The 56861-nt window shown below is 58.9% G+C and carries 59 protein-coding genes and 1 tRNA gene (1 of these 60 running past the window's edge); 37 read left to right on the top strand and 23 right to left on the bottom strand.

Going from position 1 to position 56861, the window contains the following annotated elements; genetic code table 11:
• Together Q1K07_RS18610 and Q1K07_RS18605 are read left to right on the top strand one after the other, a co-directional pair.
• Positions 1-6 (top strand) — tRNA-Pro (locus Q1K07_RS18610) (it extends 71 nt beyond the left edge of the window).
• A gap of 348 nt (positions 7-354) precedes the next feature.
• Complete coding sequence (locus Q1K07_RS18605; RefSeq protein ID WP_300314533.1) at positions 355-1269, top strand: TIM barrel protein; 915 nt, start codon at positions 355-357, stop codon at positions 1267-1269.
• A 133-nt stretch (positions 1270-1402) separates the two neighbouring features.
• Here Q1K07_RS18605 and Q1K07_RS18600 read toward each other — a convergent pair whose 3' ends face one another.
• Positions 1403-2191, bottom strand: coding sequence for a DUF3298 and DUF4163 domain-containing protein (locus Q1K07_RS18600; protein WP_300314530.1), 789 nt, complete (start codon positions 2189-2191; stop codon positions 1403-1405).
• 77 nt (positions 2192-2268) lie between these two features.
• Positions 2269-2574: a hypothetical protein gene (locus Q1K07_RS18595; protein WP_300314527.1), complete on the bottom strand. Its 306-nt coding sequence runs from the start codon at positions 2572-2574 to the stop codon at positions 2269-2271.
• Positions 2575-2769: 195 nt separating this feature from the next.
• On the opposite strand from Q1K07_RS18595, the gene Q1K07_RS18590 reads away from it, so the two are divergent.
• Entirely contained in the window at positions 2770-3099 is a 330-nt protein-coding gene (locus tag Q1K07_RS18590) for a YegP family protein (protein WP_366945094.1), read from the top strand.
• Between the two features lie 139 nt (positions 3100-3238).
• Here the strand turns inward: Q1K07_RS18590 and Q1K07_RS18585 are convergent, their stop codons facing one another.
• The gene (locus Q1K07_RS18585; RefSeq protein WP_300314522.1) at positions 3239-3625 is read right to left on the bottom strand and encodes a hypothetical protein; all 387 of its coding nucleotides are present in this window, start codon (positions 3623-3625) and stop codon (positions 3239-3241) included.
• Positions 3626-4049: 424 nt separating this feature from the next.
• On the opposite strand from Q1K07_RS18585, the gene Q1K07_RS18580 reads away from it, so the two are divergent.
• The 24 genes from Q1K07_RS18580 (at position 4050) to Q1K07_RS18465 (ending at position 25675) form a co-directional block, all read left to right on the top strand.
• Positions 4050-4712 (top strand): beta-ketoacyl synthase chain length factor, encoded by a 663-nt coding sequence (locus Q1K07_RS18580; protein WP_300314519.1) that lies wholly within the window; start codon positions 4050-4052, stop codon positions 4710-4712.
• The gene (locus tag Q1K07_RS18575) at positions 4709-5503 is read left to right on the top strand and encodes a 1-acyl-sn-glycerol-3-phosphate acyltransferase (RefSeq protein WP_300314517.1); all 795 of its coding nucleotides are present in this window, start codon (positions 4709-4711) and stop codon (positions 5501-5503) included. The genes Q1K07_RS18580 and Q1K07_RS18575 overlap by 4 nt, the downstream gene beginning before the upstream one ends.
• Positions 5475-5744: a phosphopantetheine-binding protein gene (locus tag Q1K07_RS18570; protein WP_300314557.1), complete on the top strand. Its 270-nt coding sequence runs from the start codon at positions 5475-5477 to the stop codon at positions 5742-5744. Before Q1K07_RS18575 ends, Q1K07_RS18570 begins: the two co-directional genes overlap by 29 nt.
• Positions 5734-6021: an acyl carrier protein gene (locus tag Q1K07_RS18565; protein ID WP_300314514.1), complete on the top strand. Its 288-nt coding sequence runs from the start codon at positions 5734-5736 to the stop codon at positions 6019-6021. Before Q1K07_RS18570 ends, Q1K07_RS18565 begins: the two co-directional genes overlap by 11 nt.
• Before the next feature lie 55 nt (positions 6022-6076).
• Positions 6077-6619, top strand: coding sequence for a hypothetical protein (locus Q1K07_RS18560; RefSeq protein ID WP_300314512.1), 543 nt, complete (start codon positions 6077-6079; stop codon positions 6617-6619).
• Positions 6616-8328: an AMP-binding protein gene (locus tag Q1K07_RS18555; protein WP_300314509.1), complete on the top strand. Its 1713-nt coding sequence runs from the start codon at positions 6616-6618 to the stop codon at positions 8326-8328. Before Q1K07_RS18560 ends, Q1K07_RS18555 begins: the two co-directional genes overlap by 4 nt.
• On the top strand, positions 8321-9076 hold the full coding sequence (locus Q1K07_RS18550; protein WP_300314507.1) for a glycosyltransferase family 2 protein: 756 nt from the start codon (positions 8321-8323) through the stop codon (positions 9074-9076). Before Q1K07_RS18555 ends, Q1K07_RS18550 begins: the two co-directional genes overlap by 8 nt.
• Positions 9073-10011: a glycosyl transferase gene (locus Q1K07_RS18545; protein ID WP_300314504.1), complete on the top strand. Its 939-nt coding sequence runs from the start codon at positions 9073-9075 to the stop codon at positions 10009-10011. The genes Q1K07_RS18550 and Q1K07_RS18545 overlap by 4 nt, the downstream gene beginning before the upstream one ends.
• Complete coding sequence (locus tag Q1K07_RS18540; protein WP_300314501.1) at positions 10008-11603, top strand: histidine ammonia-lyase; 1596 nt, start codon at positions 10008-10010, stop codon at positions 11601-11603. Before Q1K07_RS18545 ends, Q1K07_RS18540 begins: the two co-directional genes overlap by 4 nt.
• Entirely contained in the window at positions 11590-12030 is a 441-nt protein-coding gene (locus Q1K07_RS18535; RefSeq protein ID WP_366945093.1) for an acyl-CoA thioesterase, read from the top strand. The genes Q1K07_RS18540 and Q1K07_RS18535 overlap by 14 nt, the downstream gene beginning before the upstream one ends.
• Positions 12030-12653 carry a LolA-related protein gene (locus Q1K07_RS18530; protein WP_300314498.1) on the top strand — a complete coding sequence of 208 codons (624 nt, stop codon included), beginning with the start codon at positions 12030-12032 and terminating at the stop codon, positions 12651-12653. The genes Q1K07_RS18535 and Q1K07_RS18530 overlap by 1 nt, the downstream gene beginning before the upstream one ends.
• The gene (locus Q1K07_RS18525; RefSeq protein WP_300314495.1) at positions 12650-14923 is read left to right on the top strand and encodes a hypothetical protein; all 2274 of its coding nucleotides are present in this window, start codon (positions 12650-12652) and stop codon (positions 14921-14923) included. The genes Q1K07_RS18530 and Q1K07_RS18525 overlap by 4 nt, the downstream gene beginning before the upstream one ends.
• Entirely contained in the window at positions 14910-16154 is a 1245-nt protein-coding gene (locus Q1K07_RS18520) for an FAD-dependent oxidoreductase (protein WP_300314492.1), read from the top strand. The genes Q1K07_RS18525 and Q1K07_RS18520 overlap by 14 nt, the downstream gene beginning before the upstream one ends.
• A 20-nt stretch (positions 16155-16174) precedes the next feature.
• Positions 16175-16834, top strand: a complete 660-nt coding sequence (locus Q1K07_RS18515) for a DUF3261 domain-containing protein (RefSeq protein WP_300314490.1) — start codon at positions 16175-16177, stop codon at positions 16832-16834.
• On the top strand, positions 16819-17988 hold the full coding sequence (locus Q1K07_RS18510; protein WP_300314487.1) for a beta-ketoacyl-ACP synthase: 1170 nt from the start codon (positions 16819-16821) through the stop codon (positions 17986-17988). Before Q1K07_RS18515 ends, Q1K07_RS18510 begins: the two co-directional genes overlap by 16 nt.
• The gene (locus tag Q1K07_RS18505) at positions 17985-18476 is read left to right on the top strand and encodes a hotdog family protein (RefSeq protein WP_300314484.1); all 492 of its coding nucleotides are present in this window, start codon (positions 17985-17987) and stop codon (positions 18474-18476) included. The genes Q1K07_RS18510 and Q1K07_RS18505 overlap by 4 nt, the downstream gene beginning before the upstream one ends.
• A complete protein-coding gene (fabG, locus tag Q1K07_RS18500; RefSeq protein WP_300314481.1) occupies positions 18473-19198 on the top strand; it encodes a 3-oxoacyl-ACP reductase FabG in 726 nt (241 codons plus the stop codon). Before Q1K07_RS18505 ends, fabG begins: the two co-directional genes overlap by 4 nt.
• The gene (locus Q1K07_RS18495; protein ID WP_366945092.1) at positions 19198-20460 is read left to right on the top strand and encodes a beta-ketoacyl-ACP synthase; all 1263 of its coding nucleotides are present in this window, start codon (positions 19198-19200) and stop codon (positions 20458-20460) included. The genes fabG and Q1K07_RS18495 overlap by 1 nt, the downstream gene beginning before the upstream one ends.
• A 116-nt stretch (positions 20461-20576) precedes the next feature.
• Positions 20577-21023, top strand: a complete 447-nt coding sequence (locus Q1K07_RS18490) for an excinuclease ATPase subunit (RefSeq protein WP_300314479.1) — start codon at positions 20577-20579, stop codon at positions 21021-21023.
• Positions 21007-21666 (top strand): 4'-phosphopantetheinyl transferase superfamily protein, encoded by a 660-nt coding sequence (locus Q1K07_RS18485; protein WP_300314476.1) that lies wholly within the window; start codon positions 21007-21009, stop codon positions 21664-21666. Before Q1K07_RS18490 ends, Q1K07_RS18485 begins: the two co-directional genes overlap by 17 nt.
• Positions 21667-21856: 190 nt before the next feature.
• On the top strand, positions 21857-22669 hold the full coding sequence (locus tag Q1K07_RS18480) for an FCD domain-containing protein (RefSeq protein WP_300314474.1): 813 nt from the start codon (positions 21857-21859) through the stop codon (positions 22667-22669).
• Positions 22670-22671: 2 nt separating this feature from the next.
• The gene (dgoD, locus tag Q1K07_RS18475) at positions 22672-23820 is read left to right on the top strand and encodes a galactonate dehydratase (RefSeq protein ID WP_300314471.1); all 1149 of its coding nucleotides are present in this window, start codon (positions 22672-22674) and stop codon (positions 23818-23820) included.
• 37 nt (positions 23821-23857) lie between these two features.
• Positions 23858-24820 carry an SMP-30/gluconolactonase/LRE family protein gene (locus Q1K07_RS18470; protein ID WP_300314468.1) on the top strand — a complete coding sequence of 321 codons (963 nt, stop codon included), beginning with the start codon at positions 23858-23860 and terminating at the stop codon, positions 24818-24820.
• A 105-nt stretch (positions 24821-24925) separates the two neighbouring features.
• Positions 24926-25675, top strand: coding sequence for a FadR/GntR family transcriptional regulator (locus Q1K07_RS18465; protein ID WP_300314465.1), 750 nt, complete (start codon positions 24926-24928; stop codon positions 25673-25675).
• 49 nt (positions 25676-25724) lie between these two features.
• On the opposite strand, the gene Q1K07_RS18460 is transcribed toward Q1K07_RS18465, so the two are convergent.
• The 4 genes from Q1K07_RS18460 to Q1K07_RS18445 form a co-directional block, all read right to left on the bottom strand.
• Positions 25725-26978: an allantoate amidohydrolase gene (locus Q1K07_RS18460; RefSeq protein WP_300314462.1), complete on the bottom strand. Its 1254-nt coding sequence runs from the start codon at positions 26976-26978 to the stop codon at positions 25725-25727.
• A gap of 79 nt (positions 26979-27057) precedes the next feature.
• Positions 27058-27789, bottom strand: coding sequence for a DUF1028 domain-containing protein (locus Q1K07_RS18455; RefSeq protein WP_300314459.1), 732 nt, complete (start codon positions 27787-27789; stop codon positions 27058-27060).
• Entirely contained in the window at positions 27767-29161 is a 1395-nt protein-coding gene (locus Q1K07_RS18450) for an AbgT family transporter (protein WP_300314457.1), read from the bottom strand. The genes Q1K07_RS18455 and Q1K07_RS18450 overlap by 23 nt, the downstream gene beginning before the upstream one ends.
• A gap of 160 nt (positions 29162-29321) precedes the next feature.
• Positions 29322-30752: a sigma 54-interacting transcriptional regulator gene (locus Q1K07_RS18445; RefSeq protein ID WP_300314454.1), complete on the bottom strand. Its 1431-nt coding sequence runs from the start codon at positions 30750-30752 to the stop codon at positions 29322-29324.
• Between the two features lie 272 nt (positions 30753-31024).
• Between Q1K07_RS18445 and speB the strand changes: the two genes are divergently transcribed.
• The 8 genes from speB (at position 31025) to Q1K07_RS18405 (ending at position 40330) form a co-directional block, all read left to right on the top strand.
• On the top strand, positions 31025-31975 hold the full coding sequence (gene speB / locus Q1K07_RS18440; protein WP_300314451.1) for an agmatinase: 951 nt from the start codon (positions 31025-31027) through the stop codon (positions 31973-31975).
• 242 nt (positions 31976-32217) lie between these two features.
• Positions 32218-33603: a YjiH family protein gene (locus Q1K07_RS18435; RefSeq protein ID WP_300314448.1), complete on the top strand. Its 1386-nt coding sequence runs from the start codon at positions 32218-32220 to the stop codon at positions 33601-33603.
• A 75-nt stretch (positions 33604-33678) separates the two neighbouring features.
• Complete coding sequence (locus Q1K07_RS18430; RefSeq protein ID WP_300314445.1) at positions 33679-34293, top strand: HD domain-containing protein; 615 nt, start codon at positions 33679-33681, stop codon at positions 34291-34293.
• Complete coding sequence (locus Q1K07_RS18425; protein ID WP_300314441.1) at positions 34290-35930, top strand: 5-guanidino-2-oxopentanoate decarboxylase; 1641 nt, start codon at positions 34290-34292, stop codon at positions 35928-35930. The genes Q1K07_RS18430 and Q1K07_RS18425 overlap by 4 nt, the downstream gene beginning before the upstream one ends.
• 51 nt (positions 35931-35981) lie before the next feature.
• A complete protein-coding gene (locus Q1K07_RS18420) occupies positions 35982-37319 on the top strand; it encodes a cytosine permease (RefSeq protein WP_300314438.1) in 1338 nt (445 codons plus the stop codon).
• Between the two features lie 2 nt (positions 37320-37321).
• A complete protein-coding gene (locus Q1K07_RS18415; RefSeq protein ID WP_300314435.1) occupies positions 37322-38104 on the top strand; it encodes a carbon-nitrogen hydrolase family protein in 783 nt (260 codons plus the stop codon).
• Positions 38101-38844 (top strand): MBL fold metallo-hydrolase, encoded by a 744-nt coding sequence (locus Q1K07_RS18410; RefSeq protein ID WP_300314432.1) that lies wholly within the window; start codon positions 38101-38103, stop codon positions 38842-38844. The genes Q1K07_RS18415 and Q1K07_RS18410 overlap by 4 nt, the downstream gene beginning before the upstream one ends.
• A gap of 40 nt (positions 38845-38884) precedes the next feature.
• On the top strand, positions 38885-40330 hold the full coding sequence (locus tag Q1K07_RS18405; RefSeq protein ID WP_300314429.1) for an aldehyde dehydrogenase family protein: 1446 nt from the start codon (positions 38885-38887) through the stop codon (positions 40328-40330).
• A gap of 111 nt (positions 40331-40441) precedes the next feature.
• Here the strand turns inward: Q1K07_RS18405 and Q1K07_RS18400 are convergent, their stop codons facing one another.
• Positions 40442-41326, bottom strand: a complete 885-nt coding sequence (locus Q1K07_RS18400) for a LysR family transcriptional regulator (protein WP_300314426.1) — start codon at positions 41324-41326, stop codon at positions 40442-40444.
• A gap of 132 nt (positions 41327-41458) precedes the next feature.
• On the opposite strand from Q1K07_RS18400, the gene Q1K07_RS18395 reads away from it, so the two are divergent.
• Both Q1K07_RS18395 and dkgB read left to right on the top strand, forming a co-directional pair.
• Complete coding sequence (locus Q1K07_RS18395; RefSeq protein ID WP_300314423.1) at positions 41459-42643, top strand: MFS transporter; 1185 nt, start codon at positions 41459-41461, stop codon at positions 42641-42643.
• A gap of 65 nt (positions 42644-42708) precedes the next feature.
• Positions 42709-43518 (top strand): 2,5-didehydrogluconate reductase DkgB, encoded by an 810-nt coding sequence (gene dkgB / locus Q1K07_RS18390; RefSeq protein ID WP_300314420.1) that lies wholly within the window; start codon positions 42709-42711, stop codon positions 43516-43518.
• 153 nt (positions 43519-43671) lie between these two features.
• On the opposite strand, the gene Q1K07_RS18385 is transcribed toward dkgB, so the two are convergent.
• The 15 genes from Q1K07_RS18385 to Q1K07_RS18315 form a co-directional block, all read right to left on the bottom strand.
• Positions 43672-44106 (bottom strand): DUF2214 family protein, encoded by a 435-nt coding sequence (locus Q1K07_RS18385; protein ID WP_300314417.1) that lies wholly within the window; start codon positions 44104-44106, stop codon positions 43672-43674.
• A 38-nt stretch (positions 44107-44144) separates the two neighbouring features.
• Positions 44145-44924, bottom strand: a complete 780-nt coding sequence (phnP, locus tag Q1K07_RS18380; protein WP_300314414.1) for a phosphonate metabolism protein PhnP — start codon at positions 44922-44924, stop codon at positions 44145-44147.
• Between the two features lie 43 nt (positions 44925-44967).
• Complete coding sequence (gene phnN / locus Q1K07_RS18375; RefSeq protein WP_300314411.1) at positions 44968-45552, bottom strand: ribose 1,5-bisphosphokinase; 585 nt, start codon at positions 45550-45552, stop codon at positions 44968-44970.
• Complete coding sequence (locus tag Q1K07_RS18370; RefSeq protein ID WP_300314409.1) at positions 45552-46700, bottom strand: alpha-D-ribose 1-methylphosphonate 5-triphosphate diphosphatase; 1149 nt, start codon at positions 46698-46700, stop codon at positions 45552-45554. Before Q1K07_RS18370 ends, phnN begins: the two co-directional genes overlap by 1 nt.
• Positions 46700-47581, bottom strand: a complete 882-nt coding sequence (locus tag Q1K07_RS18365) for an ATP-binding cassette domain-containing protein (RefSeq protein ID WP_300314407.1) — start codon at positions 47579-47581, stop codon at positions 46700-46702. Before Q1K07_RS18365 ends, Q1K07_RS18370 begins: the two co-directional genes overlap by 1 nt.
• Positions 47582-47602: 21 nt before the next feature.
• Positions 47603-48412, bottom strand: coding sequence for a phosphonate C-P lyase system protein PhnK (gene phnK / locus Q1K07_RS18360; RefSeq protein WP_300314404.1), 810 nt, complete (start codon positions 48410-48412; stop codon positions 47603-47605).
• On the bottom strand, positions 48409-49365 hold the full coding sequence (locus Q1K07_RS18355; protein ID WP_300314401.1) for an alpha-D-ribose 1-methylphosphonate 5-phosphate C-P-lyase PhnJ: 957 nt from the start codon (positions 49363-49365) through the stop codon (positions 48409-48411). The genes phnK and Q1K07_RS18355 overlap by 4 nt, the downstream gene beginning before the upstream one ends.
• Positions 49362-50510, bottom strand: a complete 1149-nt coding sequence (locus tag Q1K07_RS18350; RefSeq protein ID WP_300314398.1) for a carbon-phosphorus lyase complex subunit PhnI — start codon at positions 50508-50510, stop codon at positions 49362-49364. Before Q1K07_RS18350 ends, Q1K07_RS18355 begins: the two co-directional genes overlap by 4 nt.
• Positions 50510-51163: a phosphonate C-P lyase system protein PhnH gene (phnH, locus tag Q1K07_RS18345; RefSeq protein WP_300314395.1), complete on the bottom strand. Its 654-nt coding sequence runs from the start codon at positions 51161-51163 to the stop codon at positions 50510-50512. The genes Q1K07_RS18350 and phnH overlap by 1 nt, the downstream gene beginning before the upstream one ends.
• A 3-nt stretch (positions 51164-51166) precedes the next feature.
• On the bottom strand, positions 51167-51598 hold the full coding sequence (gene phnG, locus Q1K07_RS18340) for a phosphonate C-P lyase system protein PhnG (protein WP_300314393.1): 432 nt from the start codon (positions 51596-51598) through the stop codon (positions 51167-51169).
• Positions 51595-52416: a phosphonate metabolism transcriptional regulator PhnF gene (phnF, locus tag Q1K07_RS18335; RefSeq protein ID WP_300314390.1), complete on the bottom strand. Its 822-nt coding sequence runs from the start codon at positions 52414-52416 to the stop codon at positions 51595-51597. Before phnF ends, phnG begins: the two co-directional genes overlap by 4 nt.
• Positions 52417-52438: 22 nt before the next feature.
• Positions 52439-53245 carry a phosphonate ABC transporter, permease protein PhnE gene (gene phnE, locus Q1K07_RS18330; RefSeq protein ID WP_300314387.1) on the bottom strand — a complete coding sequence of 269 codons (807 nt, stop codon included), beginning with the start codon at positions 53243-53245 and terminating at the stop codon, positions 52439-52441.
• An 8-nt stretch (positions 53246-53253) separates the two neighbouring features.
• Positions 53254-54294, bottom strand: a complete 1041-nt coding sequence (gene phnD / locus Q1K07_RS18325) for a phosphonate ABC transporter substrate-binding protein (protein ID WP_300314383.1) — start codon at positions 54292-54294, stop codon at positions 53254-53256.
• 44 nt (positions 54295-54338) lie between these two features.
• A complete protein-coding gene (gene phnC / locus Q1K07_RS18320) occupies positions 54339-55208 on the bottom strand; it encodes a phosphonate ABC transporter ATP-binding protein (RefSeq protein WP_300314380.1) in 870 nt (289 codons plus the stop codon).
• Positions 55209-55561: 353 nt separating this feature from the next.
• Positions 55562-56861: Ig-like domain-containing protein (locus Q1K07_RS18315; protein ID WP_300314377.1), on the bottom strand; the 1300-nt coding region annotated here is incomplete at its 5' end.

Below are 56861 nucleotides of genomic sequence, written 5' to 3'. Positions count from 1 at the left end.
CGACCAGAATCAAATGAATCCGCTGACTTCTCTCATAGAGTCAGCGGATTTTTTTATGATCACGAACGTCACGTGACCGTTTCGTACCAGAACAAGGTTGTCCACAGCCTCTCGGGCAGCAGCCAGTATAGATGAGCATACCTCTGTGTTAGCTCACGGCCTCATACTTCCATCCATACAGGCAGCTTCCAACTGTAATTACCTTGGATGGCGATGCACCCTACTACCCCACTCACCAACTAAGGTGGAATGTCACCCTTCGATGTAACCGGTTACACATACAAGGATATGCCCTTTAGGAAAGCTTTGCCCCACTTCACCTATGCTCGTCCTGCTTTCACACCGGAGACTCACATGGCGCAACATCCCATCAGCCGACGCTGCCTGCTGCGCAATACTCTGACCAGCTCTCTTGGCCTGGCTGCCCTTGGCGCCTTGAAGGCGCAGGCATCAGATGCCCAGAATGCCGGCAATAGTGTCAGCGACAGTGGGGCACTGAAAGGCAATATCCACCATTCCGTTGCCCGATGGACATTCGAAGACCTATCGCTGGAGGAGCTCTGCACGCTCGTCCGCCGTATCGGATTTTCCGCCATTGATCTGGTGGGACCCAGTGAGTGGCAGATCCTCAAGCGTCACGGCATCGACTCGTCCATGTGCAATGGGGCGGAGCCCAACTTGGAAGATGGATGGGGCGACAGGCAATTCCATTCCGCCTTGACCGACAGTTACCACAAGCATATCGATCTGGTGAAGGAAGCTGGTTACAAGAATCTGATCTGCTTCAGCGGCAATGCACGAGGCATGACTCCGGAAGATGGCCTGAAGAATGCCGAGCAGGGATTGAAGAGAATCCTGGGTCAGGCCGAGCAGAAAGGCGTCATCCTGCACATGGAGCTATTCAACAGCAAGGTCAACCACCCCGACTATCTGTGTGACAACTCGGCCTGGGGGATAGAGTTATGCAAGCGACTCGACTCACCCAATTTCAAACTCCTGTATGACATCTACCACATGCAGATCAGCGAGGGCGATATCATCCGGACCATTCGCGATAATCACCAGTATTTCGGCCACTACCATACGGCGGGAGTCCCCGGAAGGCACGAGATCGATGACAGTCAGGAACTCAACTACCCCGCCATCATGAAAGCCATCCTCGCGACGGGATTCACGGGCTATGTCGCACAGGAGTTCATTCCTGACAGGAACAGCATGGAAAACAAGGCACGTTCACTGGAAGCGGCCATTCATATCTGCGACATCTGAGAAGAGCCCTCAGCGACATTTGGAAAGAGCCCTCAGCGACATCTGGAAAGAGCCCTCAGCGACATTTGGAAAGAACCCTCAGCAACTCTGACAACAGCCCTCAGCGACATGGCGCTCCGCTGAGAGCTTCTTCTCAAGGCAGGTATCGCTCGGCAAAGATCCCTTCAAGGGCAGCATAGGGCAGATGCAACTCCGGTTGGCCCAGCGCATAAGGTGCGATGTCATAGGCATTGAACTTGATCACCGCATCCTCGGCCATTGGCGCGACATTATCTGTCTCTACCAGAGGCCACTGCTGTGCAAACTCTGCATTCTGCTCGATCTCCTTCAGCCAGCGCTGATGGGCATCCGCCACGGCGGCATCGAATGCCTCACGCTGCCCCTCGATCAACATGTCATCAAGCCCTACGCGCTGCTGAGTACGACGATCGACAACGAAGTACTCTGTCAGCGGCATGCCATGGGCACCACCGGTGAACACATAGCCATTCAGCTCGACCACCAGCAGGTCATTGTGGTCTGACACCACCTCGGCCTTCAGGCTGGCATCATAGGGAGGGATATCGGGGTTCGCCTGCCGGGCTTCCTGAGCACTGGCAAAGAAGGACGCAGCAAGCTGATCCAGATCCCGGGGCTCCGCCTCGGACCCACCGGTTCCGATGCCTTCCAGCATCGAAAACAAGTCCTGCTCAAGCTCAGCCGACAACTCGGGTGATTCAGGAAAACTGAGATATGCCAAGGATATCTTGGAGCAGTCTTCCGCATCATCACATGCTGGTGCCAGCATGGTTTTATCGATTTTCTCAATACTGAGCTGTTCTGCCGGCTTTTCTTCTGTGGGTTTCTCTCCATCAGCCGGCTGGCAAGCACTCAACAAAGGCAGCATCACTGCCAGCAAAGGCCAACGCAAATAGATCGACATGGGTACTCTCTCCTTGATATTCCCTGCCTTGAAGTCAATTTTTCCATCACCTGGGGCATGCTCTGAAAAGCCGCCGTTCAAGACTTGCAATTCATCCGATAGCGCCGGGAGCCAATATCCAGCTCAACCTCATCATCAACCTTGGTGTAGAAGAAACGGGCAAATTCATCAGAAGAACCTGACAACTGGTACCAACCACAGACGCCGTATCCATGATTGACCTCCTTCATGTCCTTCAGCACGATTTCCTGAGATGTGTCGAGCGTGGCAGCAATGGCATGCTGGATATCCGTATCGACATCACCATCAGAAAGAGTCGCTGCACCGATGACCAGGCCAACCGTGACCAGGATCATGATGACGGGAATATAGAGATTGTGCATGGCAATAGGGACCATGAAGAAAATGAAATACAGGAAACCATGATAACTGACTTTCAGTCGGGCAAGGAAAGAACTCTCCCTCATGTTTGCTACCACAGGCATCCCGTTCTCCACTTAGTGGAAAAGCCACCGATTGGCGACTACTACTTTACAGGGCACGCCTCTATCAGGCGGCCATCACAAGGGGAACGAACCATGCCAGGATATTATGAGCTCAAGCCATCGACAGATGGTCAATTCAACTTCACCTTAAAGGCAGGCAATCATGAAATCATCCTGACCAGCCAACGCTACAAGACCAGGAAGTCAGCCGAAAGCGGCATCGCCTCCTGCCAGAAAAACAGCCAGAACCCCAAGAGTTTCGAACGCAAAATCGCTAAAGATGGCCGCAACTACTTTACTCTGAAAGCAAGCAACGGCCAGGTCATTGGCACCAGTGGCATGTATCGTGCCTCACCCTCAATGGAAAAGGGCATCAAGTCAGTCATGAACAATGGCACAGGCCCCGTAAAGGTCAAAGAATGATGGCAACAACAAAAGTCGCCACCCTCAGCAAGCGCAGGGTGGCGACTTTTTCAGCGCGATAATTCAACTTCCAGCAAGAAGTCAGCACAGGCAACCGTCAAGGGTTCATTACCTGGCTTCCAGCTCCCTCTCCTTGGACTCAATCCCAAGGGCGATGACGCTGCTGATGAGCGCGTTCACGTTTCCGGAGCTCCCGCTCGCGACGATCATGCTGAGTCTCGCGACGCTCACGCTGCCATTCCCGACGGCGTTCATACTCCCGCCGCTGTTCATACTCCCGCCTGCGTTGCTCATGCAACCACTTTTCTCGATCGCGGTCGCGGTCGCGCTCCCACTCTTTCCTGTGCTGCCTCTCCCAACGCTCGCGCTCCCTCTCCCGACGCCCCCAATCGTATGAGCGATGACGCTCATAGCCACCATCTCCCGTGATGATGCCTGGCACGCCACCGATGCGCGTGGGATGATAAGCACAGCCGGCCAGAGCAAGGACAGCAACCATTGAGAGCAGGATAGATACAAGTCGCATGGCTTCATCCTTTCGGCTTCTTTATCGGCATGCTAACAAGCCGATAAGCTCCAGCCATGTGGCAAGGTCGCGACATCCCGTGTCAATGTTGTGCAAAGTGGCATGTGCCTCACCACTTTCATGTCCCGCCCCTCATTGATTATCAAAGAGCCTCGGCTTGAGAATCAAAAGAACCTCGGCCGAGGAGCTCTCGCCCATGAGCCATGACGGCTTAACAAACCTGATACAGATCATCTTTAGCAAACAAGGGCCGTTTACCGGATGCAATGTCTTGACGCTATTGGCACCATGCCGGATTGACCGTGACGCATCCGCCACGCATATTTCATGATTACCGGCACTGTGTTTATCCGTACAGTGGATACGATGTAACAGTTACGGTATACAGCAGTCCCCAATACAACAGCTATCAAAGCAGTACGCCATGGATGAACTCTGCCTCAGTCAATGGTGCGGCTGGCAAAAGCACGGAGAGGATCGTCCTGACACCCCTCAGCTGTTGCCAAGCGATGGCCCAGGCAAGAGCTTGCCTGCCATGTTACGCCGACGTCTCGATGACGCCGGGCGGGCCACCTGTGACATTCTTGCCAGCCTGGACAGCGGGGCGGAACTGCCGTTGCTGCATGCTTCACGCCATGGCGACGCTACTCGAACCCTGGCCATGCTGCATGACCTCATTGCCGGTGAAGCGCTGTCTCCGACACGCTTTTCACTTTCGGTTCATAACGCCACCCTGGGGATTCATTCCATTGCCCGGCAGCATCAACGTCCTCTTCAAGCACTGAGTGCTTGCGGCAACGAATTCGATGCCCTGTTGAGTGAGGCGCGAGGTTATCTTGCCGAAGGCTATCCTGCGGTGGTCATTGCATTTACCGAAGGCGATATCCCCAAGGAATACCTGGGCCATACCGAGCACCCCGGCAAGGCTTGCGCCGTAGGCATGCGCTTGAGCTTGAACGAGGGCCACAAGCTTGTTGCCGGCGCCTCCGGCAACTCACTACCGCGCCCCACCCCGATAGATATCATTGAGTGGCTATGTGGCGCAGGCAAGACGCCTATTGGCCGCCATGGGTGGACACTTGCATGAGTGGGGTATGGAACCGCGCCTGGCGCTGCATGGGGACAGCCATCTCCTTCGCCACCTTTGGTCTGGGCGGGCTGGTGATCGGGCTGGTCATCACGCCAATGCTTGCTGTGTGCATACGCAATCCACAACGGCGCCAACAGTTGGCCAGACAACTCATCCAGAAGGCATTTCGCTGCTTCATCGGGCTGATGCAAGGTCTCGGTGTGCTGGACTATTGCCTGGAAGGCCGACACAGTCTGGCCAGGCCTGGCCGACTGGTGCTGGCCAATCACCCATCACTGATCGACGTGATCTTCCTGCTGGCCCACACGCCTAATGCCGACTGCATCGTCAAGGGGCGTCTCGCTGACAACCTCTTCACCCGAGGGCCCATCCGAGCGGCTGGTTTTATCACCAACCGAGATCCCGAAGACCTGCTGGCGGCTGCACACAACAGTCTTGCCGCAGGCAATACTCTGATTCTGTTCCCGGAAGGAACCCGCACTACACCAGGGCGTCCGCTCAAGTTCCGACGGGGTGGTGCCAATATTGCCCTGCGTACCGGAGCCCCCATCGTCCCGGTATTGATCCAGTGCATACCAACTACACTGACTAAAGACGTTCCCTGGTACCACATACCTGCAACCAAGGTACATATTCACTTACGAGTTCTGGACGAACTACCGATAGAGCCGCCATCGGCAGCACCCACTCCGTTACAGGCCAGACGCCTGACTCAAGAGCTGGCCGAATTTTTCAATAGGGAACTGGAACTCCTACATGATGAGCGAAACACAACAGCTGTCGCTTGACCTGAAGCGCATGATCATCGACACACTCGAACTCGAAGACATCACTCCCGACGATATCGACGAAGATGCTCCGTTGTTCGGCGAAGGACTCGGCCTTGACTCCATCGATGCGCTGGAGCTCGGCCTGGCGTTGCAAAAGCGCTATGGCGTGAAACTCGACGCCGAGGCAGAAGACACTCGTCGCCATTTCGCAAGCCTGGCAGCGCTGCGGGCGCTGGTGGAGGCACATCGTGACGTCTGACTCCCGTACCATTCTGCAGCAACCCGGTCGTGACCAGATCCTGGCGCATATCCAGAAGACGCTGATCGAACTGTTCGAGCTGCCTGCCGAAGAAGTGCGTCCAGAGGCTCGTCTTTACGAGGACCTGGATATCGATAGCATCGATGCCGTCGACCTGGTCGTGGAACTCAAGCAGTTCACCGGTCGACGCATCAACCCTGAAGCATTCAAGTCAGTTCGAACGATCAATGATGTGGTTGATGCCGTTGAGGCTCTGGTTCGCAATCCAGACGCCTGAACCGATAGTCTATTGAATGGATGCTATCCATTGTGCCGGCACAGAAGGACCTTCCATGCGCCCCACCACTTTCCTGGTCACGACAGCAACTGTCCTGCTTGCCGCTGCCTGGCCATTCGCGGTGTGGTGGCTTCAAGATAGCCTGGGCCCCTGGCCCTTGTTGGCCGTGGGTAGCGCACTTATCGCCTGGCGACTGCCTCAGGCCCGGGGGCTGGCAGTGTTGGCCGCCATGGCACTCATCGCCATTGGTCTGGCAGGAAAGGCCGAATGGGGGTTACGCGGGTATCCTGTCGCCGTCAATGCCATCATGTTGGCAACCTTCGCCTTCAGCCTGTGGCAAGGTCCCCCCATCATCGAGCGCATTGCACGCTTGAAGGAACCTGACCTGCCACCGTCGGGAGTGCGCTACACCCGCAAGGTGACCCAAGCCTGGTGCGTGTTCTTTCTTGTCAACGGCGCCATAGCGGCCTGGACTGCCTACTATGCCAGCCTGGCCGTCTGGACCCTGTACAATGGCGCCATCAGCTATGTACTGATGGCGCTGATGTTTGTCACCGAATGGTGTTGCCGCCGCCGACTACGGAGTAGAACCCAGTGAATTACCTTGCTCTCACCGGGTCGCCCTGGCAGCGTGCTGCGGGTGAGTCCAGCGCACAACCGGCAGACTGGTGCTCGGCACGAACGCTAGCACCCCGGATCACCGCATGGCGTATCTGGCTGTCATCCCAGGCCGAGGGGCGCTGGCTGCTGTTTCAAACAGATCCCATGGAATTTACCGCAGCGCTGCTGGCATTGTGGGAAAGCGGTCGCAGCGCGGTATTGCCAGGCGACAACAAGCCCGCCACCCTGCGCCGCCTGAGTAGTATGGTTGACGGCATCATCCCGCCATACCCACCTCAGGTTCCCGTACAAGCGCCACTTTCCCAGCCCCCCAACGGCCAACAATGCGCGATACCGGCGCCTCTTCCTCTGCAAGCCCAGCGTGAGGCCGTGGTCCTGTATACCTCTGGTTCCACGGGCGAACCCGTCATGCAGCCGAAGCGTTTCCAGCAGTTGGAGGACGAACTCGACCAGCATGCCAAGCTATGGCCTCTCGAAGGCTGTGCGGTAGTCTCTCAAGTCAGCCATCAGCACATCTATGGCCTGCTGACCGGTATTCTCCATCCGTTATGCCACGGCGTGCCGTTCAGCGCGAGAGACAGTCGTTACCCCGAAACGCTGGCAGAAAGGCTCATGGATGCCCAGAAAGCCGGGCTGGCGGCCGTAGTAGTATCATCGCCGGCACAGTTATCACGCCTCCCCGAGCATCTGCACTGGCCCGCTATTACCCGACGCGTGTTTTCCTCGGGCGCGCCACTGAGCGAAGCAGATGCATTACGCAGTGAACAGCTGCTGCAGGCCCCTGTCATCGAAATCTACGGCAGTACCGAGACCGGCGGTGTTGCCTGGCGACGTCAGCAACAATCGGCATGCTGGACGGCCTTTCCATGTGTCGACTGGAGAATTGACCAAGGAAAGTTGCAAGTCCGATCCACCTTTCTGGAACACCCTGAACATTGGTGGCTGCAGAGTGACCGGGCCGCTTCCCAGGAAGATGGCTTTCACTTGCTGGGACGAGCCGATCGCGTGGCCAAGGTAGGGGGGAAGCGTATTTCCCTGACCCAGATCGAAAATTGCCTCAGCCTGCTGGAAGACATTCACGCCGCCCGCTGCCTGCCCCTTGCCGAACGCGATGGCCGTCTGGCTATCGTCGTCGCCATGGAGCCCGAGTCGATCCCTCGTGATCATGAGACGCGACGAAGTCTTGTCGAGCGTCTGCGCAATATCCTTGGCGATGAGCTGGATAACGTGGCAATTCCCCGTTACTGGCGCTTTGTCGAAATGCTGCCTGTCAATTCCCAGGGCAAGCACGACAACGCCTTGCTCTCACGCTGCTTCGCCGACCTCGACGACGACCGTCAGCCCCGCTGGCTTGGGGAAGTATCAAACTGTGCAGGCAACGTCGTGATACATCTGGAAGTTCCCAGTCGCCTGCGCTATCTCGCAGGCCACTTCCCTCGCTTTCCGCTCGTCCCAGGTGTCGTACTGGTTCAGTGGGCCATTGAGCTGGCCACGGAGCATTTCGGTGAACTGGGGACTTTCTGTGCGGTCGAGCGGGTGAAATTCCAGAAGATCCTGCGTCCTGGCCTGCGCTTCAGCCTGCATCTTGAACGACGTGACGATGGCATTGCCTTCCATTATGACTCTCACCACGGACGGCATGCATCCGGACGAGTCGTGTTCACTCAGGATGCCACTCATGACTGAGCTCCCCATGACTGATCTGCATCCTTGCGCCCTGATACCGGTCTACGATCACCCCGAAACCATCGCCGCGGTGTGTGATCGCTTGAGCGCCTTGGACCTGCCGGTGATTCTGGTCGACGATGGCTGCAGCGCGCCTTGTCGTCATGAGCTGGAACGCCTTGCTGCACAAGGACATCACCTCGTGCGTCATGCCAGCAATCGGGGCAAGGGAGCCGCCGTACGCTCAGGCCTGACAGAGGCACAACGGCTGGGATATACCCACGCACTGCAGGTCGATGCCGATGGCCAGCATCATGCTGACGACCTGCCTGCCTTTATTGAAAGCATGGCCCATGCCCCGCAAACCCTTCTGGCGGGTTACGCCTGCTATGACGAGAGCGTGCCCAAGGTCCGCCACTATGGGCGCTACGCTACCCATGTCTGGGTCTGGATCAATACACTGTCCTGCCATATTCGCGACACTATGTGTGGCGTCCGCCTCTATCCAGTAGCGCAGGTCAATGCCTTGCTGGCGCAACATCCCTGTGGAGAGCGCATGACATTCGATACCGAAGTCCTGGTGCGCTGGTACTGGAGTGGAGGCAACATAGAGAACCTGCCGGTGAGAGTGCATTACCCGGAAGATGGCATCAGCCACTATCATGTATGGCGCGACAACCTGCAGATCAGCCGCATGCATGCACGCCTGTTCTTCGCCATGCTGCCGCGCCTCCCTCGCCTGCTGAAGCGACATTGGGTAGCATCATGAAGTCCTCATGGGCACGTGTCGGTGAACGCGGCACCCTGGGCGGAATGCTGCTCATGGTGCACTTGCGGCGCCTGGGCGAATGGCCTTTCAAACTTGTCCTGTGGCCAGTGATCCTGTGGTATTACGCCACTCATGCCGTCGCCCGCCATGCATCGCGCGATTACCTGGCACGCCTCGACCCCAATCTGTCCCGAAGCCCCCTGGCCTGGCACCAGCGCAGCTTTCACCATTTCCTCAGCTTTGGCCGCTGCCTGATGGACAAGGTCGGCGCCTGGAGCGGTGCCTTTCCGGCCGATGAACTTCAGGGTGACGGCGTACGCCATTTCTCCGAAGCTCTCACCAGGGCAGAACGCCAGGGGCCGGGCGGCCTGGTACTGGTGGCTCATCATGGCAACCTCGATGTGGTCAATGCGCTGAATGAACAGGATTCGAACTTCGATGTCAGTGTCATCATGCACAGTCGCAATGCTCGCAAGTTCAATGAGCTACTGAGCCGTGCAACGGGGCGTCGTGGTCCCAACATCATCGAGATCAACGACATCACCCCTGCCACCGCTCAATTGCTGGATGCCAGGATCCGCGCAGGCGGCTTTGTCGTCGTCGCTGCCGACCGGGTTCCTCCTGGACTGGGACGCTATCGCTGGCTGGACTTCCTCAACGCTCCTGCAGCATTCCCAGAAGGCCCATTCCTCCTGGCAGCTCTGCTGCGCTGTCCTGTCTACCTGCTGGCCTGCGTGCGCGATGGTGATGCCTACCGAGTCGACTTCACGCCTTTCGATGACACGTCATCCTTGCCGCGCAAGCACCGCCAGGCTTGGCTTGACGACGCCATGTTCCGCTATGTGGCACAACTCGAGAACCACGTCCGCCATCACCCATTACAGTGGTTCAACTTCTTTCCGTTCTGGCAACCTCCCGAGATATCTCCGCCATGACACAGCTATCTGCCAGCCTTTCTCCTCTTGTCCTCGACGGCTCGACAGTGTCTCTCGAAGATATCCTGTCCGTTGCCGAAGGGCGTCGCAAAGTGGCGCTCTCGACAGCACCGGAGTTCCGCGAACGCATTACCCGCGGCCAGGTATTCCTTGAGCGTCTGCTGGAAGAAGACGGTGTGGTCTATGGCGTCACCACCGGTTATGGCGATGCCTGCACGCGCCCGGTGAGCATGGACGACATCGATAGCCTGCCGCGTCATCTCTATACCTTTCATGGCTGTGGCCAGGGCCAGGTGCTTGCAGCAGAGGCCGCACGGGCAGTGATTCTGGTGCGCCTGGTTTCTCTGTGTCAGGGCGTTTCAGGGGTCAGCATGGAGTTGCTCGAGCGGCTGGTGTGGCTGTTGCAGGAAGATGTGCTGCCCGTCATTCCCGAGGAAGGCTCCGTAGGCGCCAGTGGCGACCTGACTCCCCTGTCCTACCTCGCGGCCGTGCTGTGCGGCGAACGCGATGTCTTCGATCGCGGTGTTCGCCGGTCTGCCGCCGAGGCCCTGGCCGAGCGTCACATGACGCCCTATCGGCTCAAGCCCAAGGAAGGACTGGCATTGATGAATGGCACTGCAGTGATGACCGCTCTGGGCATCCTGGCCTTTGCCCGCTGCTCCTATCTGGCCCTCCTGAGCACTCGCATCACCGCGCTTTCGGTCCAGGCACTGAACGGCAACCCTTACCACTTCGATGCCGACCTGTTCGCTGCCAAGCCTCACCCAGGCCAGCAGCGTGTCGCCGAGCGACTGCGCCAGGATCTTCACGCCCCCAGCACCCCACGTAACTCATCACGCCTGCAGGATCGCTATTCGACGCGCTGCGCTCCGCATGTCATCGGAGTCGTGGAAGATGCTCTGCCCTGGTGGCGCCAGTTCCTTACCAATGAACTCAACAGCGCCAACGACAATCCACTGATCGACCCCGATGTCGGCAAGGTGATGCACGGCGGACATTTCTATGGCGGCCACGTGGCCTTCGTCATGGACAGTCTGAAGCAAGCAGCGGCCAACCTTGCGGACCTGCTCGACCGCCAGCTGGCGCTGCTGGTCGACACTCGCTACAACCACGGCCTGCCAAGCAATCTGAGCGGAGCCAGCCCTGAGCGGCTCCCCCTCAACCATGGTTACAAAGCCGTTCAGATTGGCGCCTCCGCATGGACTGCCGAAGCACTGAAACTGACCATGCCCGCCAGCGTGTTTTCCCGCTCCACCGAGTGCCACAATCAGGACAAGGTCAGCATGGGCACCATCGCCGCCCGCGATGCCCTGCGCGTACTGACACTGGTCGAACAGGTCGCCGCAGCCACCCTGCATGCTGCCTGTCAGGGCGTAGAGCTGCGCAGCCAGTTGAACATCCTTCACACAGGCAGCACCGCAGCGAGTGCCGAAGAGAACAATGAGGCCGTACCCCAGGCCCTGGGCGACTTCATCGACGCCATTCGCCAGAATATCGACCCTGTACTTGAAGACCGCGCCCTGGACCAGGACCTCACTCTGCTGTGTTCACTGATTCGCAAGCGCCATTGGAGCCTGTATGACGCCGGATGATCGCCCTCTACCGCAGATTGAAGCCGACATCGAGATCCCCTTTCACGACGTCGACATGATGCAGGTCGCCTGGCATGGCCATTATGTCCGCTACCTGGAAATCGCCCGCTGCAAGCTGCTGGACACCATCAACTACAACTATCCGCAGATGTGCGAATCAGGCTATGCCTGGCCGATCATCGACATGAGGCTACGCTATGCCGCTCCAGCGCGTTTCGGCCAGCATCTTGTCATCGAGGCCCGACTCAGCGAATGGGAGCATCGCATGAAGATCGATTACACCATCCGCTGTGCCACAACCCGGCGCCGCCTGACCCGGGCATGGACCGTGCAGGTTGCCGTGGAAATGGCCTCGGGGGAGATGCAATTGGCCTCCCCTCAAGTGTTCATCGATAGGCTTGTCACCTGGCAGGAGGCCAATCACTGATGCGTTATTCACTTCTCGCCCTGCTGCTGACGGCAGCGCTTGCCTCCACCGCGGCGGCTACCGAAACCGGCGCTGGTCCCCGTTCTTCTCTCGATCTTGCTGAACTCAGCCAGCGACTCAGTGAAGAGGCGCCTGAGTGTGTCGAGTTTCAGCAGCAACGCTGGCTGGCAGACCTGGGAACCCAGGTGGACAGCCAGGGCTACTTTCAGCGCCAGTCACAAGGGTTCATCTGGCAGACACTTACCCCCGTCAACGACCGTGTCGTACTGACGCCGGACAATCCCGACCTGCCGCCTGGGCTCAAGGCCATGCTGCCTGTACTTTCAGGCCTGCTCCAGGGCGACTGGGCCAGGCTCGAACAGCATTTCAGCATCGATCTCAAGGGCAGTATTGAACAGTGGAACGCGACGCTTACGCCCACTGATGACATCGTGTCCGAACGCCTTGAGCAGATTCAGCTCAATGGCGCCGACCGAATCGACCAGTTGCACCTGGTCTTCCGCAACGGCGACAGGCTGATGCTGGAGTTGAGTGCCGCACCCTGCCCTGACGTCATTGACCAAGGGAATGGCGAACAACCCGGCCATGATGCAAGTGATACCCAGCAGGGGCACTATCAGTGATCCGCTCACGGGGGCTGCTGCTATGGTTGGGCGTGATCCTGGTCAGTGCTGTCCTGCTCGGGATCCAGCTATGGCGCGGTGCTCCTCTGGATACCCGTATCACGGCCCTGCTACCGGAATCTGCCAGCAACGCTCTGTTTCAGCACACAGACCAACGCCTTGCAGACGCCTTCGAGCAGCGCTTCCTGATACTGGTCACCGGCCCCGGTGATGTTGCTGCCACCCAGGAACTACGCAGGCGCCTGCAAGAAAGCGGCGTGGTGGCTCGCTTTGATGAGCAGTCGCCTCCTCGCCCGGACCACCTGCTGGCCCCCTACCGATATCGACTGCTGCCCCCGACACTGGCACAGGGCACTCCGGAAGACTGGATCAAGCGTGGTCTGTCTCGCCTGTTCACCCCAGGAGTCGCTGGCGACCTCGTTCATGACCCCTTCGGCCTGCTTGATGCCTGGCTCAGTGCCCGTCTTGCCTCCCACGTGGAATGGCGCGATGGCGGCCCGGTCGTCACCACACCAAAGGCGACGTGGCGGCTGATCAGTGCCACCCTGGCCGCCAGTCCCTACGACATGGAACTGCAGCGCCGCCTGAACGAGACATTGGATCGCTTTACTGCCGACCACCCTGATCTCACCTTGCTGCGTTCAGGCCTGGTGTTCCACGCCGCCGCCGGAGCCCGGCAGGCCCAGCGAGAGGTCACCACCATCGGTGTCGGTTCCCTGCTCGGTGTCCTGCTGATGCTCTGGCTGGTCTTTCGCCGGCCGGCCCTGATGGCAACACTGCTGGTGCCTGTTGCCAGCGGACTATTATTTGCCAGCGCCATCACCTGGACATTATTCGGCTCCCTGAACCTGATTACCCTGGCCTTTGGTGCCAGTCTGATCGGCATCTCGGTGGACTACGCACTGCATTTGCAATGCATGCGTCAACTGCATCCACACCGCCCACTTTCTGCGCTGTGGCCAGGCTTGTTTCTCAGCCTTGTCTCCAGTTTGTGTGCTTACCTGGTACTGATGGCGCCGCCCATTCCTGGCCTGCGCCAGATGGCAACCTTCACCGCCTGTGGCCTGTTCGGTGCCTGGTTGAGCGTTCGCCTATGCCTGCCCTGCATCCCTCTGCGCAGCCATCCTGCTACCCAGGCCATTGCCCTGCGCCTGAACAGCCTGCGCCTGGGCCCTCATCATCGCAACGCCTATGTTCTGATGCTGCTGGTACTGCTTGCCGCGCTGCTGCTGGCTATTCTGGCAGGCCACTCGCGTCACGACCTGCGTCAACTGAACAGTTCCCCCCAGGCACTGATCGATCAGCAGCAGCGCGTACAGGCATTGCTCGGCCAACCAGCAGGGTTCCGTTATCTGGTACTGCAAGCGGACGCTCCCGAGACGCTGCTGCAGCGCCTGGAGACCATGGATGCCGAATTATCTCGCCTGCATCATCAAGGACACTTATCCAGCTACCGTCACCTGGCCCAGGTCGTACCCTCAAGAGCCACCCAGGAAAGCAACCTGCAAACCGTCACCCAACGCTATCAGAGCGCCCTGCCATCTGTGCTGAAACAGGCAGGGCTACCTTCCGAACAAGCGAGTCGTATCTGGGCAACACTGGACAAGGTTCCGACATTGACGCCGGACATATGGCTTGACGATGACGCTGGAGAAACCCTGCGCCCGTTATGGTTCACACTGAATGGCACACCCAGTGCCGTCATTCTGCTGGGAGACCTCGATAATCAGGGCCTCGCCAAAGTCCAGGCGCTGTCCCGAGCCCCCGGTACCTTATATCGCGACCGGGTCAGTGCACTTTCTTCCCAACTGGAACAACTGAGCACCAGCATCATTCGCTGGCTGGCCCTGGCCATGTTCGTGCTGGGTGTTGCCTTCCTTTGGCGCTACCGTTTGAACGCCTGGCGGGTGCTGTTACCTCCTGTTGGCGCAGTGATACTGACATTGGGGATCTTCGCTGCCTTGCAGATTGGCCTGTCACTCTTTCACCTGCTGGGGCTTCTGCTGGTACTCGGCATTGGTCTCGATGCCGGCATCTTCAGTACCGAGCACCCCGACGACCCGGCTGCCTGGCTGGCCATCACGCTATCCTGCGCCTCCAGCCTGCTGGCGTTTGGACTACTGGCGTTCAGTGCCACTCCTGCACTGCACTTTCTCGGCACAACCTGCCTGATCGGTCTGACCGCCACCTGGTGTCTGGTGCCCTTCTCTCGATCAAGCAAATCACTTGCCGCCTCTCACACGGAGAAGACTTCTCATGGACATCGTTGAGACTACAGACATCGCGATCATTGGTGCCGGCCCTGCCGGGGCGGCAGCTGCAGCCTGGCTGGCGCGTGACGGTTGGTCAGTACAGGTATTGGAGCGCCAGCATTTCCCTCGTTTCAGCATTGGCGAGAGCCTGCTGCCCCAGTGCATGGTCTATCTGGAACAGTGCGGATTGCTTGAGTCTGCGCAAGCCGGAGAATTCCAGGCCAAGAACGGAGCTGCCTTCTGTCATCGTGCGCGCTATGCTGCCATCGACTTCCGCGACAAGTTTTCTTCCGGGCCAGGCACCACCTGGCAAGTGGAACGAGCCGACTTCGACCAACGCCTGATCGAGGGAGCACGTCGCGCCGGCGCTCAGATCCACTTCGGCGTCAGTGTTGCCGGCTTTCACGCCCACCCTCAACAGCCATGTCTTCAGCTTGAAGATGAACAAGGCAGGCGTCATACCTTGAAGGCTCGCTTCGTGCTCGATGCCAGCGGCTATGGCCGTGTCCTGGCTCGCCTGGAGAAGCTTGACCGACCCTCTCCCTTGGCGCCCCGCACAGCGCTCTTCACCCACGTCGAAGACCATATCGAAGCGGCGGAATACGACCGTGAAAAGATTCTGATCGGGGTTCATCCCCAGGACGCCACGACTTGGTACTGGCTGATTCCCTTCCGTTCCGGACGTGCTTCGGTCGGCGTGGTGACGGCACCAGACCAGGCCGATGCCGCTGGCGACAGCGACGACCAACGATTGTGGAACCTGCTCCGTCAGGAACCGCGTTTCTCTCGTCTGTTGAGTCATGCGCAGCCTAGGCGCGAGGTCCAGCGTATCGGCGGTTATTCTGCTGACATCGAGCGTCTGCATGGTCCAGGCTTCGCCATTCTCGGCAACGCAGGCGAGTTTCTCGACCCGGTATTCTCCTCAGGCGTCACCATCGCTCTGGATTCCGCCCTGCGCGCAGCGCCTCTGGTCAAGCAACAGCTGGAAGGACAGGACATCGATTGGGACACCTCCTTTGAGCGTCCCTTGCGACAAGGTATTGCTACCTTCCGCGCTTTTGTCGATGCCTGGTACGACGAGCGTCTGCAACGCATCATTTTCCACGACCGCCAGCCACAAAGAATCCGACAGATGATTGCCTCGGTTCTGGCCGGTTATGCTTGGGATCAGGACAACCCGTTTGTCAGCGCCAGCAAGCGACGCCTGGATAGCCTGGCCGAATATTGCTACCCGGAACAGGGGAGTTGAGCCCTATGGAGCTGATCTCGATGAAGCAAGGCGACATGGCCCGGTATGGCCTGACGCGATGTGAGACAGCCTCGAGTGGCCAGGAGCGCCGTCCGCAAGGGCAGAAACACTCCCTGCTCCACGGGCTTCTCAGTGGCGTCCTGCTACTGGCTCTGAGTGCCTGCAGCAACATACCACCAACGTCACCGGCACCAAGTCTCGCAACGCTGCCACCCGCGACACCCAGTATTCAACGGCTGACCTTTGAGCACGCAAACAAGCGCGATACGCTTCTCGGTGTCATCCGCCACGACCATCAACAATTGCAACTGGCTTTGCTGAGCTTGCAGGGTCAGCGACTGCTGACGATGGTTCGTGATGAAAACGGTAGCCGTTTCCTGCCCGATGCGGTGTTCGATCCCCCCTTCAGTGCCGATTGGCTGGCCAGCCGCCTGACCTGGAGCCTGTGGCCGAAAGATGACATACAAGATGCCTTTAACGGCACAGACTGGACATTGGAAACTACTGCCAGACAACGCAGGATCTACTACCGAGGTCGCTTGAAAGCACGTATCGACACAACACCGCAATGTCGAGTCATTGATGATGTCGAAGCAGGATATCGGCTCTACATTGCGCCGACAGCAGCGCAAGGCACGAAAACACAAGACGACAGCACGACAGCATGCCCTCCACCATGACCTATTGCCGCCTTTACCCACCAGCCCTGGTCTGCCCACTTGGCGACCAACTGGACATCATCGCCACCCGCCTTTTCCAAGGCCAGGCGGGCTTGCACACGAGCGATGCCTTCACACCGGGCAGGCCCTTGCCATTGGGACGCGTTGACACTGCCCTTCCGGATGACAGTGGATGGCCCAGCAAGTACCGTTCACGCAACAACCGTTTGCTTGCGGCAGCCCTGGAGCGCCTGGCCCCCACTCTGGAAGACTGGCGCAGTGCCAATCCTGATGCACGTATTGCCGTCATCCTGGGCACCAGCACGTCAGGCATCGGGGAAACCGAAGACGCGCTTTCACAACGCGGCAGGGATGGCGACTGGCCAGAGGACTTCCAATACTATCGCCATGAAATCGGTGCACCTGCTGATTTCGTTGCCTGGTACCTGAACCTTGATGGCCCCGCCTATACCCTGTCCACGGCCTGCACGTCCAGCGCCAAGGCCCTGGCCAGTGCCCGCCGCCTGATTGCCAGCGGCCAGTGCGATGCGGCCATCGCGGGAGGGGCCGACTCACTGTGCCGTTTGACCGTCAATGGTTTCGCCTCGCTGGAGGCGGTCAGCGACGCTCCCTGCCGTCCCTTTGCCGCCGATAGAAGGGGCATCAATCTCGGTGAAGGGGCCGCGCTATTCCTGGTCACTGGAGAAAACGGCGGCATTCAGCTTGGCGGCTATGGTGAAACCAGCGATGCCCATCATATTTCCGCCCCCCGGCCGGATGGTTCCGGCGCCCGTGAAGCCATGCTCGCGGCTCTGCACATGGCTGGCGTGCAGGCGTCACAGGTCGACTATCTCAACTTGCACGGCACCGCCACCAAGCTGAATGATGCGATGGAATCCCTGGCCGTTGCCGAAGTGTTCCCTCAAGGTGTGCCCTGCAGCTCGACCAAGAGCCTGACAGGCCACACACTGGGAGCATGTGGCGCCCTGGAAGCCGCTTTCTGCTGGCTGGCCATCGACCGCGGGCAACTACCGCCTCAGCTGTACGAGGCCGACCCGGCCCTGCCCGCCCTGACCTTCAGCCATGGCGGCCATTACGATGTGAAACGCGCCCTGTCCAATGCCTTTGCCTTTGGCGGCAATAACATTGCCCTGCTCATGGAACGCAGCCAATGATTCACCATACGACTCCCGACCAGGCAGGTTCATATCCTCAGTCCATTGACTCACTGGTACCTCACGAAGGTGACATGTGCCTGCTGGATGAGCTACTGGAGGTTGGCCAGGAGCATCTGCGCGCTCGAGTCACTCCTAAGCGTGATGACCTGTTTGCAACCTCCGCAGGCATCCCCGGCTGGGTCGGCCTGGAGTGGATGGCCCAGGCCATCGCTGCCTGGTCAGGACACCACAACACGGATCAGGGACGGCGCCCCAGCATCGGTTTTCTGCTCGGTACCCGACGCTATCGCTGCGACCTTGCATCCTTCCCTTTGGGTGTGCCCGTCGAAGTCACCATTCAACTGGACTATCGTGCCGACAATGGCCTGGGCGCCTTCCAGGCCGAGTTACACACCGCTCAGGGCCAGGTCGCCAGTGCTCTGCTCAATGTGTTCCAACCCGAATCCGAAGATGCCCTGAATGCCATGCTGAAGGAGCAACCATGAGAGATACCATTCTCGTTACCGGCTCCAGCCGAGGCATCGGCCGTGCCATTGCGCTGCGCCTGGCCAAGGACGGCTTCGATATCGTGCTGCATTGTCGTCAACAAAAGGATGCCGCCGAGCGTGTTGCCGAGGACATTCGTCACTTGGGCCGTGACGTGCGCATTCTGTGCTTTGACGTGACTGACCGAGAGCATGCACGCCAGACGCTGGAAGCAGACATCGACGCTCACGGGGCTTACTACGGCGTCGTGTGCAATGCCGGCATCACTGCCGATGCGGCTTTCCCGGCGCTGTCCGATGCCGACTGGGATGGGGTCATCGATACTGGCCTCAATGGCTTCTACAACGTGATCAAGCCGATCACCATGCCGTTGGTACGTCGGCGCAAACCCGGGCGCATTGTGGTCATGTCATCCGTCTCCGGTCTGATGGGTAACCGTGGACAGGTCAACTACAGCGCCGCCAAGGCCGGCTTGATCGGAGCCGTGAAGGCATTGGCCATCGAACTCGCCAAACGCAGAATCACCGTCAATGCCGTTGCGCCAGGGTTGATCGACACTGACATGACAGAAGACCTGGCTCGCGATGAAGCGCTCAAGATGATCCCCATGCAGCGCACCGGTACCGCCGATGAAGTTGCCGCTGCCGTCAGTTTCCTGTGTTCCCACGAGGCAAGCTACATCACCCGCCAGGTCATTGCGGTCAACGGAGGTATGTGCTGATGACAACCAATGCCATGCGCCCCGACGGTCTGGGCCGACGCGTGGTCGTGACCGGAATGGCGGGGTTCTCGCCTATCGGCAACGACTGGCCAAGCATTCGCCAGCGTCTCGCTGCGGGTATCAACGGCATCTGTCATATGAAAGAGTGGGAACAGTACGAGGGCTTGAACACGCGTCTCGCCGGGGTAGTGCAAGACTTCTCCCTGCCCGAACACTACCATCGCAAGGCCCTGCGCAGCATGGGACGCGGAGCCCGCATGGCCACCCGGGCCAGCGAGCTGGCCCTGGAAGATGCCGGTCTGCTCGACAGCACGTTGACCAGAAGCGGCCGCATGGGCATCGCCTATGGCGCCTCCGCCGGAGAACCTGACGCGGTGGCCGACTTCGGCAACATGTTGATCAACAAGTCCACCGATGGGCTTAATGCCAACTCCTATATCCGCATGATGGCGCATACCGCGCCAGTGAACATCGGGGTTTTCCTTGGTGTTCGCGGACGCATCCATACCACTTCAAGTGCTTGTACCTCCGGTAGCCAGGGGATCGGCTACGCTTACGAGGCCATTCGCTTCGGTCGCCAGACCGCCATGATTGCAGGCGGCTGCGAAGAGCTTTCCGCCTCCGAGGCAGCCGTCTTCGATACCCTGTTCGCGACCAGCACACTCAACGACCAACCCGAGAAGACACCTCGTCCCTTCGATGCTGGGCGTGATGGTCTGGTCATCGGAGAAGGGGCAGGAACCCTGATTCTGGAGGACCTCGAGCATGCTCTGGCCAGGGGAGCCAGGATTCATGCCGAACTGGTAGGATTTGCCACCAACAGTGATGGCCGCCATGTCACTCAGCCAGATACCGCCATGATGGAGGCTGCCATACGCGGTGCACTCGCCGACGCCGCGTTGTGCCCGGAGCAGATCGGCTATGTCAGCGCCCATGGCACAGCCACGGAACGTGGCGATATTGCTGAGTCCATTGCCACACAAGCCGTCTTTGGAAAAGCTCAGCCGATCAGTGCATTCAAGAGTTTTACCGGTCACACTCTAGGGGCCTGCGGTGCACTCGAAGCCTGGGTCGCTATCGAGATGATGCGTGAAGGCTGGTTCCACGCCACCGCCAATCTGGATATGCTCGATCCAAAATGCGCAGAACTGGATTACCTTTGTGGCAAGGGCCGCCACATCGACTGTGAATATGTCATGAGCAACAACTTTGCCTTCGGCGGCATCAATACATCACTGATCTTCCAGCGCTGGGGCCCATGAAGCCCTGGGCCGACAGGTTTCATGCTCGCTTTGCAACCACCGCCTCAGCGGCTCCATCTCACCACGCCATCTATCTCACCGCACAATCTATCTCACTGCACAAGGAGTGATAAAAGATGAAGAAAGGACTGATTTGCCTGGCCTTGATGCTCAGCAGCATGGTGCTGGCATCCATGGCTCAGGCCCGCGATACGCAGTATTTCCTGCCCATTCAGGATGTACTGGCCATGCCTGAGGCCAAGAAAAAGCTCGACCCCAATATCCACTTTGTCTTCGGCGACAGTGCCGTCGCCGGCAGCGTGGCCCAGGAACATGGGCCAGTGGTCACATACCGCAAGACCAATGCCTTGAACAAGACCGATGAGGAAGCCTGCCGTTGGGTGATGCTGTCCGCCCTGCTGGCGATACAGGAGCGTGCCAAGGAAGAAGGCGCCAATGCGGTCATCAACATCACCAGCTACTACGATGAGATTGCCAGGCCCTCTGCAACGGAATACGAATGTCGTGCCGGTACCCTGATTGCCGGTGTCTCGCTCAAGGGCGAAGTTGTCACACTGGAGTGAGCTAGGCCCCGCTCGCCTGCTACTGGCCCTTGCACGTACAGGGCCAGTAGCCAGAGGAGCCGGAGCCTCTCGCCTGGGCCGCGAGTTGTTGTCACAGCTTGCGGCCCAGTGGGCGATCGACTGCCCCCTGGCAGGCTGGTCACCGCGCGGTCACGGACCGGTACGCCACGATAACCTGCCCAATGGTATCTGGCCGGGGTTGAGCCACCGTCGTGATCATGTCATCGCCGCGCTGTCCAACAGACCCTTCGGACTGGACATCGAGAGCCCCATTGGACGTCATGCACGCAAGCTCGACGGCCTGATCGAAGCTTTCCCCACACCGCAGATACGCACCTCCATCCACCAGGATGCCCAACCACAACAGGCTTTCTATCGCGCCTGGACCTTGCATGAAGCGCTCTTCAAGCTCGCCTGGAGCGAAGGGAAAAGGCCGTCGCACGTGCTTTCCCCGGATATCGCGACAATGCTCGACGAGTTGGCTCCGAATGGCACCATACATGTCTGGCAATATCAGGATGAGCAATTGACCATTCATCTCTGTATTCGCAGCCCTGAGCTCGATATCAGCCCTGAGCTCGACATCAGCATGCCGCTGCCAGGAACAACGTCCATAACACTCAGGCCGGTACAAGATCTCTGATGTTCCCGGCAGTCATTCTCAAGTAGTTCTCGCCCGACCATCGAGCGTGGTTCCATGGCGACTTCCTTTTCGATGCTGAATCGCTTTCTCGCTCACTTCACCCATCAGCACGATGGAGTCGATCAAAAGTCGAGTTGCACAAAATGTCTGACATTTCATATATTGTCGTCAGACATTTTGGAGTTCCTGCATGGATCCTCTCGCCACACCACGTCTTGCCAAGTTGCCCCAACCTGCCCAGGAGCGCAGCGCTTCTGCGTTGGCCGAGGTTCTGGCCCAGGCGATCCTGTCTGGCCACTGGCAACCTGGTGATACTTTCCCCCGGGAGATCGATCTATGTGCCCACTTCTCCGCCAGCCGCAACAAGGTGCGCAACGCTCTGGCGGAACTGAGTACCGCCGGGCTGATCGAGCGCACCGCCGGGCGTGGCACTGTGGTCAAGGACATCATCGACTGGCATCTGCTGGCACCACAGATGAGTGCCTGGATGGCCAGGTTGGAATCACCTCATCCTCAGCTGATAAAAGCCGTCTTTGCCTTTCGCCTGTCCGCAGAACCCTATATCAGTGAGCTGGCGGCATTGAATGCCACCGCCGAGGACCTGGCTCGCATCGAGGCCGCTTTCATCGGCATGCGTGACAGTGCCGGTGTAGAAGAGCTTCGCCAGCAGCATATCGAGCATGATGTCGCCTTCCATGATGCGATCTATCGCGCCAGCCATAATCTGGTATGGCGGCAGATGGGGCTGCTGCTCAAGCCATCCATCGTCGCGCTGATCCAAAGTGCACAGCATCACACACAGGACTTGAGCGATAGCCTCGAACGCCATCAGCAACTACTGGAAGCCATTCGCCTACGCCAGCCAGCACAGGCACGCCATGCCACAGAGTGCCTGCTGGAGCGCACCGCAATGGATCTGGAAATGGATCACAGCACATCTCCACCCACAGCCACATTGCGGGCACCATCACGCCCCCTTCACGATTCCACTCAAGGACACTGACGATGAAAATTACCCGACTCAAGACCTGGCAAGTTCCACCACGCTGGCTGTTTCTGAAGATCGAGACCGATGAAGGCGTCTATGGCTGGGGAGAGCCAGTGATCGAAGGTCGCGCCGCCACGGTGGAAGCTGCCGTGCATGAGCTCGCCGATTATCTGGTCGGCCAGGACCCTCGTAACATCGAACACCTGTGGAATGTCATGTACCGGGCCGGCTTCTACCGTGGCGGCCCGATACTGATGTCCGCCATCGCCGGTATCGACCAGGCGCTATGGGACCTCAAGGGACGCGATTTGGGTGTTCCCGTCCACCAATTACTCGGTGGCAAGGTACGCGACAAGATGCGCATGTACGCCTGGACCGGCGGCGACCGCCCTTCCGATGTGGGCGCTGGTGCCAAGGCCCTGGTCGACCAGGGTTTTACCGCTTTCAAGATGAATGGCACACCAGAACTGCAGATCGTCGATAGCCACCGCAAGATCGATGAAGCTGTGGCCCGCGTCGCCGAGGCCCGCGATGCCGTAGGTCCGGATGTCGGCATTGCCGTGGACTTTCATGGTCGCGTACACCGTCCCATGGCCAAGACGCTGATGCGAGAGCTCGAGCCCTACCATCTGATGTTCATCGAGGAGCCGGTGGCCCCGGAGCATCTCCCTGCCCTGAAGACCATTGCCCAGGACCTGGCCACCCCCATCGCCACCGGCGAACGCCTGCATACCCGCTTCCAGTTCCGCGACCTGTTTGCCGACAATATGGTCGACATTGTCCAGCCGGACCTGTCCCATTGTGGCGGCATCAGCGAAGGCTGGAAGATTGCCACCCTGGCTTCGGCCCATGATGTGGCCCTGGCCCCACATTGTCCGCTCGGCCCGCTGACCCTGGCGGCCTCCCTGCAACTGGATGCGGTATGCCATAACGCCTTCATCCAGGAACAGAGCATGGGTATCCACTACAACAAGGATAACGACGTGCTCGACTATCTGGTCGACAAGTCTGCCCTGGCCATCGAGGATGGCTTCTGCGCCATTCCGGAAGGTCCGGGACTTGGTGTGGAAATCAACGAGGCATTCGTCGAGGAACGTTCAAAAGTTGGCCACCGCTGGCGCAACCCGGTGTGGCAACATGAAGATGGCTCCGTTGCCGAGTGGTAAGGGAAGCGTTCAACGGTAAACGCTCAGGGAGAACAATATGCCCACTATCTCTCCATGCCTCGGCCATGCCGAGGCGCTTTATTCTCCCCCTTCCCACTTGGGGGAAGGGCCTAGCTGGGATGCCGCCCGTGGCGAGTTCCGTTGGCTCGATATTCTTGGCCGCCGCTTGCATCGCCATCACCTGGAAAGTGGCGAACACCGGGTGATCGAGCTTGACCAGTTGAGTTCCTTCGCCCAGCCACTGGTCGATGGTGATGATCTGCTGGTCACCGAACACGGCCTGGCCATCATGGAACATGCTCATGGACAAGTGGCGCCTTGGCGTGATGTCGAGGCCGACAATCCTGTCACTCGCAGCAACGACGCCCGCGCCGACCAGCATGGCGGCCTGTGGTTCTCGACCATGGGCAAGCATGCTGAACCTGGCGCAGGCAGCCTGTATCGTCTTTATCGTGGCACCATCTATACACTGTGCACGGACATCAGCATTCCCAATGCGTTGTGCTTCTCGGCTGACGGCCAGCATGCCTGGCTGACTGACACCACGACGCAAGTGGTGATGCGCTGGTCACTGGATGCCGACGGATTCCCGCAGCGCACCGATGGCAGTGCCTTCCTCCAGAATGGACAGGCAGCAGCACCAGACATGCTGCTGTCTCCCGAGCCCTGGGCCGACTTCAGCAACGATCCAGGCAGTCCGGATGGCGCCGTGATTGATAGCGAAGGTTGCATGTGGCTTGCCTTGTGGGGCAGCGGACGCGTCGCCCGCCTGTCGCCAGAAGGCAAGGAGATCGGCCATGTGCAAGTGAATGCCGAGCAACCTTCCTGCCCAGCCTTTGGCGGCCGTGATCTGACGACATTGCTGATCACCACGGCGACCGAGGGCCAAACGGAACAGGCGCCAGGTCGCCAGGATGGTGCAACCTTCATCATCGACCTGCGTGACATCCTGCCCGGTGTACGTGGCCAGCATGAAGAGCCGTTGCATATTCGGTCATGACAGCTGCTGTTACGGGCTTGATATTGCAGAAACACAGGCTAGAGACCTCGTCGATCTGATAACCTGAGTCCCTTAAAGCAGGCATTTCAGGAAGCAAGCGAGGTCATGGCCAAAACAGCAGCACGCAGGCGTCCCTACCAATTGGCAGAGGTTATCAAGGGCTGGATCGTCGATCGCCAGCTCAGTCCTGGTGACCGCCTGCCCAGTGAAACCGAGTTGATGGAGACGTTGGGAGCGTCCAAGGGCACGATCCGCGAAAGTACACGGGTTCTCGAGGCTCAAGGGTTGGTCGAAACCCGCACGGGACCCGGCGGAGGAGTCTTTGTACGAGAAATGAGCGAGACCCGGGCCATTTCCCTGCTCAGCCATTATCTGTATTTCAAGGATCTCTCGATTCACGACATCTACCAGATCCGCCTGGCACTGGAGCCAGAACTGGCCGCATCACTTGCCGGCCAGGTCGATGCCGAGGACCTCACCCGCCTGCGGGCCAGCCTTCACAGCTATGCAGAGCCAGCCCAGAATCTTGACGCCGAGCGCCAACAGCACATTGACTCTCTGGCCTTTCACGAGGAACTGGCCCAGCTTTCAGGTGGCAATCCTCTGCTGGTATTCATCATCCGTTTCACCGCCCAGATACTGGCCGACCTGACCGTTTATCGCCGCCTCTACGAGCCAGGGGATCATCACCTGGGTCCGGCCGGCTGCCAGTACCATGCCCAGGTTCTGGATGCCATCGAGGACGGCGATGCCGACCGGGCCCGTCGGCTGATGCACGAGCATCTGCTCGACGCTCAGGCGGTGATGAATGACAACGAAGTTCAGGTAAAACGCGGCTTTCTCAGCGAGAAATAACCTAAACAAGATATAACCCAGGCAAGAAGTCACCCAGGCCAGGAGTCACCTAGGCGGAAATCCCCACCCGCGATGGAAGGTCGGCAAGAAACTGCATCAACGCTCGGGTGGCCGCCTCCCCGTCCGCAGCACTGATCGCTTCATCGGGGTGATGGCTGAGCCCATCCCGGCAACGCACGAACAACATGCCAATATCCGTCAGGTCACACATCGCCAGGCCATCATGGCCAGCACCACTGAACAACGGCTCAGCCGGCTGGCCAATGGCCCTGCAGGCATCTCCCAAAGCCTCTATCAGCCAGGCAGCGCAGTCCACGGCTTCAGCCGAGTACGTCTGTTCAATGCTCACCTCCAGTTCCCGAGCCGCGGCGAGTCGACGACAGGCCGTCAGAATGGCATCACGCCCTTGTGCACGCACTTCCGCCCGGGGAGAACGCAGCTCCAGGGTGAAGGTTACCTCGGAGGGAATCACATTGACCGCATTGGGCCGGACATCGAGCTTACCTACCACGCCTACGAAATCCTCGGTGGCATTCAGTACCCTATCGGCTTCCAGAATCATCTCGGCGGCCCCGACCAGCGCATCACGGCGCCCAGGCATCGGCGTCGTTCCCGCATGGCCAGCCTTGCCTGACACAGTCAGACGGTGGCGCTCGATGCCAGTCAGTGCGGTGACGACCCCCAGGGCATGATCTCGGCGCTCGAGCACCGGTCCTTGCTCGATGTGTACTTCGACAAAGCCCAGCACTGAATCCGGCTCGCGTGCCAGTGCAGGAATGTTTTCTGGTTCACCGCCGAAGTCCTGCAACGCCTTAGCCAGGCTGATGCCATCAGCATCCTTGGCCTCGAGGCTCGAAGCATCGAAGGTACCGGCCAAAGCACGGCTACCGATCAAGGTCGATTGGAAACGGGTACCTTCTTCGTCACCAAACGCCACGACTTCGACGCCATAAGGTAATGTCACTCCGGCTTCCTGCAAGGCTTCAAGGGCCAGCAACGGCAGAGCAACACCCAGCATACCGTCGTATTTACCGCCTTCCACCACGGTGTCCTGATGCGACCCCATGATCAGCGTTTTCTCACCCGCCTGAGCCCGAGCACAACGGCCTACCAGATTGCCTGAGGCATCCAGCTCAGGAGTCAGGCCAGCCCTGCGCATCCAACCGGCAATCACCTCACAGACACCGCGATGCTGCTCGGAACAGAATAGCCGGGTCACTCCCGGGCCCGGCTCAGAATGCTGGGCGGCCTCATCCAGACGTTGCAGCAAGGTATGCCCCAGGTCAGTCGTTACTGTCGTCATAAAAACTCCATCCGGTGTCCCGTCCTCACTGCGGAGGACAGGACACCTATTTCCGTATACTGAGATTGGATATGCCGGTTCAACGCATCGGCAAAGAAGAGAGAAAAGTCGAAAATTCCGCTGCACGAACACGCCTTATCAAGGCTCTCAGCTCGGCGACAAGGTCGCCTTCACACCAGTCCACACGCAGATCAATGGGAGCCGCCGAGAAAGACTCGATGCGCAGAGCACAGGAACGAACACCTCGTTTGTCTCCACCGGCCTCAAGCGCCCTACCCAGAACATGGAGCAGTACTTCTGGCAGATTAGATGCGTAATTTTCGCGGTAATCGGGAGGAGAGATGCCTAGGCGCACTGCCTCGAAGTTGTGGCATGTCTGCATGGCAAATGCGTCGACCATGACATCGACGACCGCAGCATCTGCCAGCATGTTGCCTGCTGCAGCGACTGTCGGACGCAGGCAGGCGGCAACAGCATCGACATTGTCCGTTCCGTGGTGTACTGCAGCCTGGCCTTGTCCATCCATCACCAGGCACTGCCGCCGCGAAGCTCCATCATCTTCCTGCACCACACCATTCAGTGCCTCATTGGCCCCATGGCCGTCAGCCAAAGCACGCTGAATACCTTCGGGATACCAGGGGTTGGTCGCCAGCCCCTGGGTCGCGCAGGCACCCAATCCACGCCAGACATGATGGACATACCCACCCACGGCGACACCGCCAGTGGCAGTCAGTGCAGCAACAGTCCCGCTACTTGGATGAACATGCACCAATGACAGTGTCATGGCATCAATACCCAGCCAGGTGGCCAATGAAAAGCCCCACCCAGGCCAGCAGGTAAACCAGTACCATGAACGGCAGGATCGCCTTCAACCACTTCTCGTAGGACACCCTGCCCAACGCCAGCATGGCCAGCGTACCGCCAGAGGTGGGAACGATCAGGTTGGTCAGCCCATCACCGATCTGGAAGGCAGTGATCATCAACTGGCGGCTCATCCCGACAAGATCCGCCACAGGAATCAGGATCGGCATGGTGACAAGTGCCTGGCCAGAGCCCGATGGCACGAACAGGTTGATCACGCCCTGAACCACACTGGCCATGATCGCCGACAGCGAAGCAGGAATTCCCTGGATCAGGCCGCTCAGCGCATAGACGATGGTATCAATGATCTGGGCTTCCTTGAGGATGACCTGGATCGATGCCGCCAGGCCAATCACCAACGCCCCCGCTGTCACACTGGAGGCACCTTCCATCATCTGTTTGACGATCTCGTTGGCGGACAGGCCATTGACGATCCCGATCAGGATGGCGATCAGCAGGAACATGCCAGCGATCTCATTGATGTACCATCCTTGGGTGAAGACCCCTGCCAGCATCGCGACCAGGCCACCACCAAAGACAACAAGCGTCAGCTTGTCTCGCCCTGAAAGATGGTATTCACCCAGCGACTTGCTCATGGCTTCAGCGTTGGCCGGTTCCTCGAAGTCCATTCGGGTGACAAAGCGACAGATATAGAACGACAGCAGGGCCAACGCCGACACCACAAGCAGAACCCGCAACCATGCCCCTGAAAAAGTCGGCAACTCGGCAATGCCCTGTGCCACACCTACGGTATAGGGGTTGATCGGAGACAAGGCGAAGCCCACCCCGATGCCTCCTACCGCCATGGTGGTCCCCACCAGACTGGAGCAGCCCACGGCGCTCGCAATCAGCACGGCTATCGGCACCAGGGCAATATTGTTCTCGAAGCCAACGGCCACGCCGAAGAAGCCATAGATGAAAGTGCCTACCGTGATGATCAGGTTGCGGCGCTCGACACCCGCACGATGCACCGCTACCCCGATGGCATTTTCCAGCGCTCCCGTCCGCTGCAGGATATGAAACAACCCTCCGGCGATGAACACGATGAAAAGATAGAGCGAGGCCTCGTTCAGCCCCCTGGGAATCGCGACAAAGATATCGAAAGGTGAAATCGCTGCGACATCATTGAGATAGTGAAAGGAGTCCGGCACCACCCGGGTACGCCCATCCAGCATGACCCGTTCGAACTCTCCCGCCGGAATCAGGAAGGTCAGCGCATAAGTGGCAAGCAGGATCAGGAAAATCAGTACCATGGGATCTGGTACTGCCTGGTACCACTTCTTGCGCTTGCGTTCGTTCAATACCTGGTCTTGTGCGCTCATAGCATTGTCCTTGTTGGAGTCAGTCGCCCATATTTCCCAGGCATGACCGCAAGCGCATCACCCGGGAGGATGGCACGCTTAATTTATCATGATAAATTCTCAGAACAAGCCCTGTTGTGGCTAGCTTTCCGCTTTCAGATACTTCTCCATAGCGCCAGTCTCAGCGATTCTTCTGAATCTCCAGGCCATGCTGCTTGAGCTTGCGCACGACACTGGGCTGGCTGATGCCAAGGCGCTCAGCGATCGCGTAAGTGGAAGGCAATTGCTGGCAAAACTCGGCAAGAATGCGGCGTTCGGTACGTGCCAGGGCCTCCTTGAGCCCTTCATGTTCCGCCAGGCTAGCCCCGACAGAATCCAGATCAGCTTGTTTCGGCACATCATCATCAGCGGTATTTCTCTGGCCCTCGACGTTCAAGGTGCGCGCGTGAATCACGTCGTCACTGGATAGCCAGGCTCTTTCCAGCACATTCTCCAGTTCGCGTACATTACCCGGCCAGTCATGCCCCATCAGCACTTGCCACACGTCACGATCGAGTATCTTGTCACGCCCATAACGCTGATTGAGGCGGCTCAGCTGTCGCTCGACCAGGGCAGGCACTTCCTCGCGCCGCTCGCGCAGGGGCGGCAGAGTGACCGGTATGACATTGAGCCGGTAGTAGAGGTCGAGCCGGAACTGGCCCTGCTCGACACTTTGTGCCAGATCCTGATTAGTGGCCACGACCAGGCGAAAATCGACACGACGGGATTCCGTATCGCCCAGGCGTGTGATGCGGCCATCTTGAATGGCCTTGAGCAGTTTGGTCTGCACTGACAGCGGCAGCTCACCTATCTCATCCAGAAACAGCGTACCTCCCGCCGCCTGCTCAATCAGCCCCACACGTCCACCCGGTGCCGCCCCCGAAAAGGCTCCCTGGCGATAACCAAACATTTCCGACTCAAACAGGCTTTCGGGAATGGCGGCACAGTTCACGTCGATGAATGGCCCATCGGCACGAGGGCTCCAACGGTGCAACAAGCGCGCGAAGACGGTCTTGCCGACACCGGATTCGCCCTGCATCAATACCGTGGCATCCGTGGGCGCCACGCGACGCAGCAGGCGGGCAACCTCTCGCATCACGGGACTATGGGCTTCCAGGTCTCCCAGTGCCGCTTCGAGGTCTTCGGCATCCTGGCCAAGACCATGGCCAAGCTTGATGTGCTCGCTGAAGCGTTGCTGCAACAGGGCATATTCTTGCTGCAGCAATTGCAGGTCGGTCAGGTCCATGGAACGGCTGACGACAGCGACCAGCCTATCGCCATCAAAAACAGGATGCGCCTGAGCAATCACCGTTCGTCCTGTACTGGTCTGCTGCACTAATTGAGCAGCCTGCCCGGTGCGAAAGACTTCCATGCTGACGGAAGGGCGCAGCACGCCTTCCGCTTCAAGACGCTGAACAGTGGTCTGGCATAGCGCTTCCCGCGACAGACCATACACGGCGGCCGCACCAGGGCTGACGTCACGGATACGGCCACTGGCCTCGACAATGAAGAAGTGGTCATGCGCAGTATCAATGATCGTCTGGAGGATGAGATCTTCTATATCAGCGCCCATAACGATTCTCTCACAGCGATTCAAAAATGCATCAGCAATTCATTACTGTATCACCTCTGACGCCATAGCAATTCAATAATGAATCACCATGCCCTGGCGACAGCTGGAAACAGGCACCAGCAGAGGCTTTTCAGGGTTGGCATGGTTTCTGCAATACAAGTTGCAGAAACGAAGCCATGTGTCAGACGTAGTCCCAGTGTCTTTGGATCCGCCTGACGACAATCTCGACAATAGATACCCCGACAACAGCCATTCGAAAGCAGGAAGCCATTGTGAACGATTTCAATCAGCCTCTGGGTGGAAATGTCATGCCGCGTTCTGGCGGCCCCGCGACCATGATGCGTCTGCCGACTCAAGACACTGCCGCAGGCCTTGATGCTGCCTTCATCGGCATTCCCATGGATATCGGTACTTCCAACCGCCCAGGAACCCGTTTGGGGCCGCGCCAGATCCGTGATGAATCACGCATGCTGCGCCCCTATAACATGGCCACCCGCGCGGCCCCCTTCGATAGTCTGCAGGTCGCCGATATCGGTGATGTGCCGATCAATACCTTCAACCTGCCCAAGAACCTCGACATCATCAGCAACTTCTATGATGAAGTTCTGAGTCACGGCTGCGTGCCGCTGACTCTGGGCGGTGACCATACTCTGACCTGGCCAATCCTGCGTGCCATTGCCAAGAAACACGGCCCGGTGGGGCTTATCCATATCGACGCCCACGCTGACGTCAACGAGCACATGTTCGGTGAAGAAGTGGCCCACGGCTGCCCATTCCGCCGCGCCCAGGAAGAGGGCCTGCTCGACAGCAAGCGCGTCGTGCAGATTGGCCTGCGCGGCACCGGCTATGCCGCCGAAGACTTTGATTGGTGCCGCGAGCAAGGCTTCCGCGTCGTGCAGGCCGAACAATGCTGGCACAAGTCGCTCGAGCCGCTGATGGCCGAAGTTCGCGAGCAGATGGGAGATGGTCCTGTCTACATTTCCTTTGATATCGATGGCCTTGACCCTTCCGTGGCTCCCGGCACAGGTACTGTGGAAATGGGAGGGCTCACCGCCCAGCAAGGACTGGAAATCGTCCGCGGAGCCTGGGGACTCAACATTGTCGGCGGCGACCTGGTCGAAGTGGCGCCGCCCTATGACCCCAGTGGCAATACCGCACTGATGGGCGCGACGCTGCTCTACGAGATGCTCTGCGTGCTGCCCGGCGTCAAGCGCCGCGATTGAGGGTTCCTGAGTGGCATGACGCAGCCCCTGCCATGGCAGGGTCCGAGGCGCTGACAAAGGTCACGAGCGACGATCAGGCAAGGCAAAATCCACCGAAAAGCGCAGTTTACAAGCCGTAAATGAGCATTTTGAGGTGAATTTTAACGCTGGATGATCGAGCGCAGTAGTTTGTCAGCAGCCTCGGCCATGAGGGCATCGCGAAAAGCCATGCCCCGACACTACAAGATCAACGAGTAACGCTTATGTCTTCGCAACTGCATTCCGCCGACCAGTTGGCCAATGATGTCGCTCCCATCAACGCGGCCGGGGTCCTCAAGTTCGCTATACCCTCTCTCTTCGGTATTCTGCTGTTTCTCGTGCCTATCTCCACGGAAGAGTCGATCAATATCGGCATGGGAATGGCTGCCGACTGGCTCAAGGCAGCCCTGGGAAGCACATTGCCCGCTATTGCCACCGGCGTGCTATGCCTGTCTGCGCTGATGACTCTGCTGGTGTCCCTGAGCCAACCCCGCTGGGCACAGCACAAGGCCATGCAAGAGCTGTTCAACGTCGCTCCGCTGTGGCTGGTGACCCGCATCATCGGGGCAATCTTCGCGGTCATGACCTACTTCCACATCGGCCCGGAGTTCATCAACTCCGACTTCACCGGTGGCGTCATGCTCAATGACCTGGCCCCGGTGCTGGTGACATTTTTCTTCTTTGCCGCCATCCTGCTGCCGTTTCTTGTCGATTTCGGTTTCATGGAATTCGTCGGTAGCCTGGTACGCACTCCTTTCCGCAAGATCTTCGGCCTGCCAGGGCGCAGCGCCATCGATGCTACGGCCTCATGGATGGGTTCCGGCACCGTAGGTGTGCTGATCACTACCCAGCAGTACGAGCAAGGTTTCTACAACTGCCGTGAAGCCGCCGCCATCGCCACGAATTTCTCGATCGTGTCGATTGCCTTTGCCTTGCTGGTGACCACCTTCACCCAGATCAACCACCTGTTCATTCCCTTCTATCTCACCGTGGTCGTGGCAGGGCTGGTGGCGGCGGTGATCGTGCCACGCCTTCCCCCCCTCTCACGCAAGCCCAACACCTACTATGAGCCAGTGGGGTGCCAGATTCGCGAAGAGAATGACAGTCAACAGAACCTGTTGCGCTACAGCCTCGGCATGGCTGTGGCACGAGCACGTACCGCACCAGGTGCGATGAAGCTGATGCGCACCGCACTGTTCAACGTCGCCGATATTCTCTTTGGCCTGCTGCCGATCGTCATCGCCATCGGTACCGTGGCCCTGGTACTGGTGGAATACACTCCGATCTTCGACTGGCTGTCACTGCCGATGGTCCCGGTGCTGGAGTGGATGGGACTGCCCGAAGCCGACAAGGCTGCCCCAGCCACCCTGGTGGGTTTTGCCGACATGTTCCTGCCCGCAGTACTGGCCAAGGACATCGACAGCGAACTGACACGTTTCGTGATTTCCTGCCTGTCACTGACCCAATTGATCTACATGTCGGAAATCGGTGCCTTGCTGCTGAAATCGAAGATTCCGCTCAAGTTCTGGGAATTGGTGGTCATCTTCATTCTGCGCACCGTCATTACTCTGCCGATCATCGTGGTGATGGCGCACTGGCTGGTGGGCTGATACCTGGAAAGCGGCCAGCCCCTGACCTGGTCGCATCATCAAAGACAACGTTCATGTGATTGAGGACAGATCCGCATGCCCCTTAACTCCCATGCTCCAGGCAAGGCAACGTTCACCCGTATTGACCACAGCACGGTTGAAGACTGGCAAATCATCCTCGCTCATGATGAGAACTATCTTCGTGAACTGCCCGAGACCATCGTGGCGACGTTAAAACGGCTTGGCGAAGGTCATCAGCCCTACCAGGTCACACGCCTGGAGCACTGCCTGCAGACTGCCACCCGTGCCGAGAAAGCGGGTGCCGATGAAGAAATGATCGTCGCTGCATTGCTGCATGATATCGGTGATGAATTGGCGCTGTTCGATCACGCATCCTATGCCGCATCAATCATAAGGCCCTTTGTCAGCGAGAAAACCCACTGGATCATCAAGCATCACGATGTATTCCAGGGGTATTACTACTGGGACAAACTCGGTGCTGACAAACATGCCCGAGAACGTTTCTGCGACCACCCCTGGTTCGACGACTGCGAGGCCTTTTGCCGGGACTGGGATTGCCCTTCTTTCGACCCAGAGTACGACTCACGACCACTCGACCACTTTATGCCGATGGTGCAGCGCATCTTCTCTCGCCAACCTTATAGCCTTGCGCCAGATCCGGCGTTTCCATCACAAGGACTGCCCAAATGACCTGTGCCGAACTACTGATTCGCCTGCTGCGTGACACCTATGCTGTGGATACCATCTTCGGCATCCCTGGTGTGCATACCGTCGAACTCTATCGTGGCCTGGAGGGTGGAAGCCAGAAAGCGTCCGGAGATGGAAAAGGAAGCGGCATTCGCCACGTGACCCCACGCCATGAGCAAGGGGCGGGATTCATGGCCGATGGCTATGCCCGAACCACCGGAAAACCCGGGGTATGCTTCATCATCACCGGCCCCGGCATGACCAACATCGCCACCGCCATGGGGCAGGCCTTGGCCGATTCCATCCCCATGCTGGTGATTTCCAGTGTCAACCGCACCGATACACTGGGCCGAGGCCAGGGCCGGCTACACGAACTGCCCAGCCAGCAACAATTGATGGCCGGCGTTTCCCGCTTCAGCCATACCCTGCTCGATGCAGATGCCCTGCCCGAAGTCATGGCCCGAGCTTTTACCGTGTTCGAAGGCGCACGCCCCGGCCCAGTACACATCGAGATTCCCATCGATCTGTTCAATGCGCCAGTGACTCCACCTCGTCACTGGCAACGCTGCCACTTGGCCAAGGCGGCCCCGTCTCCCGAGGCGCTTGATCAGGCCTGCCAATGGCTCGAACAGGCCGAGCGCCCGTTGGTCCTGTTGGGTGGCGGCTGTGTGACGGCCCCCGAGGCTGCACGCCAGTTGGTGGAGGCGCTGGATGCACCGACCGTGACCACGGTCAATGCCAAGGGATTGCTGGGTCGCCACCATCCTCTCGACCTCGGCCCCAATGCCTCCTTCCCGCCTGTACGCGACATGGCCCGGCAAGCCGATGTGGTGCTGGCCCTCGGCACCGAGATCGGTGAAACCGACTATGACGTGGTGTTCGATGATGGTTTTGCCCTCGGCGGACGCTTGATCCGCGTCGACATCGATGCCGAACAACTCGCTCGCAATCATCAAGCGGATCTGGCCATGGTGGCCGATGCTGGACTCACCCTGGTCGCCCTGGCAGAGCGCTTCCAGAACCGGCACTTGTCGCGAGGAGGAGAAGCACGCACCAAGGCCGCGCTGACGGCACTGAATCTGGCCAATGACCCTGCTTTCGCTGCCTATGTGCCTCTGTTCGACACCTTGCAGGAAGTGTTACCCGAAGCAGTGCTGGTGGGCGATTCCTGTGCCACGGTGTATGCCGGCAACCATCTGGTCAGCCAGCCTCATCCCAGGCGTTATTTCAACTCCGCTTCCGGCTACGGCACCCTCGGCTATGGTCTGCCGGCCGCCATGGGCGCCTGCATCGGTCGCCCGGACCTGCCTGTGGTCGCACTGGTCGGCGATGGCGGCGTGATGTTTACCCTCACGGAACTGGCTTGTGCGGTGGAAGAGCAACTGCCGGTGATCATTCTGCTGTGGCACAACCAGGGCTACGAGGAAATCCGCCGCTACATGGACAACGCAGGCGTCACCCGACTCGGTGTGGACATCCAGGCCCCGGACTTCCAGATGCTGGCTGCGGGCTTTGGCTGTAGCGCCACCCGGGTTGGTGATCCCGAAGGACTTGCACGAGCCATCACACACCGGCCTGTCAATGGCCCACTATTGATCGAGATCGATGCAGCTGCCTGGAATGAGGCCGTCGCGATATAGCGATTTACACATGTCCGTCCTTCTCATAATCACAACTCAAGGGACAACAGCATGACGATCATCAAACGTGTGCTCGGACAGGACACGCTGGACGCACACCACAGTAAAAGCCTGGGGGCCTTTGGCACCGTGTTCCTGTGGCTCGGTGCCAATGTCGTCGTCACCACCATTCTGACGGGCATGTTGCTGGTACCGGACCTGCCCTTCATGACCGCCATGGGCACCGTGCTGCTGGGCTCCCTGATCGGCGCCGTCCCGCTGTTGCTGGTCGGCCTGATGGGGCAGCATACCGGGTTGCCTTCCATGGCCCTGACCCGTCGTGCCTATGGCCCCCTGGGCAGCAAAGTGATCTCGCTGATCAACATGGCAGTACTGATTGCCTGGAGTTGGATTCAGGCCTTGCTGGCGGGGATGAGTCTGGACTATGCCATCTCGTCTGCCACCGGCTACTCGAACCTGCCGCTGATGACGATACTGTGCGAAGTGATCGTGGTCCTTGTCGTGTTGCGCGGCCACCTTGGCATCGAGAAAGTCGAACGCTGGGCGGCACTAGCCATGGTTGGACTTGCTGCCATCGTGCTGTACCAGCTCAATCGCCATTATGACGTAACGTCATTGCTGGACATGCCGATAGAGTCCCGCAATGGCATCACCCTGGGGATAGCCTTTGATATCGTGGTCGCCACAGCGTTCTCCTGGATATCCTCTTCTGCCGACTACAACCGCAACTGCAAGAGCGGTCGCATCGCCATCTGGGGAACCTACAGCGGCTATGTGCTGGCAGCGATGATCGCCATGGGGCTCGGTGCTGTAGTCTCTGGCTTGTCTGTGCTTACCGGCATGCCGCAGACCTACGACCCGACCCGCCTGCTGAGCGGCTTTGGATTCGGCCTGCCGGCGGCACTGGTCGTGTTCTTCTCGGTCATGACCACCAACATCATGGCAGTCTACAGCGCGACCATGTCGTGCATGAATGTCTCCCCCGGCATGGCATTCTGGAAACCGGCATTGATCATCGGCGTGGTTACCGTCTTCGGTGCCTTGATCCCGGGCATACTCGACCAGTTCCAGAATTTCCTGCTGCTGGTGGGAGCCCTGTTCATTCCGGCCTTTGCCGTCGTGATTGCCGATTACTTCCTGCTGGGCAAGGCCGGCTACAGCTCAGAGCTGCTCAAGGCCCGTCATCAACTCGGGCGTCCCACTGCCAAGATAGCCATTTGCGCCTATCTTTCAGGTGCAGCATTGGCCGCTTACTGGACCCTGGTGTCACCCCTCTCCTTTGGCGCGTCCTTGCCCGTCTTCGTGATCACTGGTGCCATCTACTGGTTCGGCTGCACACTGCTCGTTCGCCACCCATCGGCCGTGCCCCATAGCGAAGAGGATTATTGATCATGCGTTTGCTGCTGGCTCAAACCTTTCCTGAACGCGGCAACATCGAAGCCAACCTTGCCGACATCGCTCGCCTGTGCGAACAGGCGGTGAACGCCAATGTCGACCTCGTTGCCCTCCCTGAGCTAGGCATCAGCGGGTACAACATCTTCGAGCAGCTGGATAGCCTCAGCGAGCCCATTGATGGTCCCACATCAGCCCGGCTCGCAGCACTGGCTCATCAGTATCGACTGCACTTGCTGGTCGGGCTTGCCGAACGCCAGCCCGATGGCAGCCTGGCTAACGCCGCTGTGCTGTTCGATGACCAGGGCCAGCGGCAAGCCACCTATCACAAGCGCCAGCTGTGGGATCGTGAACATGCGTTCTTCTCCCCGGGAAACGAACTCTGTGTGGTCGACACCCGCCTTGGCCGCCTGGGACTGATGATCTGCTACGACAACGAGTTTCCCGAGATGGCCCGCGCACTCGCCCAACGTGGCGCCGACATCATTCTCTCGCCTACTGCCAACATGGTGCCCAACGCAGAACGCCAGCAGTTGCAGATCCGCACGCGTGCGATGGACAACCAGTGTTTCGTGGCCTGCATCAACCGTGCCGGTCAGGAAGACGAACTGCATTACTGCGGGCATAGCCTCATTGCTGGCCCGGACGGAGAGGTTCTCGGACTGCTGGGTGCCGAGCCAGGCACGCTGATCGTCGATATCGACCTTGAACGCATCACCGAGAGCCGCAAGCAACAGGATTATCTGCGGGACCTGCGATCCACGCCGGAGCTAGCCACATGACGCACTTTCATGTTTCCAGAGGAGAGGCACGCAACTGGTATCGCACCAGACACCTGGCAGATGGCATCACACTGATCGATGAACCCGCGATCAAGCCGTTCTACCGTTGCAATATCTGGCATGTCCGCGGTAGGGAGCGTGATCTGGTCGTCGACTTCGGGCTTGGCGCCGTTCCCCTGCGTCAGAGCGTTGCCTTGCTAGCGGAGCGGGAGGTTCTGGCGGTGGCCAGTCACACCCATTTCGATCACATTGGCGCCGCCCATGAATTCGATAGCTGCCTGGTGCACCGCGATGAGGCCGATATCCTGCGGCAGCCCGACAACAAGAGAACCCTGGCCAGCCAGTTTCTCGACGACAGCATGTTCGATGCGCTGCCTCCTGAGCCTTACTCGCACAGTGGGTACCACATTCCCGCACCGCCTGAGGTCAGGATGCTCGAGGATGGCGATATTCTCGACCTCGGCGATCGCCGGTTCAGCGTTATCCATACCCCCGGTCATTCCCCGGGAGGCATCACGTTATGGGAGTCCGAGACCGCCACCCTGATCTCCGGCGACATCATCTATGACGGAGAACTGATCGAGGATGCCTACCACAGCAATCTGCAGGATTATGCCGCGAGCCTGCGCCGCTTGAATGCACTGCCTGTACGCACGGTTCATGGCGGACACTTTCCGAGCTTTTCGGGACAGCGCTTGCATGAACTGATCGACCATTGGCTACGGGCTCACCAACTCTAGAGTCCTACTGGCCAGCCACGACGTCCCATGAGATTTCCCCATGCAACGACTCACTCAACAATTCATTGGTAACCACTGGGTGGAAAGCCACGGTGCTCGCCGCTTGGCCGTCACCGATCCTTATCGCCAGGAACAGATTGCTGAACTCACCGCCGGCGATCCTGCTGATGTCGATGCAGCCGTCGCAGCGGCTCGTCAGGCTCTGCCAATATGGCAGGGCCTGGGCGGCTATCGTCGCGGCGCTTATCTGGATGCCTTTGCCGATGCCCTGACCGAGCGCCGTGAAGCATTGATGCGCCTGTCCGCGATCAACAACGGCAAGCCTCTGGCCGAGGCCGGCATCGACCTGGATGATGCCATTGCCTGCTATCGCTATTACGCCGATCAGGCGCGAGCCCTGGAGCAGCGTCAGGGAAGGCTTGTCGAACATGCCATGGACGGCGTCGAAGCCCGCACCTACGAAGACCCGGTGGGCGTGGTCGGCCTGATCACGCCATGGAACTTCCCGCTGGTCACCAGCGCCTGGAAAATTGCACCGGCACTGGCTGCGGGTTGCACCATTGTCTTCAAACCTTCGGAAGTGACACCATTGCCGGAGCAGACATTGGCCGAAATTGCCCTGGAGATTGACCTTCCCGCGGGCGTCTTCAACCTGGTTCATGGCGATGGCCAAGGCATCGGTGCTCCATTATCAGCGCATCCGGGAGTGGACAAACTGTCCTTCACCGGCAGCAATGCCGTGGGGGAAAAGGTCATGCTCGCCGCTGCCAAGGGCATTCGTGGCGTGTCTCTTGAGCTGGGCGGCAAATCGCCGATTCTGGTTCTGGATGATGCTGATATCGAGCAGGCCGCGGATTGGGTCATGGCCGGCATCTATTTCAACTCTGGCCAGATCTGCTCGGCGACCTCACGCCTGATTGTGCACCAGTCACTGGCCGAAGGCCTGTATGCGGCCCTGGCCGTACGCATGGATGCCATTCGCCTGGGTGACCCACTGGCCGAAGACACCGACCTGGGCCCCATGACCAGCGCACGCCAGCGCCAGGCCGTGGAAGACTATCTTGCCATTGCCCGTGACGAAGGTCTGGTTGCCGTGCGTGATGCCAGCCACCGTCAGCTCCCCGCTCAGGGCGAGTTCATTGCTCCCACCCTGTTCCGCGATGTTCCGACCGACAGCCGACTGTGGCGCGAGGAAATCTTCGGCCCGGTACTGTGCGCGCGCTCTGCGGCCAGTGAAGAAAAAGCCATTCAACTGGCCAACGACAGCGACTTCGGTTTGGCGGCCACTGTCATCTCCAGTGATGTCGAACGTGCCCGCCGAGTCGGCCGTCAACTGCGTGCAGGCAGCATCTGGTACAACAGTGAGCAGATCGTCATGCCTGAAGCCAGCTGGGGCGGCTTCGGTATCAGCGGCATCGGCCGCGAACTGGGCCCCTGGGGTCTGGCGGGCTACCTCGCAGTGAAGCATCTGATCGGGCCGGTATAACCCTGGATAGCGTAAGAATGGAGTATCTCATCCAGTCAAACTGGATGAGATACCTGCAGCACCATGCTTATCAGTTCAAAGAGCCCAGCCAGAAGACTTGAAAAAGCGACATCACAACGTCAGGCGCGGTGCAATGACATCCAGGAAGGCTTGAATGCGTACCGACATGGCGGTGTTACGATAGTACACCGCCTGAACCTGCTCGCGGGCGCCACCATGCCGCATCAGCTCGCTGAGTACGGGCTTGAGGCGCCCGGCCCTGACATCCTCGCCGATCATGAAGTTTGACAGGCAGGCAATACCCTGGCCTGCCAGGCACAGCTGACGGACGACTTCACCACTGGATGAAGCCAGTGTCGGCGCTATCTCGCCATCCAGCCCATCCACCGGCCACTGGTTGAGGACGTTCGAGCCGAGAAAGCCAATACGCTGATGATGGACAAGGTCCGCGGAGGATACTGGTGTCCCGGCGCTGGCTAGATAGTCGGGGCTGGCGACCAGATACAGGCGCGAACGCCCCAGCAACCTGGCATGCAACGAGGAATCCGTCAGTGCACCGATGCGAATGGCAACATCCGTGCGTTGTTCGAGTAGGTTGATGATATCATCACTGGCCGTCAGCTCCAGCTCAATGGCGGGATAACGCTGGCGGAACTCGGCTACCAGAGGCACTAGCTGATGCAGCACAAAGGGGCTGGCAGCATCGACTCGCAAGCGACCACGCGGCTCACCCTGGGCCAGTGACAAGGCTTCCTCGGCAGCATTGAGCTGCTCGAGTCCTGTACGTACTTCATCGACAAAGCAACGTCCTTCGGCCGTCAACGCGACACTGCGCGTGGTACGGTTGAGCAGCGGCACCTGCAGATTATGTTCAAGCCGCTGAATGGCACGTGATACACGGGCAACGGGAATATCCAGGCGCTGCGCTGCGGCACTGAAGCCTCCAGCATCCACTACCGCCAGCAAGAGTTCCAGATCATCGGAGCGAGTTTTCATCCAGGCCAATTATCTCGATTTGTACAAAGGTATTTTCCCGAATATAGCATTTATCGAAAAAGTTTCTCCCGCCACACTGCGCCGCATTCACAGGACGCCAGCGTCCTTGCCATTGTTTCGGGAGAGTTCTCCATGCCTATTGCCCTGTTCGCGCTTACCCTGAGCGCCTTTGCCATTGGCACCACCGAGTTCGTGATCGTCGGACTGGTGCCCACCATTGCCTCTGATCTGGCTGTCAGCCTGCCTTCAGCGGGCCTGCTGGTCAGTCTCTATGCACTCGGCGTTGCCATCGGTGCACCGGTGCTCACCGCATTGAGCAGTCGCTTCAACCGCAAGTGGGTACTCCTTGCACTGATGAGCCTGTTCATTGCAGGAAATCTGCTGGCCTGGCAAGCGCCAGGCTATGGTTCCTTGATTGCGGCTCGCGTGCTGACCGGACTGGCCCACGGTGTGTTCTTCTCCATTGGTTCGACCATTGCCACCAGCCTGGTCAGCAAGGACAAGGAAGCCAGCGCCATTGCCATCATGTTCACCGGCCTGACCGTGGCACTGGTAACAGGAGTGCCTCTGGGCACCTGGATCGGCCAGCACTTTGGCTGGCGCGCAACGTTCCTGGTGGTGTCGTTGCTCGGTGTCATCGCTCTGCTCGGAAGTGCACTGCTGGTACCACGCAATCTCAAGCGTCCAGCTCCCGCCAGTCTCTCCCAGCAACTCAAGGTATTGACCCATCCGCGTCTGCTGCTGGTCTATGCAATTACCATCCTGGGGTATGGTGGCACTTTCACTGCTTTCACCTTCCTCGCTCCCATCCTTGAGCAGGTCAGCGGCTTCAGCAGCAACAGCGTCAGCTTGATCATGCTGGTATATGGTGCTTCGGTCGCCATAGGTAACCTGTATGGAGGAAAGCTCGCCGACCGCCAAGGCCCTATCGGTGCTCTGTACCTCATCTTCGCCGGCCTGGCGCTGATTCTGTTGACCTTCGCTTTCACTGCGCCACATCCGCTGACTGCCATTCTCACTATCGTGGTCTGGGGAGCCTTTGCCTTTGGTAATGTCCCGGGGCTCCAGGTCTATGTGGTACAGCTGGCCGAGCGCTATGTCCCGGAAGCCGTGGACGTCGCCTCAGGATTGAATATCGCGGCGTTCAACATCGGCATTGCCCTGGGTTCGCTGGTCGGAGGCTGGACTGTCGATACCATGGAGCTCACCGACACGGCCTGGATCGGCGCGATCATCGTACTGTTTGCCCTGCTGGCCACTCGTCTGTCTGGTGTCCTGGACCAGCGCCGCATGACTCGCTTGCCCAGCACTCAGTAAATTTGCATGCTAACTTTACAAGACCGATTCGTATCACCCCTGCAACCCATAAAGATAGAGCTGCCATGACAACTGCAATTCCCAATCCCGGACTGGGTACCTTTCGCCTGACAGGCGACACGCTGAAATTCGCCATCGAGGAAGCGCTGAAACTCGGCTATCGCCATTTCGATACCGCTCAGTTCTATGGCAATGAAGCTGAAGTTGGCGCAACGCTGAATGACAGTGGCGTGCCGCGTGAAGAGCTCTTCATTACCACCAAGGTGTGGTGGGAACGCCTGGAGCCGGCAGATCTTAAAGCCAGTGTTGATGAAAGCCTGGAGAGGCTCGGCATGGAATATGTCGACCTGCTGCTGATTCACTGGCCTTCTCCCGGCAACGCGGTGCCAATGCAGGATTACCTGACGGCACTGAAAGAGGTCAAGGAGGCAGGAAAAGCCCGCCATATCGGCATCTCCAACTTCACTATCACCCAGGTCAGTCAGGCCGTGGAGATCCTCGGAGAAGGGGAAATTCTCACTAATCAAATCGAGATACACCCGTTCCTGCAGAACCGTGAGCTGGTCGCTCATTGCCAACGCCATGGCATCACGCCGACCGCCTTCATGCCCTTGGCAGTGGGCAAGGTGATGGATGATGAAACGCTCAAGGGTATCGCTGAACGCCACGCGGTCAGCCCTGCACAGATTGCTATCGCCTGGTTGAATCAGCTCGGTATTCCCACCTTCCCGTCCTCCACCAAGGCAAAAAACCTGAAAAGCAATATCGAGGCGCTGAAGCTGCAGTTGTCCGATGATGAAATGGCGGCCATTGCCAGCCTGGACCGTGGTGAGCGTGTTGCCAACCCGGACTTTGCCCCCGAGTGGGATCAGTAATCGATCAACTCTCTAGAAACTCTCTCATCATTCTCTGATGCGAACCTTCTGCGCCCGGTCGAGCAGAGCTGACCGGGCGCAGGAGTTTGTCGACAGGCAAAGTCAACCCAGCGACAGGTGTGTGTTTCATCGACACATGGGAGCAGACAACGACTAGCCGAGGCCCACGCCTCTTGCCATGAGAACGGCCAGCAGCGGAATCACGATGATGCCAAACAGCTCAATGCGCAGCAGCACAGGGATCAGGCGCGGGACGGAAACCGACGCAGAGGCACTCCGGCGATGCCTGGTAAGAAAGATCGTTGGATAGATCGACAGCAGAGCCAGCAGGATGAACAGGGTCACCTTGGCATGAAACACCGGATTGGCAGTGTAAAATCCGGCGGGCTTCCCCACCAGCAGCCACATCGTCAGCCCGGTTGCCAACACCACTAATGCTGAAATGCCATAAATGGCATCCACCCTCGCCAGTCGGCGCAGCTCTTCCGCCAGCAACTCCCCTTTCAACAGCAGGTGTTCCACCACCAGCATGGATACCAGCACCAGAATCCCCATGAAGTGTAGATAACGTATCGACAGTTCAAGCATATTGCTTCTCCCTACACTTTTCTGGTGGCGCCTTCCATTCAGGAGACCGCACGCATTTTCCCTCCATCTTCCAGGCTCTCACCATCCCGGGCAATGCGTACCTTGGCAGGTAACACGGGGGGATGGGCAATGCATTCAGCATCAAGATCATGACTGATATGCGTCAGGTAGGCCCGGGGTGGATCCAGACGGGTAATGATTTCCAGAGCCTGGGTGATGGTGTTGTGATTACGTGGATGAGTATGGGAGGCCGGGTGGCAGGCGTCCAGGATGATCACGTCGGCCCCCCAATCGCGCAGAAAGCGCTCGGTTTCCACTGGCAGCCCCAAGGTATCGGTCAGGTACGCCAGGCGTGTGCCGCCATCGTCCAGACAATACCCCAGGGTCGGTTTACTGTGATTGAGCGGTACCGGTGTCACGGAGAGAGAATCCAGTTTCAAGGTCTTGAATGGCTTGAGCCCGGGCTGAAAATCCAGCACGCCATGGTTGCGGTAGAGGTCCGCACAGCCCTGCGCATCCTTGGGGCCATATACCGGGATGGACGCTCCCGTTCCCCAGCGCAGGTGAAAAAGCCCCTGCACGTGGTCCGCATGGTAATGGGTGATGAAAAAGGCGGCAGGCCGTTCCAGCTCACAACTGTGGGCCAGATCGGTACGCCCGGCATCCAGCAGATAGCGCTTCCCGTCTACCCATACCTCAGCGCAGCAAGGACCACGCTGATGACTGGTAAATACGCGTGCCTTGGTACAGGCGACGCAGTCACAGCCAAAACGTGGCACCTGAGCACTGTCGCCAGTGCCGATGAAGCGAAACTCCATGGCCTCTCCATTCCCAGTTACAAGTTCTGGTTACAAGTTCTGGTTACAAGCTCTTGCCACACTTGCTCTTGTGACATCCGGCATCCGTGCTATCGATAAGCTCGGCCAAGGCCTCCAGGCTCTGTTGCAGGGTGCCACCATTATCAATCCGCGCCAGTTCAGGATGCTCGCGGGCCAACTCCTCCTCGATTTCCAGGTGCCGCGCCAGGCGATCGGCAATCTGCTCCGGAGTCTCGCGACCGCGTTGCTCAAGACGCTCTCGCAACACGGCCGTGGACGCCGTGACCACGACCGGCAGAAGGGTCGTCCCGAAACGTTCCCATGCCTGAGGCAAGGCCCTCCTGCTGCCATTGAGCAATACATGGGTACCACGCCGACACCAATCCTCTACTTCCGTGCCTACGCCATAACACAACCCATGAGCGCGCCAATGCAGACAGAACATTCTCAGCGCCTGCCGCTTGGCAAACTCGGCTTCACTCAACGTCACACAGCGCTCGGTCGTGCCACTATCCCGAGTGATATAACGGTGGGCAACCAGCCAGTCCGGGCGCACCTTGCGCGCTTCATTCAGCAGGCTGTCCTTGCCCACGCCACTGGCGCCGATCAGATAGATGAGTCTGCCCATCAGTGCACCTGCCGGCCGGCGCACCACACCCGCTGTACCAGCGGATGACCATCGACCTCACGCACGCGGACCAGGTCGGCACGTAGCCCTGCCGCAATCCGCCCGCGATCCGTCAGACCCACCGCCTCGGCCGGGTGGCGAGTGGCACAGGCCACGGCACGCGGCAGTGGGTAGCCATCCTCCATGGCAGCGATACGGAATATGGCGTCAAGCAAGGCGGCCGGGTAGTAATCGGAAGACAGCACATCGAGCACGCCTAGACGCACAAGTTCTACCGCGGCAATGTTGCCGGAATGTGACCCTCCGCGAACCACGTTGGGTGCTCCCATCATCACCGCCAGGCCATTACGATGAGAGGCCACGGCCGCCTCGCGGGTAGTGGGGAATTCAGCCACTTGGGTGCCATACTCGACGCTCTCGGCCACATGCTCCACCGTGGCATCATCATGACTGGCCAGCGCGATGCCACGCTCCCGGCAAATCGCGGCAATGGCCTGGCGATTGGCACTGGAATACTGGGCGCTGTTGGCCAGCTGGCGTTCAATGAAGGCATCCATGCTGGCATCATCCAGACGATGCTTGCCCTGGTAGTAGGTGCGGTAGGCATCCAGGCTGACGAACTGACGCTGTCCCGGCGAATGGTCCATCAGTGACACCAGCCCCAGATTCGACGTCTCCAGCAATGATGTGAAGCGTTCCAGCGTATCGGGATGACACACTTCACAGCGCAGGTGGAGATAGTGTTCGACCCGGGATATGCCACTGCGCGAGATGTCCTCCAGCGAGGCCACCATCTCGCCCAGGGCCCCATGGCGCATGCTCTGTTCATCGACATCGCCGATGGAAACCGCATCGAATACGGTGGTGATACCACTGGCCGCCATCTGAGCATCATGGGCCAGGGCCGCCTGGCGGCTTGGCCAGGACACCTTGGGGCGAGGCTGGAAATACTTTTCCATGTTGTCGGTATGCAGCTCGATCATTCCGGGCATCAGAATATCGCCCTGGCAGTCCACGACTCCCGGCAGGGAAATCGGACCCTGCTCCACGGCGGCAATGTGTCCATCCTTGATCACCAGGCTGCCCGCCACGACCTCGTCATCGAGCACCAGGCGAGCGTTGGTCAAGATCTGATCATTGATACCCATCACTCGGTTTCCTCTGTCGTCGGTGAAGTGGTTTTGAGACCCGTACTTTCAAGGCCCGTGGTTTCAAGACCTGTGTTTTCAAGACCTGTGTTTGTAGTTTCAAGACAAGAGGTTTCGAGAACAGTGGCTTCGAGATGCAGCAAGCGGTCCGCAACCCGGTCACGGACATCCTCATCGTGGAAGATACCCAGCATGGCAGTCCCCCGCGCCTTCGCTTCCAGGATCAACTCGACCACCACGTCTCGGTTGGCGGCATCCAGAGAAGCCGTGGGCTCATCCAGCAGGAGCAGCGGATGCTCGGCAATGAAACCCCGAGCGATGTTGACACGCTGCTGCTCCCCGCCGGAGAAGGTGCCCGGCGCAAGGTCCCACAGACGCTCGGGCAGGTTGAGTCGCGCCAGCATCGCTTCAGCACGCTGGCGGGCCTCAACCTCGCCAGCGCCACGGCTCAATAACGGCTCCATCACGACTTCCCGGGTACTGACTCGCGGAACCACTCGCAGGAACTGGCTGACATAACCGATCACGTCGCGACGCAGCACATGCCAAGCGTGGGCGGGCAGGGTCGAAAGCTCCAGTTCGCCGCTGTCAGAGCCATCAGCGTGGTCAGAGCCATCAGCGTAGTCAGAGCCATCAGCGTGGTCTGAGCCATCTTCGCTATCAAAATGCAGCGTCAGGCGGCCGGCAGAAACCCGGTAGTTGCCGTTGACCATCTTCAACAGCGTGCTCTTGCCGATACCGCTGCGGCCGGCCAGCACCAGGCACTCTCCTGGCGCCAGTTGAAGGTTGAGGTCATGCATTACCACTAGATGCTGACCGCCCTGGGAATGCAGCGTGAAGCTCTTGGAAAGTGCTTCGGCACTCAGAAAAGGTTTGATCATGGCTGTCATCTTGGGCACCTGTCAGGGAGTCAACACGGAGGACACCAGCAACTGGGTATACGGATGCTGTGGGTCATCGAGGATCTGGTCAGTCAGGCCGGATTCGACGACCCTGCCTTGCCGCATTACCAGCAGGCGGTGGGACAGCAGACGCGCCACAGCCAGATCGTGGGTGACCAGAATCACTGACAGCCCCAGCTCACGGGTCAGCGTACGCAGCATGTCGAGCAGACGTGCCTGCACCGATACGTCCAGTCCCCCGGTCGGTTCGTCCATGAATACCAGGCGCGGTTGAGTGACCAAGGTACGAGCAATCTGCAGGCGTTGTTGCATGCCACCGGAAAATGTCCGAGGCGCATCATCGATACGGCGTGGATCGAGCTCCACTCGTGCCATCCAGTCCTGCCCTGCAGCACGCAGGTTGCCGTAGTGGCGTTGCCCCAGTGCCATCAGGCGTTCACCGACATTGGCACCGGCGGACACCCCCAGACGCAATCCATCGCGAGGATTCTGGTGCACCAGCCCCCATTCCATGCGCAATAGGGCCCTGCGGCGTGCTTCACTGATGGCATACAGGTCAAGCTCACCTGCCTGGCCGGCGCTGCTGCCTTCCTGGCTGTGGTAAATCACCTGGCCATGGTCCGGCTTTTCCAGGCCGGACAAGGTCCGCAGCAATGTCGACTTGCCAGAGCCGGACTCACCGACAATTCCCAGGACCTCGCCTTGATGCAGGGTGAACTCGATGTCCTGACACCCCTGGTTGGGGCCATACAGGCGTGTGATGCCACGTGCTTCCAGCAAGGCGGGGCGATCCAGTTCCGGGCGCTTCATGCCATCTCCTCCGCACTCTTGGGTTTACGATCGAGTGGCTGACCGTCGTGTGATGGATCGTCGTATAATTGAGCCTCACTGCCAGACCGACTCTGGCAGTAATCGGTATCCGAGCACACGAACATGCGGCCGCCAGCATCATCGATGATCACTTCATCGAGATAGCTGTCGGTGGCACCGCAAATCGCGCAGGGCTCATCCCATACCTGAACCTCGAAGGGGTGGTCCTCGAAGTCCAGACTCTTGACCCGGGTGTAGGGAGGGATGGCATAAAGGCGCTTCTCGCGGCCTGCGCCGAACAACATCAACGCTTCGTTCATATGCAACTTGGGATTGTCGAACTTGGGTATCGGCGATGGGTCCATCACATAGCGTTCATCCACCTTGACCGGGTAGGCATAGGTCGTCGCGATATGCCCATGGCGTGCGATGTCCTCGTAGAGCTTGACGTGCATCACGCCGTATTCCTCGAGGGCATGCATCACGCGGGTTTCCTCTTCGCTGGGCTCGATGAAGCGCAATGGCTCGGGGATCGGCACCTGGAATACCAGGATCTGATCCTTGGTCAGTGCCTTTTCGGGAATACGATGACGAGTCTGAATCACACTGGCCTCGGACGTGGCCGTCGTGGTCTTCACCCCAGCCACACGTTCGAAGAAGGCACGAATACTGACCGCGTTGGTGGTGTCATCCGCCCCCTGGTCAATCACCTTGAGCACATCATCTGCCCCGAGAATACTGGCCGTCAGTTGCATGCCTCCCGTTCCCCAGCCATAGGGCATTGGCATTTCACGCCCGCCGAAGGGGACCTGGTACCCGGGAATCGCTACCGCCTTGAGCAATGCACGACGAATCATGCGTTTGGTCTGTTCATCCAGGTAGGCGAAGTTGTAACCATCGTTATAACCTGTATTCATGGCATCACCGTTGGCCACGTCATTGCGATGACTCATTGGGCAGCCTCCTCGACAGCAGTACGCAGGCTCTCCTGACCTGCCGGCGACGCTTCGGAAGAGGACGCTTCAGCTTCTTCATGCTGCTGGACATATCCACGCCGTAGCCGACGCAACAGTTCCAGCTCGGATTGAAAGTCGACGTAATGCGGCAGTTTCAGGTGAGAAACAAAGCCCGAGGCCTCGACGCTGTCGGCATGAGCCAGCACGAATTCCGCCTGCTGGGCAGGACCTTGAATCGGCTCGCCCAGCTCCTCGGCACGCAAGGCACGATCAACCAGCGCCATGGCCATGGTCTTGCGCTCATTGCGACCAAAGGCCAGGCCATAGCCACGTGTGAACTGCGGTGCTGTGGTACGGGACCCGGCAAACTGATTGATCATCTGGCATTCCGTCATCATGATCTCGCCGATGCACAGAGGCTCATCGAAACCTTCGACCTCGATTTCCACTTCCACTGAACCCTGGCGAATTTCCCCGGCAAAAGGATGATTGCGCCCATAGCCGCGCTGGGTGGAATACCCCAAAGCCAGCAGGTAACCCTCATCACCCCGGGCCAGCATCTGCAGACGCGTAGCACGATCGACAGGGAAATCCGGCGGATCCCGGGTGATGTCATAGGGCATCGCGCCATCGTCCACTTCTTGCTCGATCAGGCCCTCTGCATCAAGGCTGTCGAGAATCTGGGGACAGGCTTCCAGGGCCTCTTCGGCGCGGGCAGGTTCGGGCACCTCTCCTTCTGCCAGCAGCATGAAATCGAGCAGACGGTGGGTATAGTCGTAGGTCGGGCCAAGCACTTGCCCACCAGGCACATCCTTGAAGGTGGCACTGATGCGGCGTTCGATGTGCATGGCACTGGTTTCCACCGGGAGCGTTTCGGCCAGGCGCGGCAAGGTCGTGCGATAGGCACGCAGCAGGAAGACCGCTTCCACCAGGTCTCCACTGGCCTGCTTGAATGCCAGTGCAGCCAGTTCTGGGTCGTAGAGCGAGGCTTCTGCCATCACCCTGTCGACCGCCAGGCCCAACTGTTCTTCTACCTGCGCAGTACCCAGTTCTTCCTGTTGGCGATTTCCACGCCGGCGATCTGCCATCCAGCGGTGAGCGTTGGCGATCGCTTTCTCTCCTCCCTTGACGGCAACGTACATCAGGCCACCTCCTCTTCTGCATGCTGCGGCGCGTTCACGCTGGGCATGATCGCGGTGCTGCGAGGAATCGCCGTGATCCGGCTTCCTGCGGCAATGAAAGCATCCAGCCCACAGGGAAAACTGGTGCGATTGGCCATCAGGCGCTGCATCAGAGCAGTGACGCCATCGCCACCGATATGCAGGCCACGACGATCAGGAATACCGGGACCGGAAAGCTGCCAATCTTCCCCGGTCTCGACGGACTCCACGGCGACAATCAGTGTCGTACTGCGGTCGGGATAAGCGTCTATTCCTTCGGCGAAGCACAGCGGCTCACCCAGGGTCGACGGCAGGATCAAGGCAAAGTCGGCTTCTTCAGCTACCTGTGTCACACGGGCACCGGTATGGAAGGCGATCGCTGCCGCCAGGCCTGACGCCTCGATCCTCGCATCGATCCAGATACGGGTATCCAGGTCACACAGCGTCAGCACCGCGGCCCAGGCCGCCGACGGAATACCAACACCATCAGGCAACGCCGCCATGTCCAGCTCGACAAGGGAGCCTGGCTCGGCCATCGCCCCTAGCAACTGACGGAACACCTGCTGGCCATGGTGAACAGCGTCATTCAGCGCCGGCCAGTCGTGGACTCGCACACTATCGTCAAATTGCGTCATGGCTTATTCCCCCCGGACCATGGTGAAGAAATCGACCCGAGTCGCTGCAGCAGCCTTCGATCTTTCCTCACGCTCATGCTGCAATACGTCTGCCAGTGGCTCGGCAAGTTCGGTATCGATGCGTCGTCCCCAATTGTCGTGACGGGCACAGGCATCAATGACAGCAATCATCTCGGCATGCGCCTTGTCGCGCCCGGCGACCCAGCCATGCCCCAGCGTCCCGTCTTCCAGCGCCACACTGGCCCGGGTCAGTGTCATCTCTCCCAGGTTGAAGGCATTACCTGAGCCGCCCATGCGGCCACGCACCATGGTCATGCCGGTTTCCGGGCCTCGCACACAGCGATGGCTGACCCGGATGCCCAGGGTCTGCCAATGCGCTGCAAGACGGTCGAAAGGGGTCAACGCGAAAATGCGATGACGCTGTGCGGGAGTCATTCGGTATCTCCTTGCTCAGTGTGGTTCGTGACAGAAAGGCTCGTGACAGAACGGCTCTCGGCCGCTCCACCGTCGGGCACACCAGAGTCCCCATGGTCGAAATCAAAGTGGTAGGCAATACGATCGGCCCTGGCTCGGCTGACGGAGACTTCCACCAGACGGCCATCGCCATCGACGTTGTCACTGGTCAGCACCAATAGCGGCGCCAGATGGGGGCATTGCAGCAACCGACAGTCTTCGGGGCCGGCCTGGCTGGCTTCAAGACGTACTCGCGAACGGGTCAGGGTCAGACCATAGTGCTGGGCCAGTACGGCACGCGTGGAGCCTCCGCGGTAACGCTGCTGCCACCCCGGAACACGCTCAGGGTCGAACCAGTGGCGCAGACGCAACACCACGGCCCCATCGACACTGCGCAAGGTGTCCACACACAGCAGGGGATGATCAGGTGATACACCAAAGCGTTGGGCGATGGCCTCGGGAGGTTGCAGCAATCCCTGACTCAAGCATTGGGTCTGTGTATCGAGCCCTAGCTCCGCCAGGTTATGGGTCACCTTGCTGCCTGCATTCACTGCGTAATCGAGGCGGCGGTCCACCACCTGGGTGCCTCGCCCCTGATGGCGCGTGACTATCCCCGCGGCAACCAGCTCATCCAGCGCCCGGCGTACCGTATGACGATTGACAGCAAAACGCTTGGCCAGCACTGCCTCGCTGGGCAGCAGGTCACCTGGTGAAAAGTCACTGCGGACTTCCCGAGCCAAGGTGTCTGCTAGCTGTCGATACCTCGGTTTGGCATCATGATCAGCAACTTGTCTAGACATCCTAACTCCTTGAAAAAGCGCCTCAGATGAAGCGCTTGCGCACTCGCTGGGAAGCCATGTCCAGCGCGGTCACGGCAACGATGATCACCAGCATGATGGTGGCCGTTTCGGCGTACTGGAAACCACGCATGGTTTCCCACAGCGCAACACCAATACCCCCTCCCCCGACCATGCCCAGCACGGTGGCCGAGCGAATGTTCGATTCAAAACGATACAAGCTGACCGAAATCCACAGCGGCAGTACTTGAGGAATCAGCCCGAAGACGATTTCCTCGATGCGCCCCGCCCCTGTGACACGAATCCCTTCCATGGGACCGGCGTCACTGGCCTCTACCGCTTCGGAGAACAGCTTGGCCAGCACACCTGTGGTATGAACAAACAGTGCCAAGGTACCGGCGAAGGGACCCAGCCCCACTGCCACCACGAACAGCATGGCAAACACCAGTTCATTGATGGCACGTGTGGCGTCCATCAACCGGCGCATCGGCTGGTACACCCACCAGGGCACCAGATTCTCTGAAGATAGCAGACTGCATGGAATGGCCACGATGATGGCCAGCAACGTGCCCCATATCGCGATCTGTATGGTGACCAGCATCAGGTCAATGTAGTGGCCAATGTTGCCCCAGGCCGGGGGAAAGAAATCCCCGGCCAGGGTGGCCATGTTACCGGCATTGGAGAACAGTAGCCCCGGCTGCATCTCGGCGCCTTGCCAGGACCAGGCCAGCACGGCGAGGCCAATACCCCAAATTGCTAGCGTCACCCAGCTTCGCTTGCCATGGGCACGATCTGACAAGGCAGCATCGATCGGTGAAGTCTGAGAACTCATGGCGATATTCAGCCTGCAGTCGTGGAATTGGTTTCGGCGCCGGTATCGGCCGCCTGAATCTCACCCATGCGCTTGTCCAGCTCATCAAGCTTGGCATCGATCTCGGCAAGCCGAGCTTCCCGATCGCTGTCGGACAGGCTCTGATCCTTCTCGACCGCGGCACGCTTCTGGAACATGGCCAACTGACGGATGGGTAGCAGTTGGTCATTGCTGGACTCAGCGAAACGCGCCCACTGCAGTGGCGCCAGGATTTCCTTCTCTTCAGCGGTCTCACCGTAGCTGAGCAGGAAGTCACGCAGCTTCTGCTTGGTTTCCTCATCCAGATCGCTACGCCAGACCAGCGGATCTGATGGAATCAACGGAGACTTCCAGATCACGCGCAATTGCTCGGCCTTGTCAGGTGCCGTGATCTCCAGGCGTTCCATGCTTTCGGTATTGAAGGTCGCCACATCGACCTGCTTGTTGGCAACCGCCAGGGCATTGGTCTCATGGCTGGAATTCAGGGTACGCTTGAACGCTGTCGAAGCATCAACACCTGCTTTGGCAAAGACGTAATAACCCGGCACCAGGTAGCCAGAAGTGGAGTTGGGGTCGCCATTGCCAAACACCAGATCAGAAGCATTGGCCAGCACATCATCGACGCTCTGCAGGTCGCTATCCTTGTTGACGATCAGCAGGCTCCAGTATCCCGGTTGGCCATTTTCAGGAACGGTCTGGGCGAATACTTCACCTCCTGCACGGTCGACGGCTTCCATGGCCGATTTGTTGCCATACCAAGCCAGATCAATCTGGTCGAAGCGCATGGCTTCGATTACGGCAGCATAATCGGTGGCAAAGAACGGCTTCACTTCCATACCGATCTGCTCAGACATGTCATCGAGAAAGGGCTGCCATAAAGGCGCCTGGTTCTGACTGGACTCGGTGGAGATGATGCCGAACTTCAGTTCTTCGGCAGAGACAAGTGGTGCCACGATAGCCATGCTGGCACCCAGCACCAGCGGCAAGGTCAGTCGGCGGAGAGTCGTGAATGAGAGTGCCTTGAATGACATGAGGAATGCTCCTGTAGTGCCCGGGGGAGATCAGGCGGTTGTGGTCAGGCAGTGGTGTATTGCAATGACGGCTCACGGAACCCTTTCTCAGCTTGCTGAGCAGTGTTCTGCAATTCATCGAGGTCAGCGTTTTCATAGAGTGCCTGCAGGCGCTCGTCGGTAAGCTCGGCAATGGCATCATCGAAGTACATGCGCCCATCCTTGAGCGCGATGGCACGCTGGCAATAGCGACGTGCCACATCAACTTGATGCAGAGTGACAACCACAGTGCGACCATCCTCGGCATGGATGCGCTTGAGAATCTCCATGACTTCCCGGGCACTGCGCGGGTCAAGGGAAGCGATGGGTTCATCGGCAAGAATCACATCGGCGTCCTGCATCAGAACCCGAGCGATGGCAACACGCTGCTGCTGGCCGCCGGACAAGGTGTTGGCCCGCTGGTCAGCTAGTTCTTCCAGACCGACACGTGCCAGACAGCGTAATGCCCGGGCTTTCTCTTCCTGGTTGAAGCGCCCCAGCAAGGCCCGGCCACGGGGCATACGCCCCAGGTTTCCAGCCAGAACATTGGTCAGCACACTCAGGCGACCGACCAGATTGAATTGCTGGAAGATATATCCTGTACGACAACGTTCCTGACGCCTTGCACGCCGCATGCGGCCAGCTTTCTGTATCTCCCGCCCCAGCAGTGCAACAAGACTGCCGCCGCGACTGGCACAGGTCAGGCCGACCAAATGACGCAGCAGAGTGGACTTGCCAGAACCGGATGGCCCGATCAGAGCCACCATCTGTCCCGGGTAAACCAGAAAACTGATGTCATCGAGTACCTGACGCTGCCCGAACGATTTCTGCAGCTTCTCTACCCGGATCGCCGGCGTCACAGGTGCAACGATGGACTCCATTGCAGGAATGGACATGACGTCTCTCCTCTTTGATTGACGCCAGTGTCAGCGATGAATGTGAAGCCCAGTTGTCTAGACAATGTCAGATAGATGACATTTTTTAGCCTGAATTTCCTGCCTGCGCCCACAATTCAACATGGAGCATATAAATCAATGAGATAGAACAAAAAGCCATCTGATTGACATCCATTTGACAACAAACGAACAGCAAGAAATTTGTACGACAGACACAAAAAAGGGGACCCGCAGGATCCCCTTTCTGTTTTGTTCACGTTATCTCCATATTGGGTGTCGGCCAGTGCATTGCTGCCCTGCGCTGGCCGACCGCCCGGAGATTGTCAGTTACCAGTCAACGAACTGACGATCCGTTAGTTGACAACCAACTGGTGGTTGGCCAGCAAGGTTGCCAGGTCCGTTTGCACACCAGAGAGGGTCACGACAGTGGTCATCTCATGGGCAGAGCCGGCACCATCACGGTCAATGGCAATCTCGGTATCGCTGCCGTTCACGGTAACGCTCAGGTAATCGCTGAGATCTTCTGCGGTTATCTCAGCACCATCATCATTGCCATCGGTCGAACGACGCTCAGCAAGCAGCTCACTCAGGTCGATACGATCGGCATCGGCAGTATTATTGCCATCACCAACCGTGAAGCCGCTGATACGATCCGCACCATTACCACCGGTGGCATCCGCTGCATCCAGCAGGTGGTATACCACGGAGTCATTGCCACCGTTACCGATGGTGAAGTGCTCATCGGCCTGGGTGCTCTCCAGGGTGTCATCATCCACAGAACCAGCAACAGCCTGGTCATCGACCACCGCATCCTGTACCGGTGCTTCAGCCGATGCCAGCTGCAGAGACGGCACACCCGCATCGACAATCAGCTCAACCGAAGTCTCGGCCACGTTGCCCACATCATTGGTGGCGTGGAGTTTGATCTCGTACGTACCATCGGTCAGCGTGGCCATGTCGGCGCGACGAGTCACGATGCCCCAGGTACCATCATCGAATGTCTGGATGTTGTAGGTGAAGCCAGCAATTTCCAGATAGACGAAGTCGTGATCCAGCCCTGTGGAAGTACCGAAGACCTCCAGGTTCGTACCGTGCTCGTCAGGAGTGACAATGTTGTCACCACTGCGCGTTACCCCTTCGGTGACCGTCAAGGTCGGGAGGACGGTATCGACACGGAAGTCGTGCGAGGCAGTTCCGGTATTACCGGCCCCTTCGGTCACGCTGACAGAGACCGTCTGATCGCCGTCTGCCAGTTCAGCAACATCCGCTGCCGGCACATTCAACGCCCAACGACCATCTGCCGTTGCCGTGGTGGTGTAGGTCTTGCCGTTGAGCTCGACATACATCGTCTCACCACCGTCAAGCCCCAGGACTGTGCCGCCAATTGGCAGATCCTTGGCATGTTCAGCGGCATTGACGATGTCATCTTCCGCGATGGTATCGAAGTAGATGATCGGTGTGGTGATATCGAGAGCCACCGTACGAACGGCAGAACCGCTGTTGCCCTGGGCGTTGGTCACCGTGACATTGACGTCGATGTCGGTGTCCTTGAAGTGGCTCCAGGTGACGGGATCAATATCCACGCTCCAGGTTTTGCCATCTTCGTTCACGACCCCTGTGTAGGTGTCGCCACCCACCTTCATGACAACCTCG

This window comes from Halomonas sp., assembly GCF_029263665.1.
GTDB lineage: Bacteria > Pseudomonadota > Gammaproteobacteria > Pseudomonadales > Halomonadaceae > Halomonas.
The sequence above is the reverse complement of the archived record's forward strand: the minus strand, read 5'-3'. Positions and strand labels throughout refer to the sequence as shown.

Bases quoted from the DNA above. Each gene is read 5' to 3' on its own strand.
- Q1K07_RS18605 (WP_300314533.1), top strand. From the start codon at position 355: ATGGCGCAACATCCCATCAGCCGACGCTGCCTGCTGCGCAATACTCTG.
- Q1K07_RS18600 (WP_300314530.1), bottom strand. From the start codon at position 2,191: ATGTCGATCTATTTGCGTTGGCCTTTGCTGGCAGTGATGCTGCCTTTG.
- Q1K07_RS18595 (WP_300314527.1), bottom strand. From the start codon at position 2,574: ATGCACAATCTCTATATTCCCGTCATCATGATCCTGGTCACGGTTGGC.
- Q1K07_RS18590 (WP_366945094.1), top strand. From the start codon at position 2,770: ATGCCAGGATATTATGAGCTCAAGCCATCGACAGATGGTCAATTCAAC.
- Q1K07_RS18585 (WP_300314522.1), bottom strand. From the start codon at position 3,625: ATGCGACTTGTATCTATCCTGCTCTCAATGGTTGCTGTCCTTGCTCTG.
- Q1K07_RS18580 (WP_300314519.1), top strand. From the start codon at position 4,050: ATGGATGAACTCTGCCTCAGTCAATGGTGCGGCTGGCAAAAGCACGGA.
- Q1K07_RS18575 (WP_300314517.1), top strand. From the start codon at position 4,709: ATGAGTGGGGTATGGAACCGCGCCTGGCGCTGCATGGGGACAGCCATC.
- Q1K07_RS18570 (WP_300314557.1), top strand. From the start codon at position 5,475: ATGAGCGAAACACAACAGCTGTCGCTTGACCTGAAGCGCATGATCATC.
- Q1K07_RS18560 (WP_300314512.1), top strand. From the start codon at position 6,077: ATGCGCCCCACCACTTTCCTGGTCACGACAGCAACTGTCCTGCTTGCC.
- Q1K07_RS18550 (WP_300314507.1), top strand. From the start codon at position 8,321: ATGACTGAGCTCCCCATGACTGATCTGCATCCTTGCGCCCTGATACCG.
- Q1K07_RS18545 (WP_300314504.1), top strand. From the start codon at position 9,073: ATGAAGTCCTCATGGGCACGTGTCGGTGAACGCGGCACCCTGGGCGGA.
- Q1K07_RS18540 (WP_300314501.1), top strand. From the start codon at position 10,008: ATGACACAGCTATCTGCCAGCCTTTCTCCTCTTGTCCTCGACGGCTCG.
- Q1K07_RS18535 (WP_366945093.1), top strand. From the start codon at position 11,590: ATGACGCCGGATGATCGCCCTCTACCGCAGATTGAAGCCGACATCGAG.
- Q1K07_RS18530 (WP_300314498.1), top strand. From the start codon at position 12,030: ATGCGTTATTCACTTCTCGCCCTGCTGCTGACGGCAGCGCTTGCCTCC.
- Q1K07_RS18520 (WP_300314492.1), top strand. From the start codon at position 14,910: ATGGACATCGTTGAGACTACAGACATCGCGATCATTGGTGCCGGCCCT.
- Q1K07_RS18515 (WP_300314490.1), top strand. From the start codon at position 16,175: ATGAAGCAAGGCGACATGGCCCGGTATGGCCTGACGCGATGTGAGACA.
- Q1K07_RS18510 (WP_300314487.1), top strand. From the start codon at position 16,819: ATGCCCTCCACCATGACCTATTGCCGCCTTTACCCACCAGCCCTGGTC.
- Q1K07_RS18505 (WP_300314484.1), top strand. From the start codon at position 17,985: ATGATTCACCATACGACTCCCGACCAGGCAGGTTCATATCCTCAGTCC.
- fabG (WP_300314481.1), top strand. From the start codon at position 18,473: ATGAGAGATACCATTCTCGTTACCGGCTCCAGCCGAGGCATCGGCCGT.
- Q1K07_RS18495 (WP_366945092.1), top strand. From the start codon at position 19,198: ATGACAACCAATGCCATGCGCCCCGACGGTCTGGGCCGACGCGTGGTC.
- Q1K07_RS18490 (WP_300314479.1), top strand. From the start codon at position 20,577: ATGAAGAAAGGACTGATTTGCCTGGCCTTGATGCTCAGCAGCATGGTG.
- Q1K07_RS18480 (WP_300314474.1), top strand. From the start codon at position 21,857: ATGGATCCTCTCGCCACACCACGTCTTGCCAAGTTGCCCCAACCTGCC.
- dgoD (WP_300314471.1), top strand. From the start codon at position 22,672: ATGAAAATTACCCGACTCAAGACCTGGCAAGTTCCACCACGCTGGCTG.
- Q1K07_RS18470 (WP_300314468.1), top strand. From the start codon at position 23,858: ATGCCCACTATCTCTCCATGCCTCGGCCATGCCGAGGCGCTTTATTCT.
- Q1K07_RS18465 (WP_300314465.1), top strand. From the start codon at position 24,926: ATGGCCAAAACAGCAGCACGCAGGCGTCCCTACCAATTGGCAGAGGTT.
- Q1K07_RS18460 (WP_300314462.1), bottom strand. From the start codon at position 26,978: ATGACGACAGTAACGACTGACCTGGGGCATACCTTGCTGCAACGTCTG.
- Q1K07_RS18450 (WP_300314457.1), bottom strand. From the start codon at position 29,161: ATGAGCGCACAAGACCAGGTATTGAACGAACGCAAGCGCAAGAAGTGG.
- Q1K07_RS18445 (WP_300314454.1), bottom strand. From the start codon at position 30,752: ATGGGCGCTGATATAGAAGATCTCATCCTCCAGACGATCATTGATACT.
- Q1K07_RS18435 (WP_300314448.1), top strand. From the start codon at position 32,218: ATGTCTTCGCAACTGCATTCCGCCGACCAGTTGGCCAATGATGTCGCT.
- Q1K07_RS18430 (WP_300314445.1), top strand. From the start codon at position 33,679: ATGCCCCTTAACTCCCATGCTCCAGGCAAGGCAACGTTCACCCGTATT.
- Q1K07_RS18425 (WP_300314441.1), top strand. From the start codon at position 34,290: ATGACCTGTGCCGAACTACTGATTCGCCTGCTGCGTGACACCTATGCT.
- Q1K07_RS18420 (WP_300314438.1), top strand. From the start codon at position 35,982: ATGACGATCATCAAACGTGTGCTCGGACAGGACACGCTGGACGCACAC.
- Q1K07_RS18415 (WP_300314435.1), top strand. From the start codon at position 37,322: ATGCGTTTGCTGCTGGCTCAAACCTTTCCTGAACGCGGCAACATCGAA.
- Q1K07_RS18410 (WP_300314432.1), top strand. From the start codon at position 38,101: ATGACGCACTTTCATGTTTCCAGAGGAGAGGCACGCAACTGGTATCGC.
- Q1K07_RS18405 (WP_300314429.1), top strand. From the start codon at position 38,885: ATGCAACGACTCACTCAACAATTCATTGGTAACCACTGGGTGGAAAGC.
- Q1K07_RS18400 (WP_300314426.1), bottom strand. From the start codon at position 41,326: ATGAAAACTCGCTCCGATGATCTGGAACTCTTGCTGGCGGTAGTGGAT.
- Q1K07_RS18395 (WP_300314423.1), top strand. From the start codon at position 41,459: ATGCCTATTGCCCTGTTCGCGCTTACCCTGAGCGCCTTTGCCATTGGC.
- dkgB (WP_300314420.1), top strand. From the start codon at position 42,709: ATGACAACTGCAATTCCCAATCCCGGACTGGGTACCTTTCGCCTGACA.
- Q1K07_RS18385 (WP_300314417.1), bottom strand. From the start codon at position 44,106: ATGCTTGAACTGTCGATACGTTATCTACACTTCATGGGGATTCTGGTG.
- phnP (WP_300314414.1), bottom strand. From the start codon at position 44,924: ATGGAGTTTCGCTTCATCGGCACTGGCGACAGTGCTCAGGTGCCACGT.
- phnN (WP_300314411.1), bottom strand. From the start codon at position 45,552: ATGGGCAGACTCATCTATCTGATCGGCGCCAGTGGCGTGGGCAAGGAC.
- Q1K07_RS18370 (WP_300314409.1), bottom strand. From the start codon at position 46,700: ATGGGTATCAATGATCAGATCTTGACCAACGCTCGCCTGGTGCTCGAT.
- Q1K07_RS18365 (WP_300314407.1), bottom strand. From the start codon at position 47,581: ATGATCAAACCTTTTCTGAGTGCCGAAGCACTTTCCAAGAGCTTCACG.
- phnK (WP_300314404.1), bottom strand. From the start codon at position 48,412: ATGAAGCGCCCGGAACTGGATCGCCCCGCCTTGCTGGAAGCACGTGGC.
- Q1K07_RS18355 (WP_300314401.1), bottom strand. From the start codon at position 49,365: ATGAGTCATCGCAATGACGTGGCCAACGGTGATGCCATGAATACAGGT.
- Q1K07_RS18350 (WP_300314398.1), bottom strand. From the start codon at position 50,510: ATGTACGTTGCCGTCAAGGGAGGAGAGAAAGCGATCGCCAACGCTCAC.
- phnH (WP_300314395.1), bottom strand. From the start codon at position 51,163: ATGACGCAATTTGACGATAGTGTGCGAGTCCACGACTGGCCGGCGCTG.
- phnG (WP_300314393.1), bottom strand. From the start codon at position 51,598: ATGACTCCCGCACAGCGTCATCGCATTTTCGCGTTGACCCCTTTCGAC.
- phnF (WP_300314390.1), bottom strand. From the start codon at position 52,416: ATGTCTAGACAAGTTGCTGATCATGATGCCAAACCGAGGTATCGACAG.
- phnE (WP_300314387.1), bottom strand. From the start codon at position 53,245: ATGAGTTCTCAGACTTCACCGATCGATGCTGCCTTGTCAGATCGTGCC.
- phnD (WP_300314383.1), bottom strand. From the start codon at position 54,294: ATGTCATTCAAGGCACTCTCATTCACGACTCTCCGCCGACTGACCTTG.
- phnC (WP_300314380.1), bottom strand. From the start codon at position 55,208: ATGTCCATTCCTGCAATGGAGTCCATCGTTGCACCTGTGACGCCGGCG.